This is a genomic window from Micromonospora lupini (genome assembly GCF_026342015.1).
Lineage (GTDB): Bacteria > Actinomycetota > Actinomycetes > Mycobacteriales > Micromonosporaceae > Micromonospora > Micromonospora lupini_B.
The window spans coordinates 964,247-1,019,742 of the sequence record NZ_JAPENL010000002.1 but is presented as its reverse complement, the minus strand read 5'-3'; the positions used below and the strand labels follow the sequence as shown (position 1 = coordinate 1,019,742).

55 protein-coding genes (1 of these 55 cut by a window edge) are annotated in these 55,496 nt (G+C 72.5%); 36 read left to right on the top strand and 19 right to left on the bottom strand.

The genetic code is table 11. The features are described 5' to 3' along the window. Positions 1–137, top strand: partial view of a hypothetical protein gene (locus OOJ91_RS19630; protein WP_439117082.1) — the 3' end only. The gene continues 427 nt to the left of window position 1, outside the view; 137 of the gene's 564 nt are visible here — the last part of the coding sequence; the start codon falls outside the window, past its left edge; its stop codon occupies positions 135–137. Between the two features lie 3 nt (positions 138–140). Here OOJ91_RS19630 and OOJ91_RS19625 read toward each other — a convergent pair whose 3' ends face one another. Genes OOJ91_RS19625 through OOJ91_RS19595 form a run of 7 tightly spaced genes read right to left on the bottom strand, consistent with a single transcriptional unit; the run spans position 141 to position 8,551 of the window. Continuing rightward, positions 141–740: a hypothetical protein gene (locus OOJ91_RS19625; protein WP_266246940.1), complete on the bottom strand. Its 600-nt coding sequence runs from the start codon at positions 738–740 to the stop codon at positions 141–143. 13 nt (positions 741–753) lie between these two features. Continuing rightward, entirely contained in the window at positions 754–1,929 is a 1,176-nt protein-coding gene (locus OOJ91_RS19620) for a M23 family metallopeptidase (RefSeq protein WP_266246938.1), read from the bottom strand. Further along, positions 1,926–2,483: a hypothetical protein gene (locus OOJ91_RS19615; protein ID WP_266246935.1), complete on the bottom strand. Its 558-nt coding sequence runs from the start codon at positions 2,481–2,483 to the stop codon at positions 1,926–1,928. The genes OOJ91_RS19620 and OOJ91_RS19615 overlap by 4 nt, the downstream gene beginning before the upstream one ends. Further along, on the bottom strand, positions 2,480–4,432 hold the full coding sequence (locus tag OOJ91_RS19610) for an MFS transporter (RefSeq protein WP_266246933.1): 1,953 nt from the start codon (positions 4,430–4,432) through the stop codon (positions 2,480–2,482). The genes OOJ91_RS19615 and OOJ91_RS19610 overlap by 4 nt, the downstream gene beginning before the upstream one ends. Position 4,433: 1 nt before the next feature. After that, a complete protein-coding gene (locus tag OOJ91_RS19605) occupies positions 4,434–7,814 on the bottom strand; it encodes an ATP-binding protein (protein WP_266246931.1) in 3,381 nt (1,126 codons plus the stop codon). A 46-nt stretch (positions 7,815–7,860) separates the two neighbouring features. Beyond that, complete coding sequence (locus tag OOJ91_RS19600) at positions 7,861–8,223, bottom strand: hypothetical protein (protein ID WP_007466101.1); 363 nt, start codon at positions 8,221–8,223, stop codon at positions 7,861–7,863. Between the two features lie 13 nt (positions 8,224–8,236). Continuing rightward, a complete protein-coding gene (locus OOJ91_RS19595) occupies positions 8,237–8,551 on the bottom strand; it encodes a hypothetical protein (protein WP_007466099.1) in 315 nt (104 codons plus the stop codon). A 344-nt stretch (positions 8,552–8,895) separates the two neighbouring features. Between OOJ91_RS19595 and folP the strand changes: the two genes are divergently transcribed. The 7 genes from folP (at position 8,896) to OOJ91_RS19560 (ending at position 13,615) form a co-directional block, all read left to right on the top strand. Next, positions 8,896–9,765, top strand: a complete 870-nt coding sequence (folP, locus tag OOJ91_RS19590) for a dihydropteroate synthase (protein WP_266246927.1) — start codon at positions 8,896–8,898, stop codon at positions 9,763–9,765. 94 nt (positions 9,766–9,859) lie between these two features. Beyond that, complete coding sequence (gene folB, locus OOJ91_RS19585) at positions 9,860–10,225, top strand: dihydroneopterin aldolase (protein ID WP_266246925.1); 366 nt, start codon at positions 9,860–9,862, stop codon at positions 10,223–10,225. Next, the gene (folK, locus tag OOJ91_RS19580; protein WP_266246923.1) at positions 10,222–10,749 is read left to right on the top strand and encodes a 2-amino-4-hydroxy-6-hydroxymethyldihydropteridine diphosphokinase; all 528 of its coding nucleotides are present in this window, start codon (positions 10,222–10,224) and stop codon (positions 10,747–10,749) included. The genes folB and folK overlap by 4 nt, the downstream gene beginning before the upstream one ends. 19 nt (positions 10,750–10,768) lie before the next feature. Then, a complete protein-coding gene (locus OOJ91_RS19575; protein ID WP_266246921.1) occupies positions 10,769–11,308 on the top strand; it encodes a DUF3180 domain-containing protein in 540 nt (179 codons plus the stop codon). 118 nt (positions 11,309–11,426) lie between these two features. After that, positions 11,427–12,641 (top strand): ABC transporter permease, encoded by a 1,215-nt coding sequence (locus OOJ91_RS19570; RefSeq protein WP_266246920.1) that lies wholly within the window; start codon positions 11,427–11,429, stop codon positions 12,639–12,641. Between the two features lie 108 nt (positions 12,642–12,749). Further along, entirely contained in the window at positions 12,750–13,058 is a 309-nt protein-coding gene (locus OOJ91_RS19565) for a hypothetical protein (RefSeq protein WP_234587453.1), read from the top strand. A 56-nt stretch (positions 13,059–13,114) separates the two neighbouring features. Continuing rightward, positions 13,115–13,615, top strand: coding sequence for a hypothetical protein (locus OOJ91_RS19560; RefSeq protein ID WP_266246916.1), 501 nt, complete (start codon positions 13,115–13,117; stop codon positions 13,613–13,615). Between the two features lie 39 nt (positions 13,616–13,654). On the opposite strand, the gene OOJ91_RS19555 is transcribed toward OOJ91_RS19560, so the two are convergent. Further along, positions 13,655–14,659: an ABC transporter ATP-binding protein gene (locus OOJ91_RS19555; protein ID WP_266246915.1), complete on the bottom strand. Its 1,005-nt coding sequence runs from the start codon at positions 14,657–14,659 to the stop codon at positions 13,655–13,657. A gap of 2 nt (positions 14,660–14,661) precedes the next feature. Here OOJ91_RS19555 and OOJ91_RS19550 point away from each other — a divergent pair, with 2 nt between their 5' ends. The 4 genes from OOJ91_RS19550 (at position 14,662) to OOJ91_RS19535 (ending at position 19,436) form a co-directional block, all read left to right on the top strand. Beyond that, positions 14,662–15,348: an ABC transporter permease gene (locus OOJ91_RS19550; protein WP_007466083.1), complete on the top strand. Its 687-nt coding sequence runs from the start codon at positions 14,662–14,664 to the stop codon at positions 15,346–15,348. Beyond that, on the top strand, positions 15,345–16,082 hold the full coding sequence (locus OOJ91_RS19545; RefSeq protein WP_266246912.1) for an ABC transporter permease: 738 nt from the start codon (positions 15,345–15,347) through the stop codon (positions 16,080–16,082). Before OOJ91_RS19550 ends, OOJ91_RS19545 begins: the two co-directional genes overlap by 4 nt. A gap of 221 nt (positions 16,083–16,303) precedes the next feature. Further along, entirely contained in the window at positions 16,304–17,308 is a 1,005-nt protein-coding gene (locus OOJ91_RS19540) for a glycine betaine ABC transporter substrate-binding protein (protein WP_266246910.1), read from the top strand. Positions 17,309–17,417: 109 nt separating this feature from the next. Beyond that, a complete protein-coding gene (locus OOJ91_RS19535; protein ID WP_266246909.1) occupies positions 17,418–19,436 on the top strand; it encodes a hypothetical protein in 2,019 nt (672 codons plus the stop codon). 18 nt (positions 19,437–19,454) lie between these two features. Here the strand turns inward: OOJ91_RS19535 and OOJ91_RS19530 are convergent, their stop codons facing one another. The 3 genes from OOJ91_RS19530 to OOJ91_RS19520 all read right to left on the bottom strand — a co-directional run bounded on the left by OOJ91_RS19530 (position 19,455) and on the right by OOJ91_RS19520 (position 22,872). After that, entirely contained in the window at positions 19,455–20,642 is a 1,188-nt protein-coding gene (locus tag OOJ91_RS19530) for an NADH-quinone oxidoreductase subunit D (protein WP_266246907.1), read from the bottom strand. Beyond that, positions 20,639–21,901: an SAM-dependent methyltransferase gene (locus OOJ91_RS19525; protein WP_266246906.1), complete on the bottom strand. Its 1,263-nt coding sequence runs from the start codon at positions 21,899–21,901 to the stop codon at positions 20,639–20,641. Before OOJ91_RS19525 ends, OOJ91_RS19530 begins: the two co-directional genes overlap by 4 nt. Positions 21,902–21,963: 62 nt before the next feature. Continuing rightward, on the bottom strand, positions 21,964–22,872 hold the full coding sequence (locus OOJ91_RS19520) for an SDR family oxidoreductase (protein WP_266246904.1): 909 nt from the start codon (positions 22,870–22,872) through the stop codon (positions 21,964–21,966). 120 nt (positions 22,873–22,992) lie between these two features. Between OOJ91_RS19520 and OOJ91_RS19515 the strand changes: the two genes are divergently transcribed. The 8 genes from OOJ91_RS19515 (at position 22,993) to OOJ91_RS19480 (ending at position 30,427) form a co-directional block, all read left to right on the top strand. Then, a complete protein-coding gene (locus OOJ91_RS19515) occupies positions 22,993–23,559 on the top strand; it encodes a TetR/AcrR family transcriptional regulator (RefSeq protein WP_266246902.1) in 567 nt (188 codons plus the stop codon). 127 nt (positions 23,560–23,686) lie between these two features. Continuing rightward, positions 23,687–24,658, top strand: a complete 972-nt coding sequence (locus OOJ91_RS19510; protein WP_266246900.1) for a Rossmann-like and DUF2520 domain-containing protein — start codon at positions 23,687–23,689, stop codon at positions 24,656–24,658. Beyond that, complete coding sequence (gene panC, locus OOJ91_RS19505; RefSeq protein WP_266246897.1) at positions 24,655–25,503, top strand: pantoate--beta-alanine ligase; 849 nt, start codon at positions 24,655–24,657, stop codon at positions 25,501–25,503. Before OOJ91_RS19510 ends, panC begins: the two co-directional genes overlap by 4 nt. 47 nt (positions 25,504–25,550) lie before the next feature. Then, positions 25,551–25,979 carry an aspartate 1-decarboxylase gene (gene panD, locus OOJ91_RS19500; protein WP_266246895.1) on the top strand — a complete coding sequence of 143 codons (429 nt, stop codon included), beginning with the start codon at positions 25,551–25,553 and terminating at the stop codon, positions 25,977–25,979. 96 nt (positions 25,980–26,075) lie between these two features. Next, a complete protein-coding gene (locus OOJ91_RS19495) occupies positions 26,076–26,972 on the top strand; it encodes a septum formation family protein (RefSeq protein WP_266246892.1) in 897 nt (298 codons plus the stop codon). 91 nt (positions 26,973–27,063) lie between these two features. Beyond that, positions 27,064–28,758 (top strand): L-aspartate oxidase, encoded by a 1,695-nt coding sequence (locus tag OOJ91_RS19490; RefSeq protein WP_266246891.1) that lies wholly within the window; start codon positions 27,064–27,066, stop codon positions 28,756–28,758. Next, entirely contained in the window at positions 28,755–29,651 is an 897-nt protein-coding gene (gene nadC / locus OOJ91_RS19485; protein WP_266246890.1) for a carboxylating nicotinate-nucleotide diphosphorylase, read from the top strand. The genes OOJ91_RS19490 and nadC overlap by 4 nt, the downstream gene beginning before the upstream one ends. Positions 29,652–29,668: 17 nt before the next feature. Beyond that, on the top strand, positions 29,669–30,427 hold the full coding sequence (locus OOJ91_RS19480; protein ID WP_007466060.1) for a type III pantothenate kinase: 759 nt from the start codon (positions 29,669–29,671) through the stop codon (positions 30,425–30,427). A 3-nt stretch (positions 30,428–30,430) separates the two neighbouring features. Here the strand turns inward: OOJ91_RS19480 and OOJ91_RS19475 are convergent, their stop codons facing one another. Next, a complete protein-coding gene (locus tag OOJ91_RS19475) occupies positions 30,431–31,168 on the bottom strand; it encodes a class I SAM-dependent methyltransferase (RefSeq protein ID WP_266246888.1) in 738 nt (245 codons plus the stop codon). 89 nt (positions 31,169–31,257) lie between these two features. On the opposite strand from OOJ91_RS19475, the gene lysS reads away from it, so the two are divergent. The 3 genes from lysS (at position 31,258) to OOJ91_RS19460 (ending at position 36,400) form a co-directional block, all read left to right on the top strand. Next, positions 31,258–32,766, top strand: a complete 1,509-nt coding sequence (gene lysS, locus OOJ91_RS19470) for a lysine--tRNA ligase (RefSeq protein ID WP_266246887.1) — start codon at positions 31,258–31,260, stop codon at positions 32,764–32,766. 112 nt (positions 32,767–32,878) lie between these two features. Continuing rightward, positions 32,879–33,223 carry a histone-like nucleoid-structuring protein Lsr2 gene (locus OOJ91_RS19465; protein ID WP_266246885.1) on the top strand — a complete coding sequence of 115 codons (345 nt, stop codon included), beginning with the start codon at positions 32,879–32,881 and terminating at the stop codon, positions 33,221–33,223. A 627-nt stretch (positions 33,224–33,850) separates the two neighbouring features. After that, entirely contained in the window at positions 33,851–36,400 is a 2,550-nt protein-coding gene (locus OOJ91_RS19460) for an ATP-dependent Clp protease ATP-binding subunit (protein ID WP_266246883.1), read from the top strand. 307 nt (positions 36,401–36,707) lie between these two features. Here the strand turns inward: OOJ91_RS19460 and OOJ91_RS19455 are convergent, their stop codons facing one another. Next, positions 36,708–37,619: an A/G-specific adenine glycosylase gene (locus tag OOJ91_RS19455; protein WP_266246882.1), complete on the bottom strand. Its 912-nt coding sequence runs from the start codon at positions 37,617–37,619 to the stop codon at positions 36,708–36,710. A gap of 96 nt (positions 37,620–37,715) precedes the next feature. On the opposite strand from OOJ91_RS19455, the gene OOJ91_RS19450 reads away from it, so the two are divergent. From OOJ91_RS19450 to OOJ91_RS19440, 3 genes are all read left to right on the top strand, one after another. Beyond that, positions 37,716–38,228, top strand: a complete 513-nt coding sequence (locus tag OOJ91_RS19450) for a glycine cleavage system protein R (RefSeq protein ID WP_266246880.1) — start codon at positions 37,716–37,718, stop codon at positions 38,226–38,228. After that, complete coding sequence (locus OOJ91_RS19445; protein ID WP_266246878.1) at positions 38,225–38,821, top strand: peptide deformylase; 597 nt, start codon at positions 38,225–38,227, stop codon at positions 38,819–38,821. Before OOJ91_RS19450 ends, OOJ91_RS19445 begins: the two co-directional genes overlap by 4 nt. A 118-nt stretch (positions 38,822–38,939) precedes the next feature. Continuing rightward, entirely contained in the window at positions 38,940–39,689 is a 750-nt protein-coding gene (locus tag OOJ91_RS19440) for a hypothetical protein (protein WP_266246876.1), read from the top strand. Between the two features lie 6 nt (positions 39,690–39,695). Here the strand turns inward: OOJ91_RS19440 and disA are convergent, their stop codons facing one another. The 4 genes from disA to OOJ91_RS19420 form a co-directional block, all read right to left on the bottom strand. Next, positions 39,696–40,877, bottom strand: coding sequence for a DNA integrity scanning diadenylate cyclase DisA (gene disA, locus OOJ91_RS19435; RefSeq protein WP_007466050.1), 1,182 nt, complete (start codon positions 40,875–40,877; stop codon positions 39,696–39,698). Between the two features lie 131 nt (positions 40,878–41,008). After that, on the bottom strand, positions 41,009–42,466 hold the full coding sequence (gene radA, locus OOJ91_RS19430; RefSeq protein WP_266246874.1) for a DNA repair protein RadA: 1,458 nt from the start codon (positions 42,464–42,466) through the stop codon (positions 41,009–41,011). 85 nt (positions 42,467–42,551) lie between these two features. Next, positions 42,552–43,322, bottom strand: a complete 771-nt coding sequence (locus OOJ91_RS19425; protein WP_266246871.1) for a hypothetical protein — start codon at positions 43,320–43,322, stop codon at positions 42,552–42,554. 139 nt (positions 43,323–43,461) lie between these two features. Then, positions 43,462–44,301 (bottom strand): UbiA family prenyltransferase, encoded by an 840-nt coding sequence (locus tag OOJ91_RS19420; RefSeq protein WP_439117081.1) that lies wholly within the window; start codon positions 44,299–44,301, stop codon positions 43,462–43,464. Between the two features lie 46 nt (positions 44,302–44,347). On the opposite strand from OOJ91_RS19420, the gene OOJ91_RS19415 reads away from it, so the two are divergent. From OOJ91_RS19415 to OOJ91_RS19400, 4 genes are all read left to right on the top strand, one after another. After that, entirely contained in the window at positions 44,348–45,121 is a 774-nt protein-coding gene (locus OOJ91_RS19415; RefSeq protein WP_266246868.1) for a class I SAM-dependent methyltransferase, read from the top strand. Positions 45,122–45,162: 41 nt separating this feature from the next. After that, the gene (locus OOJ91_RS19410; RefSeq protein WP_266246865.1) at positions 45,163–46,329 is read left to right on the top strand and encodes an acyl-CoA dehydrogenase family protein; all 1,167 of its coding nucleotides are present in this window, start codon (positions 45,163–45,165) and stop codon (positions 46,327–46,329) included. 84 nt (positions 46,330–46,413) lie between these two features. After that, positions 46,414–47,472, top strand: a complete 1,059-nt coding sequence (locus OOJ91_RS19405; RefSeq protein ID WP_266246864.1) for a type III polyketide synthase — start codon at positions 46,414–46,416, stop codon at positions 47,470–47,472. 32 nt (positions 47,473–47,504) lie between these two features. Beyond that, complete coding sequence (locus OOJ91_RS19400) at positions 47,505–48,122, top strand: hypothetical protein (protein ID WP_266246862.1); 618 nt, start codon at positions 47,505–47,507, stop codon at positions 48,120–48,122. A 13-nt stretch (positions 48,123–48,135) separates the two neighbouring features. On the opposite strand, the gene OOJ91_RS19395 is transcribed toward OOJ91_RS19400, so the two are convergent. Next, positions 48,136–48,825: a hypothetical protein gene (locus OOJ91_RS19395; RefSeq protein WP_266246859.1), complete on the bottom strand. Its 690-nt coding sequence runs from the start codon at positions 48,823–48,825 to the stop codon at positions 48,136–48,138. A gap of 327 nt (positions 48,826–49,152) precedes the next feature. Between OOJ91_RS19395 and OOJ91_RS19390 the strand changes: the two genes are divergently transcribed. The 4 genes from OOJ91_RS19390 to OOJ91_RS19375 are packed head-to-tail and all read left to right on the top strand — an operon-like array spanning position 49,153 to position 51,928. Next, positions 49,153–49,638, top strand: a complete 486-nt coding sequence (locus OOJ91_RS19390) for a CarD family transcriptional regulator (protein WP_007073334.1) — start codon at positions 49,153–49,155, stop codon at positions 49,636–49,638. Between the two features lie 56 nt (positions 49,639–49,694). Then, positions 49,695–50,390: a 2-C-methyl-D-erythritol 4-phosphate cytidylyltransferase gene (gene ispD / locus OOJ91_RS19385; protein ID WP_266246826.1), complete on the top strand. Its 696-nt coding sequence runs from the start codon at positions 49,695–49,697 to the stop codon at positions 50,388–50,390. 16 nt (positions 50,391–50,406) lie between these two features. Further along, a complete protein-coding gene (gene ispF / locus OOJ91_RS19380; RefSeq protein WP_266246825.1) occupies positions 50,407–50,889 on the top strand; it encodes a 2-C-methyl-D-erythritol 2,4-cyclodiphosphate synthase in 483 nt (160 codons plus the stop codon). A gap of 10 nt (positions 50,890–50,899) precedes the next feature. Beyond that, on the top strand, positions 50,900–51,928 hold the full coding sequence (locus tag OOJ91_RS19375) for a tetratricopeptide repeat protein (RefSeq protein WP_266246824.1): 1,029 nt from the start codon (positions 50,900–50,902) through the stop codon (positions 51,926–51,928). A gap of 152 nt (positions 51,929–52,080) precedes the next feature. On the opposite strand, the gene OOJ91_RS19370 is transcribed toward OOJ91_RS19375, so the two are convergent. Continuing rightward, on the bottom strand, positions 52,081–53,247 hold the full coding sequence (locus tag OOJ91_RS19370) for a homogentisate 1,2-dioxygenase (RefSeq protein WP_266246823.1): 1,167 nt from the start codon (positions 53,245–53,247) through the stop codon (positions 52,081–52,083). Between the two features lie 94 nt (positions 53,248–53,341). Here OOJ91_RS19370 and OOJ91_RS19365 point away from each other — a divergent pair, with 94 nt between their 5' ends. Next, on the top strand, positions 53,342–54,211 hold the full coding sequence (locus tag OOJ91_RS19365; RefSeq protein WP_266246821.1) for a hypothetical protein: 870 nt from the start codon (positions 53,342–53,344) through the stop codon (positions 54,209–54,211). Continuing rightward, positions 54,208–55,404: a fumarylacetoacetase gene (fahA, locus tag OOJ91_RS19360; protein WP_266246819.1), complete on the top strand. Its 1,197-nt coding sequence runs from the start codon at positions 54,208–54,210 to the stop codon at positions 55,402–55,404. Before OOJ91_RS19365 ends, fahA begins: the two co-directional genes overlap by 4 nt. The last annotated feature ends 92 nt before the right edge of the window (positions 55,405–55,496 follow it).

The following is a 55,496-nucleotide window of genomic DNA, read 5'->3' as shown; positions in this document are numbered from 1 at the left end:
GCGAAGCCTCGGTCATTGCCGTGATTCGTCGAAGCGCATCAATCGACGGAGTTCAACAAAGTTTGGCTGATACCTGGCGATTCGATGTTCGAGACAGAGATGGTTGGCGTGTTTGCACCGGTGCCAAGGTCGGCTAGCCGTCACTCGATCCACAGCAGATGGACCGGTACCTCAAGAGTGGTGGGGGACTGGCCGCGCCAGGCCCAGCGGTACCACTCCACCTCGGGCGTGATCCGCACGCAGATGTCGCCCTCGGCGCCTGAGTAGGTCTCGGTGACGGCTCGCATGTCCCGGTGTTCCAGCCTACCCTCGACGTGCACCACCCGTCGTCCGGTGACGGCGTCCGCCTCGAACACGGGTGTGGGGGACCTGTGGGACGGTCCGTCCAGCGAGACCAGCCGGATTCCGGTGTCCCGGGTCGTGTCCGAACCGGGCCGTTCACCGACCGTCTCCACCCAGACCCGTTCCACCGGGACCAGCGGCGCGAACACCTCGATCTGGTCGGCCTCGGCGCGGTACCACTCGTGCTCCGGGATGACCGGCACGTAGGTCCGCGCACCCTGCACGACGCGGTCGTCCGCACGCAGGTCGCCTCGCCAGCCCAGTCCGGGCAGACCGACAAGCACCCGCTGTCCGCGCAACTCGACGCGCCCGGTCGCGGGAACGATGGCCAGTGGGCGGGGTGGTCGGGGCGCCCAGTCGGGCTGGTCGGCGAACGGGTCCGGCATCGGTCCGGTCATGCCTGAGGCGGCCTCACTCCGCGGCGCGCAGCGGGGCACCCCGCTCGCGCATGAACGGAATCGGGTCGACCGCGCCCCGGCTGGACCGGTCGTTGCGCAGGTGCACCTCGAAGTGCAGGTGTGGACCGGACGAGTTGCCGCTGCTGCCCACCTGCCCGATCACCTCGCCGGCCGGCACGATCTGATCCGGCGAGACCCGGGGACGGACCACCATGTGGCAGTACCGGGTGATGTAGCCGCCGGCGTGCAGCACGTCGACGAACCATCCGCAGCCGCCCTTGCCGGGGTACCCGTCGACGTCACAGCTCCGCCGCCCGCGGTTGTCCGGGTCGCAGCGGGCGACGAGCACCCGACCGGCCGCCGCGACACGGATCTCGGTGCCCTTGGCGGCCCCGATGTCGACCCCGTTGTGGCTGGGGCGGTCGGCCGTCCGGAAGCCCGAGCCGACGTCGCCGGAGATGGGCGCCGTCCAACCCGAGGCGGCGATCTCACCGCGCTCCGCCGCGTCGCACACCGCCTTGCCGTTGATCTCCACGGTGCGGGCCGCGCCACCGGCGAGGGCGTCCACGATCTTGCTGGCCAACTCCTCGTGCTTGGCGTACGCGTCCGGATAGGCGCTGATTTGGACCTGCTGGGCCACGACCGTCAGCGGTCGGCGTTGCCAGCTGCGGACCTTCACGAGCTTTTCGTAGAACTTCCGGGCCGTGTAGGCGGGGGTCATCCGCTCGGCGACCGAGCCCCATCCCGGCCGCTGCTGGAACAGGCCCAATGAGTCGTGGTCCGCGCCGACGCCCTCGTGCGGCAGGGCGAGGGAGGCGGGCACGCCTGTGTTCGCCAGGTTGCGCAGCGCGGACTCCTGCATCGCGGTGGCCAGGGCGATCACCCAGCCACGCGAGGGCACCCCCATGTCCTGACCGACCTTGATGATGATCGCCGCGTTGCGGATCTGCGCGTCGCCATACTCGCTGAAGCGGGGCAGTTCGCCGACGATGTCCACCGGACGCACCGGTCCGCAGCCCCAGCCCGCCAGGGTGTCCCCGTCCTCCGCGTCGCCGCCGAGGCCGCTGAGGAAGAACGCCGCGGTGCCCCCGGCGCAGCAGAGCAGGAGCAGCACCCCGGTGAGCACCGAGGCGATCACGCCTACCCGGATCGGCCGGCGAAGAGCACGCCCTGCGCCCCCGGCTGTCACTGTCGCTCCCAGTCGACCACGTCGACCAGCCAACCCTCATCCGCCACCACCAGTTCCAACCGGAGCCGTCCGGTATCGAGCGGCAGCAGCACCTCGACGAACGTGTCGGTGCGCGACCGCAACGATGCTGGGCCGGTCACCTCCTCGGCCGGCACTCCGCCGGGCTCGGCGCCGGCCAGCTTCTCGGTCAGCGCCGGGGTCGACAACGGTCGCAGGCCGGCCTGCCACTGTTCGGCGGTCATTCCGGGTCGGCCGAGCCAGGCGGAGGCGAACTGGCCGGCGGTCTGCTCCGGTGTGCGGGCGCCGGGCCGGGTCACCGGCGACGGCGGAGCCTCCGTCGAGGTCACCCCGTCGTCGCCGGCTGTCGGGTCGACGGTGGTGATCGGCCGGTCCGGCCGGCTGCTCAACCCGTCCGCCGGGTCCATCGGCCCGGACGCCAGGCGTGCCGCCCCGATCACCCCGAAGACGAGTACCGCGATCACCACCGCCACCCCCAGCCGGGACCGCAGCGCCCGGGTGAAGAGGAATTCCAGGGCCCGTCGCATCGCTGTCACCGAGCCTCTGAGCGCACCCGCGGTCCGGTGCGGTCCGGCGCACGTTCCGTGGAGCCTGGCCGGTAGACCACGAACGACGGATTCTCCGACGGCACGTCCGGTTCGGTCCAGGTCGCCGGCTGCCGTCGACGGGGCTGCGGCGGCACCTGACGACCTCGGTTGCCGGTCTCTGTCGTCGGCGCCTCATCGGCGCGTTCATGGCCGTCCGGTCGGCCGTCGCCGGCGCCTCGGCTCGCCACCGGGGTTGGCGTCGGCGACGGGGCCGGGTCTTCCCGGCGTGCCTCCGGGCGCAGCCGGGTCTGCTCGGCGACCGGCGACCGGCGGCGTCCGCCCACCGGCTCCATCGTGCCCCCGGGCTCGGCCACGTCGAGCCGCGCCGCCGTCCGCATGTCCCGGAAGAATCGGCGGTGCCAGGATCCCGCCGAGCTGACCGCCTCGCTGCTGTCCTTACCGCCGAGCTGGGTGATTCGCCGGTACGGGCGGAGCAGCAGCCAGCCGACCACTCCGCACAACCACACCAGTACCACCTGGAGCCATCCGGGCAGTGTGGGCGTACTCATGATCAAATCGACCGCGAAAAGGTAGATGGCGGCCCCGGTGCCGAAGATGGCGATGTTGAAGATCGCGGCGACCACGGCGTTCGCGAGCCGCCGCAGGCCGGCACTGGCCGGCCGGAGCAATCCGACCGTGCCCAGGATGGGCGCCGCGATCACCGCCCAGCGGAAGATCAGGAAGCCCAGCAGGACCAGTAGCGACGCGGTCAGGTCGAACATGGCGAACAGCACCGAGGCCAGCACCGCGATGAATCCGGCACCCACCCGGTCCATGTCCCGGACCCCCTGGAGGTACTCGTAAGCCTCCGGATCCTCGGTCTGGATCTGCTCGGCCACCCGCGCCCACTGCTGCTGCTTGGCCTTAATCGTCGCCTCCCGGGTGGCCGGGTTGGCGCGCATGGACTGGGCTTCGCCCCAGGTCAGAGATCGCGCGTCGTACAGCGCCGGACCGTACTTGCGGGCCGTCTCGCTGTCGGCCGAGCCGAGCACACCCCGGACCCAGTTCCGGTAGAGCATGGTCTCGGTGGCAGTGTCGCTCGCGCGGACGGCCGGGGTTCGGAGATCTTTGCAGCGGTCCGGATCGATGCAGCGTCCGGGTTCGGGTTCCTTTGCCTGCGGACCCACCGCGTCGTGGACCACGCCGAGACTGGTGACAAGCGCGCCGTCCGCGATGTTCGCCGACTTCACCGGCCAGGCGGCGAGCGCGGTGACCGCCACCATCACCAACAGAGCCCAGCCGGCGGTGGTCATGGCGTTGCTCATGTCCGACTGCCGGGATCGCCAGAGCAGATAGAGCCCCACCACGCACAGCGTGACGATCCCGAAGACGCTGAATACCTTTTCGTAGACCGACTTGGTCGCCTTCTCGACCAGCGGGTCCGCCCATCCCCACATCGATCCGGGGTCCCAGGCACGCTCTCTGAGCGCGTTCGAGGCGCCGATGATCGCCGTGGCGGCCATGAACTCGCCATTTGCGATGGTGGTGGTGAACTTGTAATCCGGATGCAGCACGCTCGACGCGCATCCGCCGTCGATGTCGTAGGTGTTGTAGCTGTAGCCCGCGTATCCGTAGAGGCTGTAGCGGCCGGCTACACCGTTCGCCGCCTCAGCTGGAGGCGCGGCTGCGAACCAGCCGGCCAGGCCGGAGTCCGGCGTGCCCGGTGTCGGCGCGTTGCGGCACTTGACCTCGTCCTCGCTGACCGCCTGGAGTTTCCCTACGCAGGCCCGGAAGTCGGCCTGCCACTCCGCCGTCGTGCAGAGGTCGGCGCGGGCCTGGGCGGCGGGTGGGGCGGCTGCGGCCGCCTCCGCGCCGAGCAGCGGCCAGCTGAGGGTGGCCCCGGCCAGCACGCCGAGCGCGAGCAGGAACGACGCGATCCGTGCCCGGGGCCCAGCCATGTCACGCCTCCAGATCCGGCAGGGAGATGCTCGGCAGGACTCCGGCCGCCGCGGCGATCGCGGCGGGCGTGGTGTCGAGGTGGTCCAGCAGGCCCTCGACGTACGAGACGTCGACGCGGACCTTCTGCACCCGGCCGTCGACGTCGCGCATCACGAACTCGCGGAAACCGAGGCGGTTGGACGAGCTGGTGTCGGCAGCGGAGAGCGAGGCCAGGGTGGCCTCGTACCCGTCGTTGACCGGCACCCGCAGCAGCCGCAGCGCTTCGGAGGCGATCTCGGCGTCCTCGGCGATCCGGCCGACGAAGACGGTGGAGACCAGGTTCTGCACGTCGAGGCCGAGGATGTCGCGGGGGTTCTGCGAGGCGACAAGCGCGGCGAGGTTCCACTTTCGGGAGTCCCGGGCGAGCCGGACCAGGAACGAGCGGCCCGACCGCCAGCCCTCCATGAAGTGCGCCTCGTCGAGGCCTACGAGCTTCCGGGATGACATGGACCCGCCGTAGCAACGGCGGACGGCGAGCCGGTGCGCGGTGTGCAGCATCGGCAGGGCGAGTGCTTCCTCGGCTGACCAGTACTCGCGCTCGATCTTGAGGTCGGGCAGTCGGAGCCCGGCCATCGTGATCACGGTGAGCGCCGCGTCGGCACCGAGCAGACCCTCCGGCGGCCGACCGAAGAAGAGCATGGCCAGTGGCATCTCGGCGGTGTCGAGGAGCAGGTTCGCGAGCTCCTTGCCGGCGTCGTCGTCGAGCCGTCCGAGGCAGCTCACCACATCGTCCAGGGTGGACGTCTCCTCGGCGGGGACCTGCCGGACGGCGTGCCGGAACAGGGTGGCTGTCGACGCCTCCCGGGCCACCTGCGGCGGAACGAGCATCATGCAGATGTCCTGGACCAGCATGCGCCGCTCGGCGCGGGCGTTGGAGACCGCGATCTCGAACTCGCGGTCACCTGCGGCGCCGGTGGCGAACTCACTGCGCAGTGGCGTCGGGATGAGCGAGTAGGGCGCCAGGGTGCCGTGCTCCGACCCGGTCAGGTTCAACACCCGGGAGTACGGCCGCAGTTCGGGCATGGCGCAGAGCCGGGCCAGCGGCCCGGACGGGTCGAGCAGGGTCACCTGGACCCCTCGCCGGGCGGCGAGGTAGCCCAGCGCGCCGAGCAGGGTCGACTTGCCACCGCCCGGCTCGGCCACGAAGACCGCGAGCCCGGAGCGTTCGCGTACCTCCATGGGGAAGTGCAGGTCGAGGAAGACCGGGCGGCGGCAGGTGCCGGCGGTACGCCCGATCAGGTCGCCCCGCCGGTCACCGACTGTGGAGGCGGCCTGGGGGAGCGCGGCGGCGAGCAGCGGGACCGGCATCCGGCGGACGTAGCCGGTGTTGGCGATGGGCTCGCCGGGGATGAACTCGCGGGCCAGCCAGTCCTGGTTCTTCGGGTGCTGCAGGGAGATGCGCAGCTCCCGGGAGTAGAGCTGGATGAGCCGGCGGGCCCGCTCCAGGCACTCCTCCCTCGTCCGGCCACCGACCGCGATGCGGTGCCAGCCGTGGGCGCGGGCCGAGTCGACGGGGAGCCCGGTGGTCATCTCGTCGCCGATCACCAGCGCCCGCTTGGCGAGCCGTTCCAGCTCCGGGGGCGCGTCGATGCCGTGCTCCGCGTAGTCGAGCTGCTGGGAGCGGATCATCCGCAGCCGGTGTTCGAGGTTGCGGAAGGAGTCGCCGGAACCGAGGATGTCGACCCGGGTGGAGATCTCCATCGGCCAGGGCAGTCGTTCGTGGAAGTGCAGCCAGGGCTCGTGCCGCTCCGGGATCTCCAGCGGCTCCATCCGACCGACGGCGAGCACTGCCACGTGCCGTTCCTCGCCGGTCATCCGGTTGACCAGTTTCACCGTCGAGCCGTACGGGGTGCGGTAGCGCTCGACCTGCTCGGTCAGGGCGAGCAGGTCCCCGCGCTCCCAGCGCCCGTCGGTCACCGGGGAGAGCCTGCCCGGGGGCGCCATGCACAGCGCCACCGAGCGGTAGAGCAGCCACTCCAACTCCTGGGCGGTGACGCGTCGGCCGCGCATGCCGAACGCGCCGAGAACCTCGTCGAACTGCTCCACGGTGCGGCCCAGTTTGCGGCGCTCGCCGTCGGCGGTGCCCCGGCCGAAGGTGCGGAGCAGTCGTTCGGTCATGGAGTCGCCGAGGGAGCGGCGGGCGAAGGTGACGCCCAGGTAGGTCTGCCCCTCGGCATGGTTGACGGCCATGAGGTGTCGCTGGGCGGCGACCAGGTGGTCCGCCCAGCCGGTGGTCCCGGCCACGTCGGGCAGCGGCGCCGGAGTGTGCGAGTCGATGGTGCGCGCCCACTCGTCGGCGGGAAAGGGGCGGGTGGTCCGCCGCAGGTGCAGCCGGAAGCCGGCCAGGCCCGCGTACTGCTCGGAGATGGCCGACAGCAGCGCCTCGCGCTCGGCGTCCGGCCGGAAGGCCCAGCGGACCTCGGGCAGCCAGTACCAGGCCGTGACCGTGTTGGGGGTGAAGGTCAGGTGGCCGGCGATCTCGGTGATGGCCAGCTCGACCGACGGATCCCGGTCACCGAATTTGATCTTCGGGGCGCGGACCCGGGTCGGCTTGATCGGCCGGTCCTGGCGGCTCGCGGTCCGCTGGCGCGGTGGGGCGACCTCTTTCCCGGCCTCGCGGGGCCGCTCCGACCCGGGGCGGTGCGGCGCCCGATCCAAGGCCGGCCGGTCGGTCGGGGCGGCGCTGGCCGGCCGTTCCGCAGGTGCGGATGGTCGGTCCGTCGGGGCGGTCGGTCGCTCCACCGCCGCCGTCGGTCGGCCGACGGGGGCGGCGCTGGGCGTCCGGCGTGCCGGGCCGGTGACAGTCGACGTGGACGCGCCGGTGGTGGTCGGTTCGGGGTCGGCCGAGGGGTGCGGCATCGGACGTCTGTCGCCCGCCTGATGCGGAACCCGGGATTCACCTGCCGGCTCGACTGCCCGCCGGTCGCCTGTGGAACGGTCGTCGGGCGTCCACGGTGGCTCCAGGTCGGGAGCCGGTCGGGGTGGCGTCGGGGCGACCGCGGGCGGCTGCTGCGGGACCGTCGGCTGGCTCCGGGTCGCGGGGCCAGCAGTCACGGCCCGTGGACCACCAGGTCGCGCGCCACCGAACAGGTCCAGGAATGGCGAGTCGATGTCGGCGTTCTCGCCTGCCGAGACTGCGCTGGGCTCGGCGGGCGGCGTCCGGCGGGTGACCGGCCGAGGTGCCTGGAACACACCGACCGCGCCGTGGCCGGGTGAGGTCACCAGCGCGGGATCGAGCGCCACCTCGTCCTCGGCCTCGGGGTAGTCGAATGACTGCGCACGGTGACTGGCCGGCACGGCCGGGCGGCCGGCCGGGGGACCCGGCGTGGAAGCGCGACTCATGCCACCTCACCCGCGTCGTGCGACGAACCGCTCGGCGTACGCCCGGTCATGCCAGCTCCTCCCGGATCCTGATCCGGCTGCCGACCAGGCGCGGGTCGCGCTGCTCGATCGCCGGCTCCCGGGTACGTCGCCAGTCGGTGAGCGCGGTGCGGATGACCACCCGCGCCGGCCGGTCGGGGTCGACGTGCCGGAAGATGAACGACGTGGTCACGATGGCGAGCGCGATCTCCCAGGCGGGGAAGAGTTCGACGGTCAACGTGAACAGCCAGTGGATGAACATGTAGAGGGGGACGAGCAGCATGAAGAGCCCGTACTGGGCGTAGGGCAGGTGGACCGGAAGGGTGTAGCCGGGCGGCCCGAGGTAGACCAGGCGGGCCCGGTAGATGTCGTCGTCGGTGCGCAGCCGCATCTGGTGAACGCGCCTATTCGAAGATCAGGTCGATCAGGTAATCGCCGACGAAGAAGAGTGTGGCCGCGCCGGCGATGAAGGCCAGCCCGACGATGGCGATCGCGGAGCTGGTCAGGACCTTGGATATCTCGCCGCGGCTGGCGCGACCGATGAAGATGACGCCCAGGACGGCGAGCAGGATCGGCGCGATCTTGCTGGCGAAGAAGGTGACGACACCGCTGGTGTCGATCCCCTTCGGTGCCGGCTCGGCGAGCGGAGCTGACGCCAGGGTGGAGAGCGCGTGGGCGACGCCGGACGACGCCGTCTCCATGAGCTCGAAGGCGATCACTGGAACCTCCCCATATCGCGGCCGGCGGTGCCGCGGCGGTGCAGTAGGCAAGCCTGGCGGGAAATGTGCTCGCAGGGCGCAGCGTTCTCGACCCTGCGTTCGTTACTCACCACGGAGCGTGGCGAGCTTTGGGCGTTTTTCCCCGCTTCGGCCCTCCCTCCAGGCTTCGCCATCTCGATGCTGGCCAATTCCAAAGCGTACGGGCCGGCCCGGATTGCGACAAGCCGCGAACGGGCTGCCCGTTGCTGCCCGGATGACCGATCGTACACCTGTTCTAATGAGCACGTCAGGTGCTGTCGACCCGGGCCGCCGGGTGCCGCCGCAACGACCGGTACCGTCTAGTCGTGACCGATCTGGTACGGGCTCCGGGCCCGGTGGTGATGGGCGTCCTCAACGTCACGCCGGACTCCTTCTCCGACGGCGGACGGTACGCCGACCTCGACGCGGCCGTCGGACACGGCGTCCGTCTGCGCGACGCCGGGGCGCACCTGGTCGACATCGGCGGTGAGTCGACCCGTCCGGGCGCCGAGCGGATCGACGCGGTGACCGAGGCCGAGCGGGTGCTGCCGGTCATCCGCGAGCTGACCGCCGCAGGTGTGCCGGTCAGCATCGACACCAGCCGGGCGCGCGTGGCCGAGGCCGCGTTGGGTGCCGGCGCGGCGGTTGTCAACGACGTCTCCGGCGGGTTGGCGGACCCCGACATGGCGCGCGTCGTGCGCGACGCCGGCTGTCCCTGGGTCCTGATGCACTGGCGTGGCCATTCCCGGCAGATGCGCGACCTGGCCAGTTACACAGACGTGGTGACCGATGTGCGGGCCGAGTTGGCCAAGCGGATCGACGAGGCGCTGGCCGCGGGTGTCACGGCGGACCGGATCGTCGTCGACCCCGGGCTCGGCTTCGCCAAGACCGCCGCCCACAACTGGGAGCTCAGCGCCCGCCTGCCGGAGCTGCTGGACCTCGGGTACCCGCTGCTCTTCGGCGCCAGCCGCAAGTCCTACCTCGGTCGGCTGCTCGCCGATGCCGACGGCGCACCGCGACCCACCGCTCAGCGGGAGGCCGCCACCGTGGCCACCAGCGTGCTGGCCGTCGCGGCGGGCGCCTGGGGCGTACGCGTGCACGACGTGCGCGCCACCGTGGACGCGCTCGCTGTCTGGGCGGCCACCGGCAGCCCACGCCTGGTCCCCGCCCGCGCCGGTGAGCGGCGGCCCGGATGAGCAGCCCACGCGCCACCGCCGCGCGCCGACGGGCGGCCCGGATGAGCAGCCCACGCGCCACCGCCGCGCGCCGACGACGACGAGAGGGGGAGCGATGACCGATCGGATCCAGCTGACCGGCCTGCGGGCCCGCGGCCGGCACGGGGTGTACGACTTCGAACGGGCCCAGGGGCAGGACTTCGTGGTCGACGCCGTCCTGGAGCTGGACCTCGCCCCGGCGGCGGCAAGCGACGACGTCACCGCCACGGTCCACTACGGCGAGCTGGCCGAACGTCTGGTGGCGGTGGTGACCGGCGAGCCGGTCAACCTGATCGAGACCCTCGCCGACAGGCTGCTCGCCGTCTGCCTGGCCGACGAGCGGGTCGTCGCCGCCACGGTCACCGTGCACAAGCCGGAGGCGCCGGTGCCGCACACGTTCACCGACGTGGCCGTGACGATGACCCGGACGCGTACCCGATGACCCGGGCCGTGCTCTCGCTCGGCAGCAACCTCGGCGACCGCCTGGGGCACCTCCGGACGGCTGTCACCACGCTCGGTGACGCCGTGCTGGTGATCTCCGGCGTGTACGAGACTCCACCGTGGGGGGACGCCGACCAGCCCGCGTACCTCAACGCCGTGGTGCTGGCCCAGGACGCCGCCGCGACGCCGCGCGACTGGCTGGAGCGGGCTCGGGCCGCGGAGCTCGCGGCCGGCCGGGTCCGCGACCCGCAGCGGCGGTTCGGGCCACGCACCCTTGACGTGGACGTGATCGCCGTCTGGGGCGACGACGACGAGCCGGTGCTCAGCGACGAGGAGGAGCTGACCCTGCCGCACCCCCGGGCGCACCTGCGCGCGTTCGTGCTGCGACCGTGGATCGACATCCAGCCGTACGGGCGGTTGCCCGGCCACGGCTGGCTGACCGACCTGCTCACCGCCGGCCCGGCCGCCGACGACGCGCTGGAACTGCGTCCCCGGCCGGAACTGGCGTTAGAGTCGACGGCATGACCGAGTGGAGCCGGCCGGCATGACGCAGGCGAAATCCTCACCACCGGGCAGGCCGGGCCCGGACCGGTCGCGGATGGGCCCCACCCGGATCTCGACACTTGTCGTGGCAGCTCTGGGTGCGGCGGCGGTGGCCTGGCTGCTGATCAGCACCCTCTACTACAGCGGCATCCCCCGTCTGCCGTGGCTGCCGGTGGTGACACTTGCCGCCCTCGCGGTGCTTGAGGCGTACGCGGCCGTCAACACACGCGGTCGCATCGAGCGCAAGCCCGGCCGGGAGCCGGTGAACCCGCTGATGGTCGCCCGGTTCGTGGTGCTGGCCAAGGCGTCGGCGCTGGCCGGGGCCATCTTCGCCGGTTTCTACGCTGGGCTCGCCGGGTGGCTCTTCGTCGAGACCACCCGGGCCGCCATCGAGGACCGGCCGGCCGCCGGGGCCGGGCTGCTGGCGTCGCTGGCGCTGGTCGGGGCCGCGCTGTGGCTTGAGCGTTCCTGCCGGGTCCCGGAGCGCCCGGACGACGAGCACGAGCCGGACCAGCGCCAGAGCCGTCCCGGCCAGCGCTGAGCAGGGGGTTACGCCCGGCTCCGGGCGCGGGTACGGTGCCTCCGATCGGAGAGCAACGGCCGCCCCCGATCCGTCCGTGTGCCGGACCGGGACGGCCGGCCACTGGGGAGGCGGTGCCATGGGGTACGAAGACACGGGCCGGGACCGGTCGGTCGAACCCTCGTCCGGGGTTCCTGCCGCCGTCCTGGAGAACGTCTTCGACGATCCCACCCACGGCGAGCCCGGTCGGGACCGCGTCGCCGTGCACGTGTTCTGGGAATTCCTGCTGCTGATCGGTCTCGTCGCCCTGGGCTGGCTGCTCTGGCGGGCCGACCCGGACGCGCTGCGCGGCGCCGGCCTGCGCGCGTTGCTGGTCGGCGCGGTCGGTCTCGGGCTGCTCGCTCTCGCCGCCGGGCTGAGCCTGCGTACCGCCGTCCCCAACCTCGCCGTCGGGCCGGTAGCGGTCGCCGCCGCGCTGCACTACGCGGAACAGGGCGATCGGGGTCTGGCGACGTCGGTGGGCTCGGCCGTCGTGGTCGCCGCGGTGGGCGGTCTCGTGTTGGCGCTGGCCGTGGTGGCGCTACAGGTGCCGGCCTGGGCGGCGAGCCTGGCCGGAGCGGCCGGAGTCGTCGTGTACATCGAGCGCCGGTCGACGTCGATCCTGGTGCAGGGGGACTACGACCCGAGGCGTACGGCCGGCTATCTCTTCGCCGGGTTCGCCGCCGTGGCGGTGCTCGGCGGTCTGTTCGGCACGATCAGGTCGATCCGGCGGCTGGTGGGTCGGTACCGGCCGGTGGCCGACCCGGCCCGGCGCCGGGGGCCGCTGGCCGCCGTGGTCGCCGCCGTCGCGCTTGTCGGTTCCACGGTGCTGGCCGCGCTCGCCGGTGTCCTGCTCGCCGCCAACGGCCCCGGGGCGGTCACACCCACGCCCGGGCTGGACTGGACAGTCCTGGCCGTCGGCGTGTCAATGCTCGGTGGCACCAGCGCGTACGGCCGCCGCGGCGGGGTGTTCGGCACGGTGCTGGCGGTCGGCCTGGTCACCGTCTTCCAGGCGTACGCGCCGGAGCGCGACCTGACGGTGAGCCCCTGGACTGTCGGTGGGGTGGCGCTCGGCGTCGGGCTGGTGGTGACCCGGCTGGTCGAGAGGTTCGGGCGGCCCCGTCCGGGCAGCGTGGAGAAGCTCGAACCGGTCGACGACGGCACGATCAGCACGGGGTGGAACGTGCCCCGGCCACAGCCGGCCGACAACTGGCCTCCGACGCTGCCGACACCACCCGCCCCGGAGCCGGCCGACCCGTGGCGTGACCCCCGCTGGGAGACCGGCCCGCGACGCTGGGACGCCGACGACAGGTGAGCCGTGGCCCCCGCTGGGAGACCGGCCCGCGACGCTGGGACGCCGACGACAGGTGAGCCGTGGCCCGTCCGCCGAGCCGGCGCTGATCTCGACCGTTAGGCTCGCCGCATGACCGACACACCTGCCGCCACCCCCGGCGGAACCTCGTTCGAGGAACTCGACGCGCTGTCCACGGAGGAGCTGCGGGAGCGGGCGTTCGCCCGGGCCCGGGAGCGTCGCGACGTGGGGTTCTACTGGTCGGTGCTGCGGCACCTGCCGAACGCGGACGAGGCCACGGTGCTGGACGGCGCTCCGAACTCGATCGGCCCGACCATCGACGAGGCGAACGCCCTGTGGCGGGAGCTGACCGGGCACGGCTACGAGGAGTCGGCGCCGCTGCTGCGGGCCGCCTTCATCGACTACCTGCTGAAGCACTGAGCCGTTCGGGGCAGCCCAGGTCCGCCCGGCCGGCCGGCACGGGACCTGGGCGGATCATGGGACTCGTCCGTACCGGCCCGGTCAGGGGCTACGGGACGGCGGCCGGCACCGGCGCGCTCGCCGCGCTGCTGCTGGTGGGCATCTGTGGCAGCCCGGCGTACACCGGGTGGGCCGCCGCGACGCTTACCGACCCGGACTCGGCCGGCGGCTTCTACCTGCGCCTGCTGGCCTGGCCGGCCTGGCGGCTGGACGCGGACGGGCAGGCCGGCGGTCTGTTCGCCGCCGACCTGCGGGCCGTCGCGCTTGTGGTCCTCGCGGCGGCGCTGCTCTATCTGCTGCCCGCCGCGCAGGTGGCCCGGGTGCCCGGCCCGGTCAGCCAGTTCTTCTCCGGGTGGGCCGCGTACGTGCTGGCCGGCGGGCTCGCCGCCGTGCTGGCGGCCCTGCTCGGCCCGGACCCGTCGCTGCTGACGGCGCTGCAGGACGCCAGCAGCGGCGCCGGCTACGGCTTCCTCACCGGCTGGATCATCGGCACCGCGAGCCTCGGCGGACGCGCCTGACCAGACCGGCGCCAGCGGGAACTGCCGCCGCCGCCCCGGTCAGCCCGTCGAGCGCCCCAGGTCGAGCAGGCCCTGGCGACTGAGCGCGCCGACCGGGCGGCCGTCGTCGGTCACGACGAGCCGGTCCCGTCCCGACGTGAGCAGCACCGCCAGCGCGTCGTACGCCGTGCCGTCCAGCGCCACGGTGGGCAGATCCGCGGGCGCGTCCCCGGGCACCGGCTCCAGGGAATCCCGGTCGAGCGGGGTGACCGCCAGCCGGCGGATGCCCCGGTCGGCCCCGACGAACTCGCGGACGAACGGGGTGGCCGGCGCGCCGAGCAGAGCGGCAGGCGTGTCGTACTGCTCAAGATGCCCGCCCTGGGAGAGCACCGCGATCCGGTCACCGAGCCGGACGGCCTCGTCGAGGTCGTGGGTGACAAGCACGATCGTCTTGCGGACCTCGGCCTGGAGGCGGAGGAACTCCTCCTGCAGGCGGGTCCGGACGATCGGGTCCACGGCCGAGAACGGCTCGTCCATCAGCAGCACCACCGGATCGGCGGCGAGCGCGCGAGCCACACCCACCCGCTGTCGTTGCCCACCCGACAGCTCGTGCGGGTAGCGGCGGCCGAACTGGGACGGGTCCAGGCCGACCAGGTCGAGCAACTCGTCGACGCGGGCCCGGGTGCGATCCCGGGACCAGCGGAGCAGGCTCGGGACGGTTGCCACGTTCGCCCGGACCGTCTGGTGTGGAAACAGGCCCACGTTCTGGATCACGTAGCCGATCCGGCGGCGTAGCCGCACCGGGTCGACGTCCGTGACGTCCTCGTCGCCGAGCATGATCCGCCCGGCCGTCGGCTCGATCAGGCGGTTGACCATGCGGAGCACTGTCGACTTGCCGCAGCCGGACGGGCCGATAAGCACCACCAGCTCTCCGGCCTTGACCTCCAGGCTCAGCCCCCGGACGGCCTCGGTGCCGTTCGGGTAGCGCTTCTGGATGCCCTGTAGGGAGATCGACGCCGCGCGAGGGGATTCAGCCACGCCGGCAGCCTCCGGGGTAACGTCCACGTATGTCCTTCCGCCTGAGCTACCGGGCCGACCCGGGTAACCCCTGGTTCTCCTGGCAGTACGTGCGGGACAACTCTGACACGATCCTTGCCGCCGTGCGTGAACACGCCTCCCTCACGGGACGCGCGGTGTTGATCGCGGTGCTGATCGCCCTGCCGTTGTCCGTGCTCGCGTACTGGGTCCGCCCGCTGGCCGGCCCGATCCTCGGCGTCACCGGCGTGATCTACACCATCCCGTCACTGGCGCTGTTCGCGTTCATCGCACCGTACCTGGGCACCGGCGCCACCACCGTGCTGGTCGGGTTGGTCCTGTACGCGCTGCTGCTGATCGTCCGCAACGTGGTGGCGGGGCTCAACCAGGTGCCGCCGGAGGTCGGCGAGGCCGCCGAGGGCATGGGCTACGGCCGGTGGCGGCGGCTCTTCCGGATCGACCTGCCGCTTGCCATCCCCGGCATCCTGACCGGGCTGCGCCTGGCCACCGTGTCGACTGTCGCGCTTGTCACCGTCGGGGTGCTGGTGGGGCACGGCGGCCTCGGCCAACTGATCTTCGCGGGCTTCCAGAACAACCTCTACAAGGCCGAAATCATGACCGGTACGGTGCTCTGCGTGGCGCTCGCGGTGCTGCTGGACCTGCTGCTGGTCCTCGTCGGCCGGCTCGTCACCCCCTGGTCCGCCCGGGGCGTCCGGTGAGCGCCGCGGCCAACCCCGTGCACCAGGCGGTGCTCTGGCTCAACGACCCCCTGAACTGGAGCAACCCGGGCGGCATCCTGGACCGGCTCGGTGAGCACCTGACGATCTCCGCCCTGGCGGTGGCGCTGGGCTGCCTGGTGGCCTGGCCGGTCGGGCTCTGGCTCGGGCACGCCGGCCGGGGCGGTGGCCTGGTGGTGTTGGTGTCCAACGCCACTTTGGCCATTCCCACCCTGGCGTTGCTGACCATCCTGCCGCTGACCTTCCTCGGCTTCGGGCGTACGCCTGTGGTGGTGGCGCTCGCCGTCTTCGCCGTCCCGCCGCTGCTGGCCAACGCCTACACAGGCGTACGTCAGGCAGACCCGGAGGCGCGCGACGCGGCCCGCGGGATGGGCCTGTCCGGCGGGCAACTGCTGCGTCGGGTGGAGCTGCCGCTCGCGGTGCCGTACCTGGCGGCCGGTTTCCGGACCGCCGCCGTGCAGGTCATCGCCACGACCGCGCTGGCCTCGTTCGTCAACGGTGGCGGTCTCGGCGAGATCATCCGCACCGGGTTCGGTTTGAGCATCGCCGCCGGTGGCGGGCAGATCGTGGCCGGCGGTGTGCTGGTGGCCGGGTTGGCGCTGCTGGCCGAGCTGCTCCTCGGGATCGTCGAACGCCTGGTCACCCCCCGTCCCCTGCGACGCGGGCGGCAGCGCGCCGGCCGCGCCCGGCCCGCCGACGCCACAGGCCGCGCCTGACGCGCCGTCAACACGTGGTCCGTCCGGGTGAGTGAACGCCGAAGAGGCGACCAGCGGCGGGCCGATCGGTGACGATGCGGTGACGAAGCCCATCTCAGGTTGTCGGTCGCTCGCGGACCATGTTGGGTGGAAGGTCGCGGGCGATCAACAGCCAGGATCGCCCGTCGGACACGCGGCCGGCCCGGGACGGGTCGCGCCGGGACACGGAAGGCGGGCGGCACATGCGCGCACGTACACGTCTGGCGATGGGCGCCATCGGCGCCGTCGCCGGGGCAGCACTGCTCACCGGGTGTGGTGATGCCGGCTCGTCCGGCACCGACGCCCCCCAGACGAGCGCCTCCGGCGCCGGGTGCGCCCCGGTCGCCGGTCAGCAGCTCATCGCTCTGACGGACGACAAGAAGCTCCAGAACTCCGACAACGTCATCCCGGCCGTCAACAGCAAGGTGGCCAACCCGCAGTTGATCGCCGCTCTGGACAAGGTCTCCGCGGCGCTCGACACCCCGAAGCTGGTCCAGCTCAACAAGGCCGTCGACGCCGACCGCAAGACCCCCAAGGTGGCCGCCGAGGAGTTCGCCAGCGCCAACAACATCACCGCGGGCATCGCCAAGGGCCCGGGTGGCCAGATCGTGGTGGGCGCCGGCAACTTCAGCGAGAGCCAGACGTTGGGTGAGCTGTACCGGATCGCGCTCACCGCAGCCGGCTACCAGGTCAAGGTGCAGCAGATCGGCAACCGGGAGCTGTACGAGCCGGCGCTGGAGAAGGGCGAGATCCAGGTCGTCCCGGAGTACGCGTCGACAATGGCCGAGTTCCTCAACACCAAGGCCAACGGCAAGAACGCCCAGCCGGTGTCCTCGCCCGACATCAACGCGACGGTGACCAAGCTCAAGCCCGAGGGCGACAAGGTGGGTATCACCTTCGGCAGCCCCGCCGCCGCACAGGACCAGAACGCGTTCGCGGTCACCCAGGAGTTCGCCGACAAGTACGGCGTACGGACCCTCTCCGAGCTGGCCGCGAAGTGCTCCGGCAGCGCGACGGTGCTGGGCGGCCCGCCGGAGTGCCAGCAGCGTCCGTTCTGCAAGCCGGGCCTGGAGAAGACGTACGGGCTCTCGGTGGGTTCGTTCTCCTCGCTTGACCAGGGTGGGCCGCTGACCAAGAACGGGCTGCGTGAGGGCAAGATCAGCGTGGGTCTGGTCTTCTCCTCGGACGGCGCCTTCGCCACCAGCTGACCCGCCTTCGGGTGTGCTGCGGACGCCCCCTCCCCATCTCGGGGCGGGGGCGTCCGCGCGTCCGGGGACCCGTTCCCTCCGGTGGGGATCGTCGGTAGGCTGCACACCCATGCCAGCCCCGGTCACCCCCGACGCCCGGCGTCAACCGCTGCTGCTGACCGTGCTCTTCTGGGGCGGTGTGGCACTGGCCCCGGTGGCGGCGCTGATCCTGCTGGTCGCCGACGGCAACGGTCCGCTGCGCTTCGCGGCGGTGCTCGCCATCGTGGCGGTGGTCCTGATCGGCCTCTCCATCGCGTTGCGCCCCGACGGTGACGACGCTCGTGCCGATGAGCTGCTGGACGAGATCGAGGAGCTGCGCCGGGAGTTGCGCGCCGAGATCGTCGCCGCCGCGCAGCGCGGCAACCAGGCGCTCGACCAGGCGCAGCGGGCCCAGGAGGGGATCGCCGCGGTCCGCCGCCGCCTGGATGCCACCGGAGCGGCCCTCGCCGGAGCCACCCCGGGGGCCGAGCCGGCGGGCGCCGGCCGTGTGCGCGCGCCGTCCGCCGAACCGGTGGATGAGACTCCGGCCGTCCGCAGTCGGGCGCCGGTCCCCGGCGAGGCGCCGGTCCCCGGCGAGGCGCCGGCCGCCCGGGTCCGGACACCGGGCGCGGACGAGGCGGCTGGTCGGGCTCGGGGCCTGGGTCCGGACGAGGGCGCCGGGCGCGTGCGGATGTCGGCCCGCGACGAGGCGGCTGGTCGGGCTCGGGGCCTGGGTCCGGACGAGGGCGCCGGGCGCGTGCGCGTGCCGGCCCCCGACGAGGCGGCTATTCGGTGGGGCCGCGACGAGCGCGCCGACGACGAACCGGCGTACCGTCACCGCGCCGCCGCCGATGCGCCCCCCGAGCCAACCCCCGGCGGTGTGTACGGCTCCGAGCGGCCCGCGGCCGGGTACGCCGCGCCCCGCTCCCGCGAGCACGACCGCCCGGAGGCGGCGCACCGGCCTGTCGGCGTGGTGCGGCACACCGAGACCGTGCACGTCACCACCCGGCACACAGTTGTGGACGGCGGACCGGCCGAGCCGGGCGCGCGCTACGGCGGTGGGTACGCCGGCCAGTGGACCCCGCCGGCCCAGGAGTGGGCCCGGGGCGGCGGCACGGGGGGACGTGCCCGGCCGGCCGACCACTCGTGGGACGACCCCGAGAACCCCCGGCCCCCGTACGCCGACGACCGGGACCGCCCTGCCGGCGACCGGATCCGCCCTGCCGACGATCGGGCCCGGCCGGTCGAGGACCGGTCCTGGGGTGGTCCGCAGCGCGCTGCCCGGGGTGACTCCGGCTGGAGGGGCGCACGGGACGACTCGGGCCGGGGCCGGCACGGGCCCGACGTCGGCGACGAGAAGCCGGGCTGGACCGCTCGCCGCGACGAGGCGGAGAGGACCGGCCAGCGCGACGCGTACGCCCAGGCCGACGAGCCCGCCTGGGGCGGCCGAGCGCCGCGCGACGACCGTGGCTGGTCGGAGCAGGCCGAGCCCGACCACGGTGCGCCGCAACCCGGTCCGGCCCTGCGGGCGGACGACACAGGCGAGTACTGGTCGCAGCTGCGGGCCGGCGACCGGTGGGCGGCCGTCCGGGACGACGAGAACGGCCGCGAGCTGCACGTCGGCGAACGCCGGGCCGAGGTGCACGCCGACGCCACGGGCACCGAGTACCGGATGGCGGACCGCTGGGCGTCCGTCCGCCACGAGGACCCGCGCCGCCACGAGGACCCGCGCCGCCACGAGGACCCGCGCCGCCACGAGGACCCGCGCCGGCACGAGGAGGGCCGCCGGCACGAGGATGGCCGCCGGCACGAGGACGAGCGCCGCCACGAGGACCCGCGCCGCCACGAGGACGAGCGCCGCCACGGGGATCCGCGCTGGCAGGACGACCGCGGGTCGTACCAGCGGTCCGAGCCGGGGGGCCGGGCGGCGTTGCCTGTCGGCGGAGTACCCGTGCCGGACGAGTGGCGCCCGCCGCGCCAGCGCGGCCACGAGCCGGAGCCCGCCCCCGAGCAGGCCGGCCGTCGTCGGGTCGAGGAACGGTACGGCTACCCGCCGCAGGACGACGTGCCGCGTGCCGGCGGCGCCCCGGTCACCGACCGCTGGCGCTGACCCGCGAGACGGCCCAGGTCACTTGTCGATGTCGCCGACCACGAAGAACATCGAGCCGAGGATGGCGATCAGGTCCGGCACGAGGCAGCCGGGGAGCAGGGTGGCCAGCGCCTGCACGTTGGCGTACGACGCGGTGCGCAGTTTCAACCGCCAGGGCGTCTTCTCGCCGCGCGACACCAGGTAGTAGCCGTTGATGCCCAGCGGATTCTCCGTCCAGGCGTACGTGTGCCCCTCCGGCGCCTTGAGGACCTTCGGCAGTCGGGTGTTGATCGGCCCGGTCAGCCGGTCCACCCGGTCCAGGCACTGCTCGGCCAGATCCAGCGAGACGTACACCTGGTCGAGCAGCACCTCGAAGCGGGCGTGGCAGTCCCCGGCGGTCTTCGTCACCACCGGCACGTCCAGCTCGTCGTAGGCCAGGTAGGGATCGTCGCGGCGCAGGTCCAGGTCGAGCCCGGAGGCTCGGGCCACCGGACCGGACGCGCCGAACGCGGCGGCGTCGGCCGCGGACAGCACGCCCACGCCCACCGTGCGGGCCAGGAAGATCTCGTTGCGCCGGATCAGGTGGTCCAGGTCGGGCAGCCGCCGGCGTACCTCGCCGATCGCCGCACGCGCCCGCCCGGTCCAGCCGTACGGCACCTCCTCCTTCAGCCCGCCCACCCGGTTGAACATGTAGTGGATCCGGCCGCCGGAGACCTCCTCCATCACCGCCTGGATGGTCTCCCGTTCCCGGAAAGCGTAGAAGACCGGCGTGATCGCCCCGATCTCCAGCGGGTAGGAGCCGAGGAACATCAGGTGGTTGAGCACCCGGTTCAACTCGGCGAGGGCCATCCGCAGCCAGGTGGCCCGCTCCGGCACCTCCATGCCCATCAGACGTTCCACCGCGAGCACCACACCCAGCTCGTTCGAGAACGCCGAGAGCCAGTCGTGCCTGTTGGCCAGCACGATGATCTGCCGGTAGTCGCGTACCTCGAAGAGCTTCTCCGCGCCCCGGTGCATGTACCCGACGATCGGTTCGCAGGCGATGACCCGCTCGCCGTCGAGCACCAGCTTCAACCGCAGCACGCCGTGCGTCGAGGGGTGCTGCGGGCCGATGTTCAGCACCATGTCGGTGCCGATCTGCTGATCGCCGGTGCCGGCGACCAGGCCGGCCCCCGTGCCGACGGTCAGTTCACGAAGGGCCCCGGCGTCGGTGGTCATGCCCGTCATCGTGCCACGGCCGGGCCGAGCGGGATGCCGACCGGTTGGCGCAGCCACAGGTGCCCGCCGAGCCCGGCCGGGTCGGTCAGCTCGGCCACCGCCGACGCGGCGGCCAGCGCCCGCACGTAACCGGCCGGGTCGACGCCGGCCAGGCTCAGCGGCGGTCGCCCTCCGTCGGCCCCGAGCGCCCGCAGCGCCTCGGCCTGCGAGACCAGGGAGTACGCACACCTGGCGACCGCCGCGCCGGCGGAGGCGACCGAGTCCATTGCCACGTGCGCTGTCACGTCACTCGACCCGTCCGGCACCGGAGGCACCTGCCGCCCACCCCGATATCCGGTCAACGTCCCGTCGACAGGCCGTCCCTCCCGCAGATGCCCGTAGTCCACCGCGACAGCCAGCCCTCGCTGGATCTTGTGCACCGCGCTCGCCCAAGCCTCGTCCCTGGTCCGGCCGATCTCGGCGCGCTGTTGGTTGCTGTGGAGGGTTTCCGGCTGGCCGCTGTGGGGGGTTTCCGGCCGGCTCCGGGCGGTCAGGCTTGATCCCTGTGCCGGCCGGGCTGCCCGGAAACCCGACCCGGTCTCGCTGGTCGCGGCCGTCCCGGTCAACTCCGGGGTCGGGTCGCCGTCGGTAAGAGGGCTCGTGGCGCCCGAGGTCGGGTCGCCGTCGACCGCGGGAGGGCTCGTGGTGCTGGGCCACCAGGTGGTCAGCCAGTCGAGGTCGGCGGCGTCGACGGGCCCGCCAACCGACTCGACACCGCTCTCCGGGTCGACCAGCAGGTATCGCCAGCCGTCCTCGGAGTGCACGGCCAGGTCCAGCGGCACGTTGTCCAGCCACTCGGTGGCCAGCAGCACCCCGGTGATCTCGGCAGGGATCTCGGCTGTCCAGGTGATCTCTTCGGGCAGGTTCTCGGGGCGGGTCGCGTACTCCACAGCTGTGAAGCGCACGCGGCCCGCTAGCGACGGACGGGCGGCGACCGACGACGGTTCGTCGGGTGACCGACGCACGGAAACCCCCACCGCGCCCCCGACGGACGCCAGCAGAGCGCGGAGCAGCTCTCCTCGACCCGCGCCCACGTCGACGACGTCGAGCCGGTCAGGATGGCCGAGGGCGACGTCGACCTGATCGAGAAGGCGTAGCAGCGCGGTGGCGAACGCCGGGGAGGCGTGCACGCTGGTCCGGAAGTGGTCGGCCGGCCCCGGGCCGGCCACGAAGAAGCCGCCCGGCCCGTAGAGCGCGTGACTCATCGCGTCCCGCCACAGGATCGGCATCAGTTCACTCCGCGTAGGTGCGTCACCGTGCCGACCCTACGGTCCGGGCTGCCGTTCGCGGGTCACGCCTGGAAGTAGTGCCCCGCGTCCAGGTCGGCGATGAGGTCGGGGTGGGCGGGGGTCCAGCCCAGCAGCTCGCGCGTGACGGCGGACGACGTCGGGTTGTCCAGCTGCGCGAACGTCTCGAGGAAGCCGAAGTACCCGCTCGCCTCGTCGGGGCTGATGCTCCGGACCGGGATGTCGAGGTTGCGGCCGATGGCCTCGGCGATCTGCCGGAAGGGAACTCCTGCGTCGGCGACAGCGTGCAGGCGCGCACCGGCTGGGGCCTTTTCCAGGGCGAGTCGGTAGAGCTCGGCCGCGTCGAGCGTGTGCACGGCTGACCACCTGTTGGTGCCCTCGCCGACGTACGCGGCGTACCCGTGCTGCCGGGCCGCCCTGATGATTGTGGTGATGAAGCCGACGTGGTCCAGCGAGCTGTGCACGATGGGGAGCCGGACGACGGAGGAGCGCACACCGCGGGAGGCGAGGCCGGCCACGAAGTTCTCCGCGTCGATCCGGTAGCCGCCGGCCGGGAAGGTGTCGCGCTCGGTGCCGGGTCGGCCGACGATGCCGCCCAGCACGAGCATGGCTGTCCCGCCCGTGCCGACGAAGGGCTTGCCGGAGCCGGCCAGGCCGTCGGCGAGTGCCGTGAGAGCCGCCAGGTCGACCTCGGCGGCGCCGGCCAGGTTGCCGCTGACCAGGAGGTCGTGGCGGAACGCCAGGTGGACCACTCCGTCGGAGCCGGCCGCTTCCTCCCGAAGCGCGTCGAGGTCGGAGAGGTCGCCACGGCGTACCTCGGCGCCGAGCTTCTCGATCGCGGCGGCGGACGTGTCGGAGCGGGCCAGACCGATGACGTCGTGTCCGGCGGAGATCAGGTTCGGCACGACCGCGGAGCCGAGGTGGCCGGAGGCGCCTGTGACGAATACGCGCATGGCAGTTCCTTTGTGAGATGGTCATGTCGCCTAGTGACATCACCGTACTCCATGATGTCGCGATGTGACATGGCTCGGTGGGAAAGAATGTCGCAACGTGACATCGGATACCATCGCCGCATGGCTCGCTGGCAACCCGACGCGCGCGGCCGCCTGGCGGCGGCCGCACTCGAGCTGTTCCGCGAGCGCGGCTTCGAACAGACGACAGTCACCGACATCGCGGCCCGCGCGGGCCTCGACAAGCGCACCTTCTACCGGCTCTTCGGCGACAAGCGCGAGGCCCTCTTCAGCGGCGGCGAGCAACTGGAGGAGGTTCTGGTCAAGGCGGTGGCCGAGACGGACGCCGGGCCGTTCGAGGCGGTCGTCGCCGCCTTCCTCCGGGTGGCGGAGGAGATCTTCACCGACCGCCTCGAGCTGGTCCGGATGCGGCAGTCGATCGTCGCCAGTAGTCCCGAGTTGCAGGAGCGTGAGCTGCGCAAGACGAGTTCACTGACTGCCGCGGTCGCTGCCGCTCTGCGGGCCAAGGGCCTCAGCGAGGCGACCGCCGCTCTGGCGACCGAGTCCGGCGTCATGGTCTTCCGGGTCGCGCTCGCCCGCTGGGTCGCACCCGACAGCGATGCCGCGCTCGCCGACCTGATCGCCGAGGTGGCCTCCGAACTACGCGCGATCACGTCGGCCCCGACCTGAGCCCGACCGGTCGGCGGCGAGCCCTTCCTTCGGTGGTGAACGTTTTCACACCTCCTGTTTCGGCCCCGTGACGCGGGCGCATACTTGCGATCGACCGGTACCCCTTCTCGAGGACTGGATCGTCGTCATGAGCGCACCGCTGCGCCCGCGCCCGGCCGCCCAGTTTGGGCCTGCCGCACTGCGGGACCGCGCCGTCACCGGCGCCCCTTCTTCCCGTCTGCTCACCGTCGGCGTCGTCGGCGCCGGTCGGGTCGGTGCCGTCCTGGGCGCCGCGCTCGCCGCCACCGGGCACCGGGTGGTGGCCGTGGCGGGCGACTCCGGTGCCAGCCGCGCCCGTCTCGCCCTGCTGCTGCCCGAGGTGCCGCGCAGCCCGGTCGTCTCCGTCGCCCGCGCCGCCACCGACCTGCTGCTGATCGCGGTGCCGGACGACGCGCTGGCCGGGGTTGTCGCCGACCTCGCTGGACTGGGAGCCCTGCACCCTGGCCAGGTGGTCGCCCACACCTCGGGCGCGCACGGTCTCGCCGTGCTGGCGCCGGCCGCCGCGGTAGGCGCCCGGCCGCTGGCCCTGCACCCCGCCATGACCTTCACCGGTACACCTGACGACCTGCCCCGGCTGGCCGGCATCTCGTACGGGGTGACCGCCCCGACGGACCTGCGCCCGCTTGCCGCCCGGCTGGTGGCCGACCTGGGTGGCGTGCCGGAGTGGGTGGCCGAGACGGACCGCCCGCTGTACCACGCCGCGCTGGCGCACGGCGCGAACCACCTGGTGACCCTGGTGAACGAGGCGACCGACCGGCTGCGGGACGCCGGAGTGGCCCGTCCGGAGAAGGTGCTCGCCCCGCTGCTGCGGGCCGCCCTGGAGAACGCGTTGCGCCTCGGCGACGACGCGCTGACCGGTCCGGTCTCCCGGGGCGACGCGGGCACAGTCGAGCGACACCTCGCCCGACTGGCCGCCACCGCGCCGGAGTCGGTCCCCGCGTATCTGGCGCTGGCCCGGCGTACCGCCGACCGGGCGATCGCCGCCGGCCGTCTGCGGCCGGTGGACGCGCAGTCGCTGCTCGGAGTGCTCGCCGAGACGAGCCGCGAGGTCGCGGCATGACGCGGGTCGTGCACACGCGCGCCGAGTTGGCCGAGGCCCGAGCGGCGCTGAAGGGCACCGTCGGCGTGGTGATGACCATGGGCGCCCTGCACTCCGGGCACGAGACGCTGCTGCGCGCTGCCCGGGACCAGGCCGACCACGTGCTGGTGACGATCTTCGTTAACCCGCTGCAGTTCGGGCCCAACGAGGACTTCGACAGGTATCCGCGCACCCTCGACGCCGACCTGGAGGTGTGCCGGCGGGCCGGTGCCGATCTCGTCTTCGCGCCGTCGGTGGCCGACATGTACCCCGACGGCCAGCCCCGGGTACGCCTCGACCCGGGTCCGCTCGGCGGGGAGCTGGAGGGCGCGAGCCGCCCCGGCTTCTTCCACGGCGTGCTCACAGTAGTCCTGAAACTGCTCCAACTCACCCGCCCTGACCTGGCGTTCTTCGGTGAGAAGGACTATCAGCAGCTCACCCTGGTACGGCGGATGGCCCGAGACCTTGACGTCCCGGTCGAGGTGACCGGCGTGCCCACCGTCCGGGAGCCGGACGGGTTGGCGCTCTCCAGCCGCAACCGTTACCTGAGCGAGCCCGAGCGGGCGGCGGCGCTGAGCCTGTCCGCCGCGCTGCGGGCCGGGGCCCGGGCCGCCGATGACGGCCTGGACGCGGGGGAGGTGCTGTCCGCCGCACACGCCGCGTTCGGCGCCGGTGCACCCGGCGCCCAGCTCGACTACCTGGTGCTCACCGACCCCGAGCTGGAGCCGGGGCCGGTGTCCGGGCCGGCCCGGCTGGTGATCGCCGCGTGGGTCGGCACCACCCGGTTGATCGACAACGCGGCGATCCACCTCGCCCCCCGCTCCTGACCCGGCCGCACCCCCCACCACAATTCTTTTCGCGAAAGGCCAGCCTGATGCTGCGGACCATGCTCAAGTCGAAGATCCACCGGGCCACGGTGACCCAGGCCGACCTGCACTACGTCGGTTCGGTGACCGTGGACGAGGACCTGCTCGACGCCGCCGACCTGCTCCCCGGCGAGCAGGTCGCGATCGTGGACATCACCAACGGCGCCCGGCTGGAGACGTACGTCATCCCGGGTCAGCGGGGCAGCGGCGTGATCGGCATCAACGGCGCCGCCGCGCACCTCGTGCACCCCGGTGACCTGGTCATCCTGATCTCGTACGGGCAGATGGACGACGCCGAGGCCCGGTCGTACCGGCCGCGGGTGGTGCACGTGGACACCGACAACCGGGTCGTCGAGCTGGGGGCGAACCCGGCGGCGGCGGCCCCGGGCACGGCCGGCGACCCGATGCCCAGCCCGTTCGCCGTGTCCGGAGTCTGATCCCGCGCGACGCGATTCCGGTCTGTCACCGGAAGGTCATGTGCGGTTACCCTGGGCACGCTGGCGGAAGCCGGTAGGTGGCTGGGGGAGGCCGCGATGCGCCGTGCCATGACGACCCTGTTCGCCACTGCCGTCACGGCAGTGTTGCTTGTCGGCTGCGCCGGATCCGGTGGCCTGGACGGCGACCTGACCGACGACTGGGCGGCGCTGCCACCGGCCACGGCGTTCACGCCTGCCGTCGGGGTGTGTCAGGCCGCCGACTTCGTCGAGGTGGTCACGCTGGCCGTCTATCAACCGATGGACTGCGCCGGCCCGCACCGGGTGGAGACCGTGCACGTGGGGGCGTTCCCGGTCGAGCGGGCCGCCGCCCCGGCCAACGGTTCGGTGGAGCTGCGCGGCGCGTTCGTCGAGTGCGACACCCGGGCCTCCGCGTACGTGGGCGACGACTGGCGGGCCGGGCGACTGCGGCTGTCGGTGGCGCTGCCCTCGGGGCCGGGCTGGGCGGCCGGTTCCCGCTGGTACCGGTGCGACCTGACCGAGCTGACGACTGTCGAGGCGGCGGCCACTGTGGTGGTCCGGTCGGGCAGCCTGCGGGACGCGTTGAAGGGGGCCTCCGGGCTGCGGTTGGGCTGCCAGCAGACCCGCGCCGGGGCAGGCCGGGGCGTGCAGACGCTGGTTCCGGTGGAGTGCGGCGGTCGGCACGACGCGGAGTTCGTAGGCGTGTGGCGTGCGCCGGACCGGCCGTACCCGGCCAGGGACGCCGACTGGGCGCCGCTCTACACCGGCTGCCGCAGCATCCTCGGCCGCTTTGTCGGCGTGCCCGACGACTCCGACCTGCGGTTCCGCAGCGGCGTGGTGGTGCGCCCGCCCGGTGCGGGGCGGTGGCGGGTCGGTGACCGGGGGGTCCGCTGCTACCTGTGGCTGAGCGACCGTACGGTGACCGCGTCGTTGAAGGGCGCGGGCCCGACGGGCTTGCCGGTGCGGACGAAGTAGGCGCGGCACGGTCCGCGCCGGACGGCGTAGCCCAAACCACTCGTCCCGCCCCCGCCGCCCCCGGCGAGGATCGTTCGGGTTGACTGGTGGGATGGACCAACCGACCGTCGACCTGCCGGCCCTGCCCCGACTGCTCGCCGCGCCCGAGCCCGGCTGGGTGGAGACCACCGACGTGATCGTTGTGGGGTCCGGGGTGGCGGGACTGACCGCCGCGCTGCACCTGCGCGAGGCGGGCCTGCACGTCACAGTCGTCACCAAGGTCAACATTGACGACGGCTCGACCCGGTGGGCGCAGGGCGGCATCGCCGCGGTGCTCGACCCGGCGGACAGCCCGGCGGCGCACGCCCGGGACACCGAGATCGCCGGGGTGGGGCTCTGCGACCCGGCGGCGGTCCGGGTGCTCGTCGAGGAGGGGCCGACCCGGCTGCGGGAGCTGATGCGGATCGGCGCCGAGTTCGATCGCCACCCCGACGGTTCGTTGATGCTGACCCGCGAGGGTGGGCACCGCGCGGACCGGATCGTGCACGCCGGCGGGGACGCGACAGGCGCCGAGGTCCAGCGGGCGCTGCACGCCGCCGTGCAGCGCGACCCGTGGATCCGGCTGGTCGAGCACGCCCTGGTGCTGGACCTGCTGCGGGCGCCCGGTGACGGCCCGGACGGGCTCGGACCGGCCTGTGGGATCACCCTGCACGTCCTCGGTGAGGGCAGCGAGGACGGCGTCGGCGCGCTGCTGGCCCGGGCGGTGGTGCTGGCCACCGGCGGGATGGGCCAGATCTTCGCGGCCACCACCAACCCGGCGGTCTCCACCGGCGACGGTGTGGCGCTGGCGATGCGGGCCGGCGCGGCGGTGACCGACGTGGAGTTCGTCCAGTTCCACCCGACCGCCCTGATCACCCCGCCCGGCGCGGGGGTGCCCGGCACCGGCCACGCGCAGCAGCCGCTGGTCTCCGAGGCGCTGCGCGGCGAGGGCGCGTACCTGGTGGACTCCGACGGCAAGCGGTTCATGGTGGGCCAGCACGAGCTGGCCGAGCTGGCCCCCCGGGACGTGGTGGCGAAGGGCATCCACCGGGTGCTGCTTGCCACAGGCGCGGACCACGTCTTCCTCGACGCTCGCCACCTGGGCGGTGACTTCCTGGCCGGGCGATTCCCGACGATCGTGGCGTCCTGCCTGGCGATCGGCGTGGACCCGGCGACCGACCTGATCCCGGTGGCACCGGCCGCGCACTACGCCTCCGGCGGCGTCCGCACCGACCTGCGCGGCCGCACGTCGATCCCCGGCCTGTACGCGTGCGGCGAGGTGGCCTGCACGGGTGTGCACGGCGCGAACCGGCTGGCCAGCAACTCGCTGCTGGAGGGTCTGGTCTTCTCCCGGCGGATCGCCGAGGACATCGCGGCAGGCCTGCCCGAGCAGGTTCAGCCGGCCGACACCGGTGCGTGGCGCGGTGGCGCGGGCTGGGTGCTGCCCGCCGAGGTGACGCCGACCCTGCAACGGGCGATGACCCGGGGGGCCGGGGTGCTCCGATCGGCGGCGACGCTTACCGGGGCGGCCGGGACGCTCATCGAGCTGGGCGTGGCCCGGGGCCGACCGCGGACCGCCGACTGGGAGGCGACAAACCTGCTCACGGTGGCGTCGACGCTTATCGCGGCCGCGTACGCCCGCAGTGAGACCCGCGGTTGCCACTGGCGGGAGGACTTCCCGACGGCCGACGAGCGGTGGCTGGGCCACCTGGTCGGGTCGGTCGGGGCGCAGGGCCTGGTGACGGAGCAGTGGGAGGGGAACTCGTGATCGAGTCGACGGAGACGGCGTTGCGGGCGGCGGGGTTGGATCCGGCCCACGTACGGCAGGTGATCGAGGGCGCGCTGGTCGAGGATCTGGGGCCGGACTTCCTCGACGTCACAAGCGTGGCGACAATTCCGGCGGAGCAGAACGACACCGCCGACCTGGTGGCCCGCGCGGACGGCGTGGTGGCCGGGCTGGCCGTGGCCGCCGCCGTGTTCGAGCTGGTGGGCGAGGTGACCGGCTTCGGTCGTACCGTCGAGGTGTCGGAGCTGGCCCGCGACGGTGAGCGGGTGGCCCGCGGCGACGTGCTGGCGACGGTGACCGGCCCGACCCGGCTGCTGCTCACCGCCGAGCGGCCGGCGCTCAACCTGCTCTGCCGGATGTCCGGGGTGGCCACCCACACCCGTGCCTGGGCGGACGCCCTGGCCGGCACGAAGGCGATGGTGCTGGACACCCGCAAGACGACGCCGGGCCTGCGGGCGCTGGAGAAGTACGCGGTGCGGGCCGGTGGGGGCACCAACAAGCGGATGGGCCTCTACGACGTGGCCATGATCAAGGACAACCACAAGCTGGCGGCCGGGGGCATCACTGCGGCGTACCGGCGGGTCCGGGAGGCGTTTCCGGAGGTTCCGGTGCAGGTCGAGGTGACAACTGTCGCCGAGGCGGTGGAGGCGGTAGAGGTCGGGGCGGACTTCCTGCTCTGCGACAACATGACGCCGGAGGTGCTGGCCGAGGCGGTGGCCGCCGTGGGCGACCGTGCGGAGCTGGAGGCGACAGGCGGGCTGACCCTGGAGGTGGCGGGCCGGTACGCGGCCACCGGCGTCGACTTCCTCTCGGTGGGCGCGTTGACCCACTCGTCGCCGATCCTGGACATCGCGATGGACCTGCGCACCCGGTAGTTGTCTAGGCTGCGTGCGTGCTGCTCTGCATCGACATCGGAAACACCAACACCGTGCTGGCGACCTTCGACGGCGACAAGCTCGTGCACTCCTGGCGGATCAAGACCGATGCCCGCTCGACTGCCGACGAGCTGGGCCTGATGTTCCGGGGCCTGCTCGCCGGGGACAACGTCGAGATCACGGGGGTGGCCGCCTGCTCCACGGTGCCCGCCGCGTTGCGGTCGCTGCGGACCATGCTCGGCCGGTACTACGCCGACCTGCCGAGCGTGATCGTCGAGCCGGGTGTGCGGACCGGGGTGCAGCTGGCGATCGACAACCCGAAGGAGGTGGGCGCCGACCGGGTGGTGAACACGCTTGCCGCGTTCACCCTCTACGGCGGGCCGTCGATCGTTGTCGACTTCGGCACCACCACAAACTTCGACGTGATCAGCGGCCGGGGCGAGTTCCTCGGTGGCGCGTTCGCCCCGGGCATCGAGATCTCCTTCGACGCGCTCGCCGCCCGCGCGGCTCAGCTCCGCAAGGTCGAGGCCACCAAGCCGCGCTCGGTGATCGGCAAGAACACCGTGGAGTGCCTCCAGGCCGGCCTCTACTTCGGGTTCGCCGGTCAGGTGGACCGGATCGTCGAGCGGATGACCGAGGAGTTGGGCGAGGTGAAGGCGGTGATCGCCACCGGCGGCCTCGCCTCCCTGGTGATCAACGAGTGCCGCACCATCACCCACCACGAACCGATGATCACGCTGATCGGCCTGCGGATGGTCTACGAACGCAACCTGTGACCCTCAGCGCCGTCGGGCCCGTAGCACCAACGTCCGGTACGGCAGCTCGACTGTCTCCCGGCCGGCCAGGGCGGGGTGGTTGGTCAGGAGGTCGGTCAGCTCCCCCTCGACCCGCTGCCGATCCGCGTCGGAGGCGGTGAGCCAGTAGGAACGGGTGCGGATCATCCCGCGTACCTCGTCCGGAGTGAGTGTCGTACGGTGCGTGAACTCGCGCGTCTCGATCGCCTCGAAGGCCGGACCGAAGTCCGCGTACCTCACGACCATGGTGCCCGACCTGTCGTCGAGGTGGGCGATCCGGCCCAGCTCCGCCACCCAGTCGACGTGGTCGTCCCGGATGTTCCAGACCGGGGCGAAGGTGCCGCCGGGGCGCAGCACCCGGGCGATCTCGGCGTGCGCGGGCTCCCTGTCGAACCAGTGGTACGCCGTGCCGACAAGCACCGCGTCGGCCGCCCCGTCGGGCAGCGGCACGGCCTCGGCGCTGCCCGCGAGCGCCGTCGTGCCCGGGGTGCTGTGGGCGAGTTGCGCCCGCATCCCCGGATCGGGCTCGACGGGTACGACCTGGTGGCCCAGGGCCTGCACGTCGCGGGTCAGGATGCCGGTGCCGGCGCCGAGGTCGACGATCCGCGCGTCGCGCAACCCGTCGAGTGCCCAACGGATGGCGGCCTCGGGATAGTGGGGCCGAAACCGGTCGTAATCGCTCGCCGCGGCACCGAAGGAGAGGGCATGAGTGTGATCGACCATGACGGGCAGGTTATCCGGTAACAGCCCCCGGACCGCTTGAGTACGCTCGGGCCTGACCCCCTGTATCTCCCGTGACGAGGAAGCGTGCCGTGAGCGAGCAGAACGCCGTGCCAGTGGACCCCGCCGACGACCTTCCCGAGCAGATGAAGGTCCGCCGGGAGAAGCGGGACCGGATGCTCGCCGAGGGCGTCGAGCCCTATCCGGTCGGCTTCGCCCGCACCACCACCCTGGCCGAGATCCGGACCCGCTACGCGGATCTGCCCACCGACACCGCGACCGGCGACGAGGTCTCGGTCACCGGCCGGGTGATCTTCGTACGCAACACCGGCAAGCTCTGCTTCGCGACCCTGCGCGACGGCGACGGCACCGAGTTGCAGGCGATGCTCTCCCTGGACCGGGTCGGTCCGGAGCGGCTGGAAGCCTGGAAGCGCCTGGTCGACCTCGGCGATCACGTCGGCGTGACCGGCGAGGTGATCACCAGCCGCCGGGGCGAGCTGTCCGTGCTCGCGCAGCGGTGGGAAATGACCGCCAAGGCGCTGCGTCCGTTGCCGGTGGCCCACAAGCCGCTCTCCGAGGAGGCTCGGGTCCGGCAGCGCTACGTCGACCTGATCGTCCGGCCGCAGGCCCGCCAGATGGTCCGCACCCGGGCGGCGGCGGTGCGCAGTCTGCGCGATTCACTGCACGGCCAGGGCTTCATCGAGGTGGAAACTCCGATGCTGCAACTCCTGCACGGCGGCGCGGCGGCCCGACCCTTCGTGACCCACAGCAATGCGTTGAGCACCGATCTGTATCTGCGAATCGCTCCGGAACTGTTTCTGAAGCGCGCGGTCGTTGGTGGTGTGGACCGCGTCTTCGAGATCAACCGCAACTTCCGTAATGAGGGTGTCGACTCCTCGCACTCGCCCGAGTTCGCGATGCTGGAGACGTACCAGGCGTACGGCGACTACGACACGATCGGCGAGCTGACCCGTAATCTCGTGCAACAGGCGGCGATCGCGGTCAGCGGTTCGACGGTGGTCACCCACGCCGACGGGCGGGAGTTCGACCTGGGCGGCGAGTGGCGATCGGTGACCCTGTTCGGGGTCCTTTCCGAGGCGCTCGGCGAGGAGGTCACGGTCCGCACCGAACGTTCCCGGCTGGTGGAGTACGCGGACAAGGTGGGATTGGCCGTGGACCCGAAGTGGGGCCCCGGCAAGCTCGCCGAGGAACTGTTCGAGGAACTGGTCGTCCCCGGCCTGCAGGCGCCCACCTTCGTCCGCGACTACCCGGAGGAGACCAGCCCGCTCACCCGTGGGCACCGCAGCGAGCCGGGGCTTGCCGAAAAGTGGGACCTCTACGTCCTCGGTTTCGAGCTGGGCACCGGGTACTCCGAACTGGTCGACCCCGTGGTGCAGCGGGAACGACTGGTGGCCCAGGCGCAGCTCGCCGCCCGCGGTGACGACGAGGCGATGCGTCTCGACGAGGACTTTCTCCGGGCCATGGAGTACGGAATGCCGCCGGCCGGGGGTATGGGAATGGGAATCGACAGGCTCTTGATGGCCCTGACCGGCCTCGGAATTCGGGAAACGATCCTCTTCCCGTTGGTCCGCCCGGAGTAGTCGGCCACCAACTCCCAGCGAGTCGTAACGGCATCCTATTGACGCGGCGAGCAGCACGGGGGTTATTGTGCTCTCGTTAGCAGGAGCGCCCTGCTCGAAAGGAATGTGGGACGTGGCCAAGCAGATCATTCACAAGCTGGTCGATGACCTGGACGGTGGGGACGCTGACGAGACCGTCAAGTTCGCGCTCGACGGCGTTCAGTACGAGATCGACCTGTCCGGCACCAACGCCGCGAAATTGCGCGACGTATTCGCGCCGTACGTCGGGGCCGGCACCAAGGTGGGTCGCGGCGGCGTGGTGATCGGTGGGCGGGCCGCCCGCGGTCGCGGTGGCGCCACCGCCGACCGGGAGCAGAACAAGGCGATCCGGGAGTGGGCCAAGAAGGCCGGCAAGGACATCTCGGACCGGGGCCGTATCCCGCAGGAGATCGTCGACGAGTACCACGCCAAGCGCTGATCCGTTGAGCTGACCGGTGGCAGCCGCCACCGCAGGGCGACACCGACGCCGGGCCGGAGCATCCTCCGGGCCGGCGTCGCCGTATCCGCGCCCGGTCGGGCCCGATTCCCGGGCCGGTTCCGGCGGGGTTCCCGGGTCGGTCCAGGGCGTGGTTCGCGGCTCGGTTCAGGCGGGGTTGGCGGGTCGGGACGTTTTCCGGCCCGACCGGCGTTGTCCACAGGCGGTGGAGTAACTATCCACAACCTGTGGACAACTTCCCGAAAGGGTCGGGCGAGGCTTCCCCCGCGAGGGTCGGGAGCGGCGCTCGGTGCCACCGATCGGCCCTCCCGGAGCTTCCGGGGGCCGCGGGAGGCCCCTCCCGGGCCCCGTGGAGCCGGCAGAGGGGCTTCCGTGGAGTCGGTCGGATTTCGCTCTGCGCGTAGCGCCAGGGGTACCGGAACACCTCCTGAGCGCGGACGGTTGTGCAAAACGACGTGGAACTGACCCAGACCGGAGAGACACGACCTCAGCCGAGTCGGTCAGCGACGATAGAGTAAGGAGGCACGGACGCCCGTCCCGGACGTTCGTGCACCGGCCCCGCCAAGATCTTGACCATCAAGGCGCACGGCACGTGAGGAGCACGAGGGCATGTTCGAGCGGTTCACCGACCGAGCGCGACGGGTTGTCGTCCTGGCCCAAGAAGAGGCCCGGATGCTCAACCACAACTACATCGGTACGGAACACATCCTGCTGGGCCTGATCCACGAAGGTGAAGGCGTCGCGGCAAAGGCCCTGGAGAGCCTCGGCATCTCCCTGGAGGGCGTCCGCCAGCAGGTCGAGGAGATCATCGGCCAGGGCCAGCAGGCGCCGAGCGGGCACATCCCGTTCACGCCGCGGGCCAAGAAGGTGCTGGAGCTGTCGCTGCGCGAGGCGCTGCAGCTCGGCCACAACTACATCGGCACTGAGCACATCCTGCTCGGGCTGATCCGCGAGGGCGAGGGCGTCGCCGCCCAGGTGCTGGTCAAGCTCGGCGCCGACCTCAACCGGGTCCGCCAGCAGGTGATCCAGCTGCTCTCCGGCTACCAGGGCAAGGAGCCCGCCGCGGCGGGCGCCGCGCCGGGTGAGGCCGCGCCGTCGACAAGCCTCGTGCTTGACCAGTTCGGCCGCAACCTGACCCAGGCCGCCCGCGAGGGCAAGCTCGACCCGGTCATCGGGCGCGAGAAGGAAATCGAGCGGGTCATGCAGGTGCTCTCCCGCCGCACCAAGAACAACCCGGTCCTGATCGGTGAGCCCGGCGTCGGTAAGACCGCCGTGGTGGAGGGGCTTTCCCAGAAGATCATCAAGGGCGAGGTGCCCGAGACTCTCAAGGACAAGCAGCTCTACACGCTTGACCTCGGTGCGCTTGTCGCCGGTTCCCGCTACCGCGGTGACTTCGAGGAGCGCCTCAAGAAGGTGCTCAAGGAGATCCGCACCCGCGGCGACATCATCCTGTTCATCGACGAGATCCACACCCTGGTGGGTGCGGGTGCCGCCGAGGGCGCGATCGACGCGGCGAGCATCCTCAAGCCGATGCTGGCCCGTGGTGAGCTGCAGACCATCGGTGCCACCACGCTTGACGAGTACCGCAAGCACCTCGAGAAGGACGCGGCTCTCGAGCGCCGGTTCCAGCCGATCCAGGTGGGTGAGCCGTCGCTGGCGCACACCATCGAGATCCTCAAGGGCCTGCGCGACAGGTACGAGGCCCACCACCGCGTGAGCATCACCGACGCGGCCCTGGTCGCTGCCGCGACCCTGGCCGACCGGTACATCTCCGACCGCTTCCTGCCGGACAAGGCGATCGACCTGATCGACGAGGCCGGCGCCCGGATGCGGATCCGTCGGATGACCGCGCCGCCAGACCTGCGTGACTTCGACGAGCGCATCGCCCAGGTGCGTCGTGACAAGGAGTCCGCGATCGACGCGCAGGACTTCGAGCGCGCCGCCCAGCTGCGCGACAAGGAGAAGCAGCTCCTCGGCCAGAAGGCTCAGCGGGAGAAGGAGTGGAAGGCCGGTGACCTGGACGTCGTCAGCGAGGTCGACGACGAGCAGATCGCCGAGGTGCTCGGCAACTGGACGGGCATCCCGGTCTACAAGCTGACCGAGGAGGAGACCTCGCGCCTGCTGCGCATGGAGGACGAGCTGCACAAGCGCGTCATCGGCCAGGAGGACGCGGTCAAGGCGGTCTCGAAGGCGATCCGGCGTACCCGGGCCGGCCTGAAGGACCCCAAGCGCCCGTCGGGCTCGTTCATCTTCGCCGGCCCGTCCGGTGTCGGTAAGACCGAGCTGTCCAAGGCGCTCGCCGAGTTCCTCTTCGGCAGCGAGGACGCCCTCATCCAGCTGGACATGTCCGAGTTCCACGACAGGTACACGGTGTCCCGCCTCGTGGGTGCCCCTCCCGGCTACGTCGGCTACGACGAGGGCGGGCAGCTGACCGAGAAGGTGCGGCGTCGGCCGTTCTCGGTGGTCCTCTTCGACGAGATCGAGAAGGCCCACCCGGACGTCTTCAACACGCTCCTGCAGATCCTCGAAGACGGTCGGCTCACCGACGGTCAGGGCCGGATCGTGGACTTCAAGAACACGGTCATCATCCTGACCACCAACCTGGGCACCCGCGACGTGGCCAAGGCCGTGTCGCTCGGCTTCCAGCAGTCGGAGGACTCCGAGTCCAACTACGACCGGATGAAGCAGAAGGTCAACGACGAGCTCAAGCAGCACTTCCGGCCTGAGTTCCTCAACCGGATCGACGACACCATCGTCTTCCACCAGCTGCGTCAGACCGAGATCCTCTCGATCGTGGACATCATGATCCGGCGGATCGAGACGCAGCTGCACAACAAGGACATGGGTCTGGAGCTGACCGACAACGCCAAGAAGTACCTCTCCAAGAAGGGCTTCGACCCGGTGCTCGGTGCCCGTCCGCTTCGTCGCACGATCCAGCGCGACATCGAGGACAACCTCTCCGAGCGGATCCTCTTCAACGAGCTGACCCCCGGTCAGATCGTCGTGGTGGACTGCGAGGGCGACCCGGAGGACATCGACAAGTCCAAGCTCGTCTTCCGGGGCGCGGACAAGCCTGTCGAAGTTCCGGACGCTGTCCCCGCCGACCTCGGTGGCACCGCAGCCGGCACCGCCGCAGCGGCCACGGACGAGGTGGCATAACCAGCAGCAAGGGGGCGGGGCCCCGGTGGCGCGAGCCACCGGGGCCCCGCCTTTTGTGCTACCCCCACAGGTCACATACATCCGCCGTGCCTGTTCGCGCCCGCCGCGCCCACGCAAGATCTGCGCAACATCAGGGAAGGTGCTGCCCCACGGCGTCCGGAGGCAGCACATTCCCTGATGTGGTGGGCCGAGCACGATCTTGCGGCGAGGCGCGGCAGGGCGCTGCCCGCGCGGCGGGCGGGGCAGGACAGGGCGGGGCGGGGCAGGGCGGGGCAGGGCAGGGCAGGGCAGGGCGGGGTGCGGTGGGTCAGGTGGTCAGGTCGGCTGTCGGGTGGGATGGGCCGTCGCCGATGAGGCGGAAGCTGTCGGCTCCGGCCGGTTCCACCAGCCCGTCCTGCACCAGGCCGGCCAACGCCCGGGCGCGCTGCACGTCATCGGTCCAGACCTGGTCGAGGCGCTGCTGCGGGACCGGCCCGGTGGTCTCCCGGAGCACGCCGAGCAGCAGTCCGCGTACCTGCCGGTCGGTGCCCGCGTACCGCTGGGGCCGGCGGCTCGGGCCTGTCGGTGCCTCCTGGCCGGAGGCTCGCCACGCGCAGACCGACTCGACCGGGCAGGCCGTGCAGCGTGGTGAGCGGGCCGTGCAGAGCACCGCGCCCAGTTCCATGAACGCGGCGCTGGCAAGTGCGGCGGCGGCGGGCTCGGCCGGCAACAGCTCCTCGGTGGCGACCAGGTCGGCGGGTCGGGTGACAGGTCCGGCGTCCGGTTCACCCGCCACGGCTCGGCAGATTACCCGCCGTACGTTCGTGTCGACCACCGGGTGCCGCTGCCCGTACGCGAACGCGGCCACGGCACGCGCCGTGTAGGTGCCCACGCCGGGCAGTGCCAGCAACTGCTCCAGCCGGTCCGGCACCTGGCCGCCGTGCCGGTCCACGATCGCGACCGCGCACTCGCGCAGTCGGACCGCCCGGCGGGGATAGCCGAGGCGCCCCCACATCCGGATCGCCTCGGCCGGGGTGTCGGCCGCCAGCGCGGCCGGGTCGGGCCAGCGGGCCAGCCAGGCATGCCAGGCGGGCACCACACGGACGACAGGGGTCTGCTGGAGCATGACCTCGCTGACCAGGATGGCCCACGGGCTGACGCCGGGTTCCCGCCACGGCAGGTCACGTGCGTGCTGCTGGAACCACCGGCTGACCACTGTGGCGAAATCGGGTTGAGTCATGGCGTCGTCGATGATGTCACGCGGTCCGGTCCCGCTGGATGGGCGGCCCGGGCGGGGTGTCGCGGTGGCGATGGGCGGATCGGGCAGAATGCGCGGATGAACGAGCTCGCGATCACCGTCATCGGCCGGGACCGGCCGGGCATCGTGGCCGACGTCGCCGAGGTGCTGGCCCGACTGGGCGCGAACCTCACCGACAGCACCATGACCCGGCTGCGGGGGCATTTCGCGATGACCCTCATCTGCACCGGGCCGGACGCCGCGGAGGTGGAGACGGCGCTTGTGCCGCTGGCCGCCGAGGGACAGCTGTTGGCGACCGTACGCGCGGTCACGCCCGACGGCGAGGTGGCCCCGGCCGGCGAGCCGTACGTGCTGGCGGTGCACGGGTCGGACCGGATGGGCATCGTCGCGGCGATGACCCGGGTGCTTGTGGACGCCGGCGGAAACGTGACCGACCTGAGCACCCGGTTGGCGGGTTCGCTCTACGTGGTGTTGGCCGAGGTCGAGTTGCCGGCGGGGGTCGCCGAGACGGTGACCGGCCGGCTGCATCGGACGGCCGCCGAGTTGGGGGTCGAGGTCACCCTCCGGCCGGCAGACCCGGATCTGCTGTGAGCGACGGGCAGAGCGGGCCGGACGGCGGCCGGGACGTCGAGGCGTACGCCGGTCTGGGCGACTGGACGCCTGAGTCGCTGGCAGTGGCCGGCGAGGTGCGGGCCGTCGTCTCGGCCCCGCATCAGGTGTTGAGCCGGGCCGGGGACGAGGTCGATCCGACGGCCGAGGAGACGGTCCGGCTGGCCGCCGATCTGGTCGCCACGATGCGGGTCTCGCCTGGCTGCGTGGGTCTGGCGGCGCCGCAGGTAGGTGTGGCTGCCCAGGTCTTCGCAGTCGACGTGACAGGGCATCCGAAGGCGGTCACCGTGCACGGCACCTTCGTGCTCTGCAACGCCCGCGTGGTGGAGGCGACCCGCTGGAAGCCGGGGCGGGAGGGGTGCATGTCGGTTCCGGACCTGACCGGGGACGTGAAGCGGGCCAGTCGGCTGGTGGTGGAGGGTGAGCTGCCGGGCACCGGCGCGGCGGTCCGGTTGGTGACTGACGGCTTCGAGGCGCGGGCGTTGCAGCACGAGATCGACCACTGCGCGGGGCTGCTCTTCCTGGATCGGGTGGCCGGCGCGCACGCCGTCTACCAGCGCAAGGTCTACCTCTGAGCGGGCACTCGAAGGTCGCCACGTCCGTCCTCAGTGGAGGTTCGTCGCGCTGCCCCGGTGGCGCACCGGCGCGTCGTGACGGGCTGGTGGGCGCCGCGCGGCTACGGTGGGGGGCATCATGCGTCTGACGGTCGGCCCCCTGCCACCCGCCGTGTACTGGCGGCGTCGCGCCGTCGTACTCGGAGCGGGGCTTCTCTTCCTGATTGTCCTGCTCTACTCGTGCACCGGCTCGAGCCGCTCCGGTGGCCGACCGAATGCGGGGGCGAGCCCGACGGCGACTCCGACGTCCACGGCGAGTCCCGGCCCGGGTGGTCCGTTGTTGAGCCCGCAGACGGGGGCCCCGTCGGCGTCCGGGTCCGCGGATCCGAATACCCCGGACCGGTCGGCCGATCCGAATGCCACCGATCCGAGCCCCGAGACCACAAGCAACGACCCGCCGCCGGGTTCGGCCGCCGGGTCCGTCGACGACGGCACCTGCACCGACGCGGAGATCAGCGTGACCTCTGTGGCGCGACCCACCTCGGTGCAGCGCGGAGCGGTGGTCGACCTGCAACTGAAGATCAAGAACACCTCGGAGCGGACGTGCAGCCGTAACGTCGGCGCCGACCTCCAGGAGATCTTCATCAAGGCCGGTGCCGACAAGGTGTGGTCCTCGGACACGTGCGGCAAGGTCCAGGGCTCGGACGTGCAGTCCTTCACGCCCGGGTTCGAGCGCTCCTACCAGGTGGGCTGGAACGGGCGGGACACCACCCGCTGCGACGGCGCCGGGCTGGCCGCCGGCCCGTTCCCGCAGGCCGGGACGTACCAGGTGTTCGCGCGAGTCGGCACCAAGTACAGCGCACCCGTGAAGATCACCATCACCGGCTGAGCCGGATCAGACGTACCGCTCCAGGATGGATGCCTCGGCGAGCCGGGACAGGCCCTCCCGGACGCCCCGGGCGCGGGCGTCGCCCACGCCCTCGACGGCCTGCAGGTCCTCCACCGTCGCGCCCAGCAGCCGCTGGAGGCTGCCGAAGTGCAGCACCAGGCGGTCGACCACGGCCACCGGCAGGCGCGGCACCTTGGCCAGCAGCCGGAAGCCCCGCGGGCTGACGGCGGCGTCCAGCGCGTCCGATGCGGCCGGGTAGCCGATGGCCTTGGCGACCGACACCAAATCGATCAGCTCGGTGGCGCCGAGCAGGTCCAGCTCGACAAGCGCCTCGTCCAGCGTGCGGGACTTGCGGCCGACCGGGAGGTAGTCCCGGATGACAAGCGTGCGGTCGGCGTCGACGCCGGCCATCAGCTCGTCGAGCTGAAGGGCGAGCAGTCGACCGTCGGTGCCCAGCTCGACGACGTAACCGGCGATCTCGTCGGCGATCCGGCGAACCATCTCCAGTCGCTGCACCACGGCCACCGCGTCCCGTACGGTGACCAGGTCCTCGATCTCGAGCGCGGAGAGCGTGCCGGAGACCTCGTCCAGCCGGAGCTTGTAACGCTCGAGGGTCGCCAGCGCCTGGTTGGCCCGGGAGAGGATCGCCGCCGAGTCGTCGAGGACGTGTCGCTGACCGTTGACGTAGAGGCTGATGATCCGCATCGACTGGCTTACCGAGATCACCGGGTAGCCGGTCTGCCGGGCGACCCGCTCGGCGGTGCGGTGCCGGGTGCCCGACTCCTCCGTCGGGATGGACGGGTCGGGCATCAGGTGCACGGCCGCCCGCACGATGCGGGTGCCGTCGCTGGAGAGCACCACGGCGCCGTCCATCTTGCACAGCTCCCGGACCCGGGTCGCGGAGAACTCGACGTCCAGCGGGAAGCCGCCGGTGCAGAGACCCTCGACGACCTTGTCGTAGCCGAGCACGATGAGCGCGCCGGTGCGCCCCCGCAGGATGCGCTCCAACCCGTCCCGCAGCGCGGTGCCGGGTGCCATCAGGGCGAGGTTCGCCCGCAGCGGATCGCCGGCGCTCCCGGCAGCGGCGGTCACGCTCACGCTGATCGGGCGGGCTGGCGAGCCCACGGCGCCGGTGCGGGCCTGGGGCGGCGCGCCGGCAGGCTTGGTGGTATCGCGGTCGATCGGCACGGGCACAGTCTACGGACTGCCGTGCGGTGGGTGCTGTCGTGGTTACTGTGATGTGTCACGATGCCGCCCTTCGAACCGTTTCCACTTGCGCCGATGCTGTCCGGTATCGCCGTTCGCGTCGACACGCTGGGTCACTCGGCGGACGCGCGGGCCGCATGGTGCAGCGCCGAGCGGACGTCAGTGACCTCGGTCACCCGCATCCCGTCGGGCCCGGCGCCCGTGCTTGCCGGACCGCAGCCCGGTGGGACCAGCGCCACCTTGAACCCCAGGCGGGCCGCCTCGGCCAGCCGGCGCGGCACCGCCCCGATCCGGCGCACCTCGCCGGTCAGCCCCACCTCGCCGATGGCCACGAGGTGCGGCGCGATCGCCAGATTGAGCCCGCCGGAGGCGACCGCCAGCGCGACTGCCAGGTCGGCCGCCGGCTCCACCACCCGGATCCCGCCCACCGTGGCGGCGAAGACCTCGCGGTCGTGCAGGGTCAACCGCTCGGTACGCCGTTGCAGGACCGCGAGCACCATCGCCAGGCGGGCGGAGTCCAGGCCGGAGACCGTACGACGGGGTGAGCCGGCCACGGTAGCGCCGATCAGGGCCTGCACCTCGGTGACGAGGGCCCGCCGCCCCTCCATGGCAACTGTCACGCAGGTGCCGGGCACGGGTTCCGAGTAGCGGGTGAGGAACAGCCCGGACGGATCGGCCAGGCTGCTGATGCCACCCTCGTGCATCTCGAAGCAGCCGACCTCGTCGGCCGCGCCGAACCGGTTCTTGACGCCGCGCACCAGCCGCAGCGAGGAGTGCTTGTCGCCCTCGAAGTGCAGCACCACGTCGACCAGGTGCTCCAGCACCCGGGGCCCGGCCACCTGGCCGTCCTTGGTGACGTGGCCGACTAGCACGGTGGCGATGCCCCGCTCCTTTGCCACCGAGACAAGCGCGGCGGTGACCGCGCGCACCTGCGTCACGCCACCGGGGACGCCCTCGGTGCCGGTGGTGGAGATGGTCTGCACCGAGTCGAGCACCAGCAGGCCGGGCTTGACCGCGTCGAGGTGCCCGAGCACCGAGGCCAGGTCACTCTCGGCCGCCAGGTAGAGCTTGTCGTGCAGGGTGCCCATCCGCTCGGCACGCAGCCGGACCTGGCTTACCGACTCTTCTCCGCTGACCACCAGGGAGGGGCTGCCGGCGCCCACCGCCCACTGCTGGGCCACGTCGAGCAGGAGTGTCGACTTGCCCACGCCGGGCTCGCCGGCGAGCAGCACCACGGCCCCGGGCACCAGCCCACCGCCGAGCACCCGGTCGAGCTCACTCACACCGGTGGGCACGGCGCGGGCCGGGGCGGCGCTGATGGTGGCGATAGGCCGGGCCGGCTCGGACGGCAGTCGGGAGCTGACCACTCGACCGGCCACCGTGGGGCCGGTGACAGTGCTCTCGACCACGGCGCCCCACTCGCCGCACTCCGGGCAGCGGCCCACCCACTTGGGCGGCTGGTGCCCGCAGGCGTCGCACTCGTACGCCGGACGCGGCTCGCGGGTGGCGGACCGGCCACGGGCGGCACCGGCCGTGCCGGCACGCGGAGAGGTCGATCGGGAGGTGGTCACACCAGGACGCTAGCCCTCTCGTGCGACGAAAACACCCCGGCGTGGTGGTTCCCACGCCGGGGTGTTCGTCGATGTCGGGGGTCGGTCAGTCGTGGGTGGTGCCGCCCTCGTCGCCCTCGTGGCCGCCCTCACGCTCGATGATCGGCGAGACGGGCGCCGCCGGGGTGAGCGGCACCGCGATCGGCGCCTGGCCGGTGACCGTGTTGCCGTTGCCGAAGTCGAAGGTCACGACGACGTTCTGGCCGGAGCGCAGCGCCTCGGTCAGGCCGACGAGCCGCAGCTGGGTGGTGGCCTCCGAGTTGAGCTGGAGGTAGCTCAGCGGGGCCAGCTCGATCCGGGCGGGCTCGCCCGGCGCGGCGGGGCTGGCCGAACCCGACGCCCGCGCCGACTCCGGAGCGGACGGGGTCGCCGAGGACGAACCGGTCTCGGACGGGGTCGCCGACGGGCTGGCCGAGCGGGACTCGGGGGCCGACGGGGTGGCCGAGCCGGTCGGAGAGGCCGACTCCGAGGCGGACGGCGTCGGGCTCGCCGAGCCGTCCGAGATCAACACCTCGCGGGCGCCCTGGGTGGTGACGGTGACCGTCACGGTGCTCTTCGAGTCGTTGTAGATCACCGCGTTGAGCGGTGCGTCCTGGCCGGCCCGGTAGCCCTCGGTGCCTGGGTAGGTGACCAGCAGGCCACGCACCGAGTACGCGCCGTTGGGGGTCGTGAGGTTGACGCCCTGGACCGACGGCTCCTTCAAAGCCGTCTCGGCGATCTGGCCGGCGCCGCATCCGGACGCGAGCAGGCTGGTAGCAGCCGCCATCCCGGACAGCAGCAGGGCCGCCCGCCGGGATCCCCTGATCGAGCGCGTCACGTCGGTCCTCCTCGTTACGATCCCCACCCGGCCGCACGCCGGGCACGGTGGCCATACCCGCGCAGACCGCGCTCCAGGGTAGTTGGAGCTGATCGAGGCCCGCACGGGGACCCGGCAATGCCACCTCTCCGGGTGCCCCTCACACCACCCGACCGCTCGCGACCAGCAGAACGACGTCGATCAGGGCCACCAGCATGACCGCCCGGAAGGCGGACACCGGCCGCCGGCCCGCCCGGGCCGCCGAGCGCCCGGCGTACCAGCTCAGTGGCGGCACGACGGCGGCCGTGCCGACCGCCGCCAGCCCGAGGGCCGACGGTGGCCCGGGCGGCCCCAGGACCAGGACGGCGGTCGCGGCGAGGAGCAGCCCCGCCGCGGCCGCCCGGCTGCCCGCCGCGCCGAGGCGGTGCGGCAGGCCGCGTACCCCCGTCCGGGCGTCGTCGGCCAGGTCGGGCAGCACGTTGGCGAAGTGCGCGCCGGCCCCCAGGCAGGCCGCCGCCGTCAGCAGCCAGGCCGGCGGGGTCGGTTCGCCGGGCAGCGCCAGCACCACGAAGCCGGGCAGCGCGCCGAAGGAGACGGCGTACGGCAGCACCGACAGGACGGTGGCCTTGAGCGGCCAGTCGTAGAGCAGCGCGGAGACCAGGGCGACCGTGAGCCAGAGCGCCGCCGTGGGGTTCGTGGTCAGCGCCAGCAGCGGGCAGGCCAGCGCGGCCACCGCCGCGGCCCAGGCCGTGACGCGCCGGCCCACCGCGCCGGCGGCGACCGGTTTGTCGGTACGCCCCACAGTGGCGTCCCGCTCGGCGTCCAACGCGTCGTTGGTCCAACCGACGGCGAGCTGGCTGGCGAGTACGGCGAGCACCACCGAGACGATTCCCGACGGCCGGTGCCCCACTCCCCAGGCCAGCAGACCGGACACCGTGGTCACTGCGACGGCCGGTTCCGGATGGCTCGCTCTGACCAGCCCTAACACCCTCGACGACATAAGGGAAGTCTGGTCGTTACCGAGCAGTCGTGCCACGCTCGGTGCCATGCGAGACGTGGCTGCGGCCGCGGCGTCCACCGGTCCCCGGGTGCTGCCGCGCAACGATCCGCGCCAGTACGACGACCTGGCCGGCGAGTGGTGGCGGCCCGATGGCGCGTTCGCGATGCTGCACTGGCTCGCCGCGGCCCGCGCGGCGCTCGTGCCGCCGGCTACCCGCCCGGACGCGGTCCTGGTCGATCTGGGCTGCGGCGCCGGGCTGCTGGCGCCGCACCTCGCCGGTAAGGGTTACCGGCACGTCGGTGTCGACCTGACCCGCTCGGCGCTGGTCCAGGCCGCCGGGCACGGGGTGCGCGTGGTCCAGGGTGATGTCACAGCGGTGCCGCTGCCCGACGGGTGCGCCGACGTGGTCTCCGCCGGTGAGCTGCTGGAGCATGTGCCGGACTGGCCGCGCGCGGTGGCCGAGGCGTGCCGGCTGCTGCGCCCGGGCGGCCTGCTGGTGCTGGACACCCTTAACGACACGGCGCTGGCGAGGCTGGTCGCGGTACGGATCGCCGAGCGGCTGCCGACGGTGCCGCGCGGCATCCACGATCCACGGTTGTTCGTGGACGCTCGCGCCCTCGTGACCGAGTGTGCCCGGCACGGTGTCGAGCTGCGCCTGCGTGGCATCCGGCCGCAGGTCGGCGGCCTGGTCGCCTGGTTGGTACGGCGGGCGCGCGCGGCTCCCACGCCGGACGCGACGCCGACGGGCCGTGCCCCGCGCATCGTGCCGACCCGTTCCACAGCCGTGCTGTACCAGGGCCGGGGGGTCCGCAGAGGATAGACGGCTCGTGGCGGGGTATGGGACGCCGAGGAGGAAGCGATATGACTGTGCACGCGCTTGAGGCCGCCCGCCGGTTGGCGCCGCGGTTCGCCGCGCGGGCGGCGGAGCACGATCGGAACGGCTCCTTTCCGGTCGACGACTTCCGTGACCTGCGGGAGGCCGGCCTGTTCGGGCTGCTGGTGCCCCGCGCGCTGGGTGGCCTGGGCGCCAGCTTCGCCGAGTACGCCGCAGTGGCCACCGAACTTGCCCGGGGCAACGGCGCGACCGCGCTGGTGTTCAACATGCACGCCTCGGTGACCGGCGCGCTGGGCGCGGTCACCGAGGAGTTGGCCGAGGCCCTGGGTGTGCCGGACGAGGCGCTGGCCGCCCGGGACCGGCTCCTCACCGCCGCGGCTGAGGGCTCCTGGTACGCCGTCGCGATGAGTGAGCGCGGCGCCGGTGCCCGACTGTCCCAGTTGAGCACCGTCTACGAGCCGACCGACGGTGGGTGGCACCTCAAGGGCAGCAAGACCTTCTGCTCCGGGGCGGGGCTCGCCGACGGTTACCTGGTGGCCGCGCGCAGCTCCACCGACCAGTCGGTGGTGTCGCAGTTCCTGGTGCCGGCCGGTGACGGTCTGACAGTCGAGCCGACCTGGGACGCCCTCGGGATGCGCGCGACCTCGTCGCACGACCTGCACCTGGACGTCACAGTGCCGGCCGACCGGCTGCTCGGCGGCGTGGAGGGGCTGGCGCTCGTGGTCGCCCAACTGATGCCGCACTGGTTGGTGGCGAGTTACGCGGCCGTCTACGTGGGGGTGGCCCGGGCGGCGATCGACGCGGCGGCCGAGCATCTCAACGCCCGCAACCTCGCCGGCCTGCCGGCGGTGCGGGCCCGGCTGGGCAGGGCGGACGCGGCGACGGCGGCGGCACACCTGGTGGTGGCCGAGGCGGCCCGTCGGGTGGACGACGCACCGGGCGACGCGGAGACCAACCGCTGGGTGTGGCGGGCGAAGCTGCTGGCCGGCACCACGGCCGCCGAGGTGGCGGCGTCGGTGCTGGAGGCGGCGGGGACGTCGGCGACCCGGCGCGGCCACCCGTTGGAGCGGCTCTACCGGGACGCCCGCTGCGGCTCACTGCACCCGGCCACCTCGGACGTCTGCGCCGACTGGCTGGGCATCGCCGCGCTGGGCGGGGACCCGGACCGCGACGCATCGGCACCGCGTTGGTGAGGGCGCGCGGCGGGACACGTGCGGGGGAGGAGCCGGCCGGGTGGCCGGTGGGACGGCCAGGGGGAGGACAGCGTCTGACGAGAGGTGGGGATCGTGTCCGTACCAGTGATCGCGGGGCTCGGGGCGGCGCAGCCGCCGTCGGCTTCGCAGGACGAGTTGTGGGAGGGCTTCTTCTCCCGGCACTTCTCCGGCACCACCAGGTCGTTGGCCCAGCGAATCTTCGCCAACTCGGGGGTGACCCGTCGTCAGGCCGCGGTCAACCCGTTGCTGGAGGACGTCTCGGACTGGCCGACCGAGCGCCGGATGCGCCGCTACCAGGTGGAGGCGCTGCCGCTGGGCAAGGAGGCGGTGGGGCGTGCGTTGACGGCGGCCGGGCTGGACGCCGGCGAGGTGGGCCTGTTCATCGTCTGCTCCTGCACCGGGTACGCCACCCCGGGGCTGGACATCCTGCTCGCCCGCGACCTGGGCATGGCGGCGGACACCCAGCGGATGTTCGTGGGCCACATGGGCTGCTACGCGGCGCTTCCGGGGTTGGGCGCGGCGAGTGACTTCGTCACCGCCCGGGGCCGCCCGGCGCTGCTGCTCTGCGCGGAGCTGACCAGCCTGCACATCCAACCGTCCACCGCCCGGGTGGACACCCAGCAGATCGTGTCGCACGCGCTCTTCTCGGACGCCGCTGTCGCCGCCGTGGTGGTGCCCGGTGGCCGGGGGTACGCGTTGCGCGAGGTCACGTCGGTCACCGACACCTCGACCGCCGACCACATGACCTGGGACGTCACCGACGCGGGTTTCCGGATGGGGTTGTCGCCGAAGGTGCCGCAGGTCCTCTCCCGGCACGTTCGCGCCCTGGTGGACGGCCTGTTGGCCCGACACGGCGGCGTCAGCTCCGACGTGGACGGCTGGGCGGTGCATCCGGGTGGGCCGCGCATCCTCAACGTGGTCGAACGGGAGTTGGCTCTGCCGCCGGAGGCGTTGGCCGCGTCCCGGGCGACGCTCGACGAGCACGGCAACTGCTCCTCGCCCACAGTCCTGTTGATCCTGGACCGGTTGAGTCGATCGACGCCGGCGCCCCGACGGATCGTCATGCTGGCGTTCGGTCCGGGCCTCACCCTCTACGCGGCCCTGCTCGATCGACAGGACTGAACGTCCTCTGCCCCGACCGGTAGGCTCACCGCATGGATGCGGGGGACGACCGGTTGCGGTCGGCGGTGCTGGCCGGGGTGGCCGTGGCCGCCCTGGCGGTGGGCGGTTGGTGGTGGCGGGCCGCCGCTCCCGAGACGGCGGCAGGTTCGGCGGGACCGTCGACGGCCACGCCGAGCGCCGGGCCGTCGGTCAGCACCGCCCTGGAGCGACTCCTGGCCTCGGAGGTGCCCGAGGATCGGGTGACGGTGCGGATAAATCCCGAGAGCGGCGAGGTCGTCGAGTTCGAGAGCCGCTCGGCGGTCGACCCGCAGACGGGGAAGACCCTCGGCTCCGAGGACGCTCCGGGCGATCTGCCCGTGTTCCGGGAGACGATCTGGCGGGAGCAGCGGGAACTCCCACCGGGGGAGGGCGTGACCAGGCAGGCGAGCGCCGACGGCGCCCACTACGTGCTGCAGTACCGGTGCACCCGCCCCGGCGCCTTGGCCGTGACCGGCACCGGAGCGGAGATCGCCGGTCCGCCGCGCATCGACTGCGACGGCGCGGTGGCCACCGCCGAGGTGCGGCCCGGCCGAGGGCCGTTCCTGGTGTCCCTGTCGGCAGTGGGCGACGAGCCCATCGACGTCGAGGCGCAACTCGTCGCCATTCCCTGAGCGGGAGGGCCGGTCAGGCGGCGAGGGCGGTGAGGTCCTGCCGGTACGTCTCGACCGATCCCAGGTCGGGCAGCACCCGGGTCACCACGCCGGCGCGGTCGACGAGCAGGGCGGTAAGTGTGCCGGGGCGGGCCGCTTGGCCCACGAACGCGCGCAGCCCACCGGCGGGGTCGGCCAGTGTCCGGACGCCGTTCGCCGCCGGCGGGGTCTCGACAGTGCGTCCGCCGGCCACGGTGATCACGGCGACACCGTGGGGCGCCGCCGCGGCCGCCTCGACGACGCGCTCGGGGCAGGGGCAGCCGTCCACCAGGATGATCATGGCGGGCAGCAGGCCGCGCAGCGGCACCGGCGCCTGGGAGGCGTCGACCAGGTCCAGCGCGGGAAGCGCCCGACCGGTGAGCGCCACGGGTGGCGTGGCGGGTGCCGGTGAGGGTCGGTCGGTGCCCCGGCCGGCGCGGGGCCAGGTCACGGCGAGCAGGCCGGCCAGGGTGGTGAGCAGCGCCACCAGTAGGACCAGCAGCGGCAGGGTGAGGGCGCGGTGCCCGGTGTGGCGGCCGGCCGCCCGGCGCAGCTCGCGGCGCACCTGCGCGGCCTCGCCGGCCAGGGCCGAGGCGTCGTCGGGGACGACGACGCGGCCCCACTCGGGTGGCAGGTCGGGCAGCCCGTCGGGCGGCCCGTGGCCCTCTGCGTCCGGCTTGCCCATCGGACCCCCAGGTAGCGTCTCGTGAGCGGCGTGTGACTCGGACTCCAGCGTCCCGCACCGGGGGCACCTCCCGCTACACCTGGGCGCGGTTCCGCCGGGCGGGATACCATGGAGGAGCGCATAGCCCTTGATCTCGACGTTCTGTTCACCCGTATCGGGAAGTCATCCGTGCGTTACGGAGCGTGTTCGAACCATCGGTTTGACCGCCTGTCAAGCTGAAGAAAGACCTCTCACAGGGCCCCTGAGCTGCGCCAACGGTCAGGACATCGGTGAGACATCGTTGCCTGAGCGTGTTACCCTAGACACAGCGAAAGGGGTTTCGAACCTATGGTTTTCAGTGTCGGCGAGACCGTTGTTTACCCCCACCACGGGGCCGCACTCATCGAGGCAATCGAGACTCGGGTCATCAAGGGCGAGCCCAAGCAATATCTCGTCCTGAGGGTCGCGCAGGGTGACCTGACGGTCCGGGTGCCTGCCGAGAACGCCGAGATCGTGGGCGTCCGTGAGGTGGTCGGCGAAGAGGGCCTCGGTAAGGTCTTCGACGTTCTCCGGGCTCCGCACACCGAGGAGCCGACCAACTGGTCGCGGCGTTACAAGGCCAACCTGGAAAAGCTGGCCTCCGGCAACCCGCTGAAGGTCGCCGAGGTCGTGCGTGACCTGTGGCGCCGGGAGCGGGAGCGGGGCCTCTCCGCAGGCGAGAAGCGGATGCTGGCCAAGGCCCGTGACATTCTCGTCGGCGAGGTCGCGCTGGCTGAGAAGAGCACCAAGGACGAGGCGGAGACGCTGCTCGACAAGGTCCTCACCGAGGCCTAGTCCGTACAGCATCGTCGTACCCACTTCGTAGCGAAGAAACCACCGAGGACCGCGACGTGACCGCGCAGCTCAATCCGCGCGGTGACGTCGCGGTCCTTGTGCCTGCGGCGGGTGCCGGCGTACGGCTCGGTCCCGGCCGACCCAAGGCGCTGCGCCTGCTCGCGGGCGAGCCGCTGCTGGTGCACGCCGTGCGCCGGCTCGCCGCCGCCGCGTCGGTGCGCACCATCGTCGTGGCCGCGCCCGCGGGCGAGGTGACGGGCGTCCGTGAGCTGCTGGCGCCTGTGGCGCCGGTGATCGTGGTGCCCGGTGGGGCCGAGCGGCAGGCTTCGGTCGCCGCCGCGCTGGCAGCGGTGCCGGCCGGCCCGACGATCATCCTGGTGCACGACGCCGCCCGCGCGTTGACCCCGCCCGATCTTGTCGAGTCGGTCGCCGCCGCGATCCGGGGCGGCCGGGCCGCGGTGATTCCCGTCCTGCCGGTCGTCGACACGATCAAGGAGGTCGACGCCGACGAGGTGGTGCTCGGCACCGTCGACCGTGCCGCCCTCCGGGCGGTGCAGACTCCGCAGGGCTTCCGCCGGTCCGTCCTGACCGCCGCGCACGCCGCGGCCGGCGACCCGCTCACCGACGACGCCGGCCTGGTCGAGAAGCAGGGCATCGCCGTGAGCTGTGTGCCCGGCTCGGAGTACGCCCTGAAGATCACCCGTCCGTTCGACCTGGCACTGGCGGAGCACCTGCTCGCCGCCGACGGCTGACGCGTAACCTCTGCTCATGATCGTTCCTCGGGTGGCCATCGGCACCGACGTGCACGCGTTCGAGCCGGGCCGGCCCTGCTGGGTGGCCGGCCTGCTCTGGCCCGACCAGGACGGTCTCGCCGGGCACTCGGACGCCGACGTCGCCGCCCATGCCGCCTGCAACGCGCTGCTCTCCGCCGCCGGCCTCGGTGATCTCGGCGCCGCCTTCGGGGTGGACCAGCCGGAGTGGGATGGGGCGTCCGGAGTGGCGCTGCTGACCGAGACTGCCCGCCGGGTGCGGGCAGCCGGCCTGGAGATCGGCAACGTCTCCGTGCAGATCGTCGGCAACCGTCCCAAGATCGGCCGCCGTCGGGCCGAGGCTCAGCAGGTGCTCTCCGACGCCGTGGGCGCCCCGGTCACCGTCTCCGCCGCGACCACCGACGGGCTCGGTTTCACCGGCCGTGAGGAAGGTCTGGCGGGCATCGCGGTCGCCCTGGTCTACGCCGCGCCGGCCGCCTAGGCTCGCCGCGATGTCCACCGAATCCGCCCCCGACCGGTTCGCCGGCGACGGCTACCTCGAACGCGCCCAGCTCCTCGCCGAGCTTGGCCGTCACGACGAGGCGGCCGGCGAGCTGACCGAGGGGCTCGCGCTGAAGCCCGCGGATTCGCAGGCCCTCACCATGCTGGCCCGGGTGCAGCTCGCCGCCGACCGGCCGGTCGACGCGCTCGCCGCCGCCGACGCGGCAGTGACCGCCGCGCCGGAGGCCCTGCCGGCGCTCGTCGTCCGGGCCATGGCACTTGTCGACCTGGGGCGCTACGCCGACGCGGCGACCACCGCCGACCGGCTCCTGGCGCTCGGGCCCACCGACGCGTACGCCCAGCGCAGCGCGGCGGCGATCCTGGCCGACTCGCGCAACGGGCAGCCGGCGCTGAACGCGGCCTGGCGTGGGGTCGAGCTGGCCCCGCAGGAGCCGCAGGCGCACCTGGTGCTCAGCCTGGTCGCGGCGCGGCTGGAGCTGTTCGACCTGGCCGAGCGGGCCTACCGGGAGGCGCTGCGACTCGATCCGCGCCTCACCGACGTCGGGCACGACGTCGGCGTCCTGCGCCTGGAGCAGCGCCGCTGGTCGGAGGCGTTGGAGCAGGTGGCGGAGGCGGTGACGCTCGGCCCGAGCCGGATCGACTCCCCGCGAACCCTCGCGCACGGCCTGCATCGCCTGGTGCTCTACGGCGCGGGCTGGTCACTTGTCGCCGCGGTGGTGGTGGCGTTCGCGGCCTCGACGAGCGACGGGTTCTCCCGTGTCCTGGCGGTGCTCGCGGCCCTCACCGGCGCCGTGGTGGTCTGGCAGCTCGCGGCTCGCCTGCCGGGGCTCACCCGGACCGTCCTGCCCGCCATGCTGCACTCGGACCGCACGATGGCCGTGGCGATCTACGCGGTGGCAGTCGCGCCGGCGCTGCTGCTCGTGTACGCGGTGGTCGGCTCGCCGTGGCCGCTGGTGCTGGCGATCGTCGCGACCGCGATAGCCGAGTTCGCCATCTTCACCAGAACAACCTTCCGCTAACCCAGGCAACCCAACCCACGGCAACACCACAACAGCTCAACAAGCGTCTGTCAGCTCGCCCAGGTCAGGGTTTTCGCCGGAGCCCGACCCGCGGAGGGATCAAGCCTGACCGCCCGGAGCGGGTCGGGCTCCGGCGAAAACCCAAAGAGCGACTAAACAGCACGCGCCCACGTCCAGGCGTACCCCTCGTCCTCGCACGCGCGCGCCGCGTCGCACAGGTCGAGGGGCCGGAAGGTGTCCACCATGACAGCCAACTCGTCGAAGTAGTCCGCGCCGATGGAGCGTTCGGCGGCGCCCGGCTGGGGGCCGTGGGTGAAGCCGGACGGGTGCAGCGAGATCGAACCCTGCTCGATGCCGGAGCCGCGTCGGGCTTCGTAGTTGCCGCCGGTGTAGAAGAGCATCTCGTCGGAGTCGACGTTGTGGTGGTTGTACGGGACCGGGATCGACTGCGGGTGGTAGTCGACCTTGCGGGGCACGAACGAGCAGATCACGAAGTTGGGGCCCTGGAAGGTCTGGTGCACGGGCGGGGGCTGGTGGATGCGGCCGGTGATCGGTTCGAAGTCGTGGATGGAGAACGCCCACGGGTAGAGGTGACCGTCCCAGCCGACCACGTCGAACGGGTGGTTGGCGTACACGTAGCGGGTCCAGCCACGGCGGTGGCGGACCAGCACCTCGACCTCCTCGCCGTCGACGAGCAGGGGCGAGTCCGGGCCGCGGACGTCGCGCTCGCAGTAGGGCGAGTGCTCCAGGAACTGGCCGCGGACGGAGAGGTAGCGCTTGGGCGGGCCGATGTGCCCGGCCGCCTCGACGGTGAGCAGCCGGACGGGCTGGTCACCGGTGGGTACCAGCCGGTGGATGGTCGAGGTGGGGATGACGACGTAGTCGCCGGCGACCGCGTCCAGCGCCCCGAACGGCGACTCGACCCGCAGGGTGCCCGCCTCGACGTAGAGGCAGTGGTCGCCGGTGGCGTCGCGGAACAGCGGGGAGGGCCTGTCGGCCAGCACGTACCCGATGCGGACGTCGTCGTTGGCGAGCAGGTACTGCCGGCCGAGGATCGGGTCGGCGCCGCCCGCGTCGAGCTTGTGTGTGCGCAGGTGGCGGGGCTTGAGCGGCAGGTTCGGCGCTCGGGTGAACGCGGGCGGGGCGAACTCGTCGGCGGCCAGGATCGCCGTGGGGGCGTGCCTGTGGTAGAGCAGGGACGAGTCGGAGGAGAAGCCCTCCTGACCCATCAGCTCCTCGGCGTAGAGGCTGCCGTCGGGCTGGCGGAACTGGGTGTGGCGCTTGCGCGGCACCTCGCCGACGCTGCGGTAGTACGGCATTTCGCCTCCCGATATATCCCGTTCACCGGTCAGAGGCGTCCGATAATCGGACGCTGTTGTCCGTTCCTCGTAGCGTCCCGTACATTCTTGTTCCGTGTCAACGCAGGTGCCCGCGCTCCTCCACGGCCTGGTGGACGACGCCGCCGTCTTCCCACCGGGCAGCGCCGCGCTGCACGACGCCCTGGTCGCCCACCGTCGGCACCGCGCCTCCTGGTACGCCGACCTGGTCGGCCCGTTGCTCGTCCCCGCCTCGACGGTCGCGGCAGGCGAGCTGAGCGGTCTCGTCGACCCGGCCGAGGGTCTGGTGGTCGGGCTGATCGGCGACACCGGGATCGGTCGTCTGCCCCTCGCGCTGTCGTTCCTCGCCCCGGACGGCGTGACCGCACGACAGGTCGAGGTGGCGGTCGCCAAACGCGGCGAGGACCCGCTGCCGGGCATCGCCGAGCTGTTGCGGCTGACCGACGCCATGCCGGGCGTCGAGACCGTGTACGCCGAGCTGCCGCTTACCTTCGGGCTGCTGGGTGCGCTGGACGCGCTCGTCGCCGCCCGCGCCGACGGCGTGCCGATCGCCGCCAAGTTCCGCACCGGTGGGCTGGCCGCCGAGCTGTTCCCCACCCCGGCCGAACTGGCCGCCGTGATCTGCGCCTGCCGGGACCGGGCCCTGCCGTTCAAACTCACCGCCGGGCTGCACCAGGCCGTGCGCCACCTCGACCCGGAGACCGGGTTCACCCACCACGGCTATGCCAACGTGCTGGCCGCGACGCTCGCCGCCGCCGCCGGGGACAGCGTGCGGATGGTCGCCGAGCTGCTGACCGCGCTCGACCCGCGCCCGCTGCTCGAACGCGCCAACGCGCGCCTGGACACGCCGCGCCCGCTCTGGGTCGGCTTCGGCTCGTGCAGCATCCTGGAACCACTTACCGATCTGATCCGGCTGGGGCTGGTGAACGGGGGGCACGACGCATGACCTGGGTGACAGGCGTTGACGGTTCGCCGTACGGGGTGACGAACCTGCCGTACGGGGTGTTCTCCTCGGGCGGCGGCCGGCCACGGATCGGCGTACGGATCGGGTCGTGGGTGTTCGACCTGGCCGGTGCGGAGACCGCCGAGCTGGTGCTCGCCGCCGGCGCGCTGTGCCGACCCACCCTCAACGACTTCATGGCGCTGGGCCGCCCACAGTGGACGTCGGTCCGGCAGCGGATCGTCGAGCTGCTGAGCGACGCGACGCACCGTCCGGCGGTGGAGCCGCTGCTGGTGCCCCTGACCGACGTGGAGCTGCTGCTGCCGTTCGAGGTGGCCGACTACGTCGACTTCTACTCCTCGGAGCACCACGCGTCGAACGTCGGGCAGATCTTCCGGCCCGGTCAGCCACCGCTGCTGCCCAACTGGAAGCACCTGCCGATCGGCTACCACGGGCGGGCCGGCACCGTCGTCGTCTCCGGCACGCCGGTGACTCGGCCCACCGGCCAGCGGGCGTCCGCCGAGGGTCCGGTCACCGGCCCGTCGGTACGCCTCGACATCGAGGCCGAGGTCGGCTTCGTGGTCGGTGTGCCCAGCCCGCTGGGCGCCCGGGTGTCAGTCGACGACTTCGCCGACCACGTCTTCGGCGTGGTGCTTGTCAACGACTGGTCGGCCCGCGACATCCAGGCGTGGGAGTACCAGCCGCTCGGCCCGTTCCTCGGCAAGTCCTTCGCCACCTCGGTCTCGGCGTGGGTGACCCCGTTGGACGCGCTGGCCGACGCCTTCGTGCCGGCTCCGGAACAGGACCCGCCGGTCGTCGACTACCTGCGCGACGTGCCGCACCTGGGGCTCGACCTGCGGCTGGCCGTCGAGTGGAACGGCGAACGGGTAAGCGAGCCGCCGTTCGCCGGCATGTACTGGACCCCGGCCCAGCAGTTGGCGCACCTCACCGTCAACGGCGCGTCCCTGCGCACCGGCGACCTGTACGCCTCGGGCACCGTCTCCGGCCCGGACCGGTCCCAGGTGGGCTCGTTCCTGGAGCTGACATGGGGCGGGGCCGAGCCCGCGAAGGTGGGCACCGAGAGCCGTACCTTCCTCGCCGACGGCGACACCGTCACCCTCACCGCCACCGCGCCCGGCCCGGACGGCACCACAATCGCCCTCGGCGAGGTCACCGGAACGATCCGCCCGGCCCGCTGAGCCGACGCACCGGCCAGCCCGTTGAGCCGGCCCGCCGGGAGCACGTGCACCTCCGCTCGCGTCTGAGTCCTACCCGTCTCATCGATGGGACT

Bases quoted from the DNA above. Each gene is read 5' to 3' on its own strand.
- OOJ91_RS19525 (WP_266246906.1), bottom strand. From the start codon at position 21,901: ATGCCGATCCTGTGGCGGGACGCGATGAGTCACGCGCTCTACGGGCCG.
- OOJ91_RS19610 (WP_266246933.1), bottom strand. From the start codon at position 4,432: ATGGCTGGGCCCCGGGCACGGATCGCGTCGTTCCTGCTCGCGCTCGGC.
- OOJ91_RS19410 (WP_266246865.1), top strand. From the start codon at position 45,163: ATGACTGTGCACGCGCTTGAGGCCGCCCGCCGGTTGGCGCCGCGGTTC.
- OOJ91_RS19530 (WP_266246907.1), bottom strand. From the start codon at position 20,642: ATGACGGGCATGACCACCGACGCCGGGGCCCTTCGTGAACTGACCGTC.
- OOJ91_RS19575 (WP_266246921.1), top strand. From the start codon at position 10,769: ATGACGCAGGCGAAATCCTCACCACCGGGCAGGCCGGGCCCGGACCGG.
- OOJ91_RS19400 (WP_266246862.1), top strand. From the start codon at position 47,505: ATGGATGCGGGGGACGACCGGTTGCGGTCGGCGGTGCTGGCCGGGGTG.
- OOJ91_RS19390 (WP_007073334.1), top strand. From the start codon at position 49,153: ATGGTTTTCAGTGTCGGCGAGACCGTTGTTTACCCCCACCACGGGGCC.
- OOJ91_RS19600 (WP_007466101.1), bottom strand. From the start codon at position 8,223: ATGCGGCTGCGCACCGACGACGACATCTACCGGGCCCGCCTGGTCTAC.
- OOJ91_RS19455 (WP_266246882.1), bottom strand. From the start codon at position 37,619: ATGACTCAACCCGATTTCGCCACAGTGGTCAGCCGGTGGTTCCAGCAG.
- OOJ91_RS19570 (WP_266246920.1), top strand. From the start codon at position 11,427: ATGGGGTACGAAGACACGGGCCGGGACCGGTCGGTCGAACCCTCGTCC.
- OOJ91_RS19550 (WP_007466083.1), top strand. From the start codon at position 14,662: ATGTCCTTCCGCCTGAGCTACCGGGCCGACCCGGGTAACCCCTGGTTC.
- OOJ91_RS19420 (WP_439117081.1), bottom strand. From the start codon at position 44,301: ATGTCGTCGAGGGTGTTAGGGCTGGTCAGAGCGAGCCATCCGGAACCG.
- panC (WP_266246897.1), top strand. From the start codon at position 24,655: ATGACGCGGGTCGTGCACACGCGCGCCGAGTTGGCCGAGGCCCGAGCG.
- OOJ91_RS19540 (WP_266246910.1), top strand. From the start codon at position 16,304: ATGCGCGCACGTACACGTCTGGCGATGGGCGCCATCGGCGCCGTCGCC.
- OOJ91_RS19560 (WP_266246916.1), top strand. From the start codon at position 13,115: ATGGGACTCGTCCGTACCGGCCCGGTCAGGGGCTACGGGACGGCGGCC.
- OOJ91_RS19515 (WP_266246902.1), top strand. From the start codon at position 22,993: ATGGCTCGCTGGCAACCCGACGCGCGCGGCCGCCTGGCGGCGGCCGCA.
- OOJ91_RS19605 (WP_266246931.1), bottom strand. From the start codon at position 7,814: ATGAGTCGCGCTTCCACGCCGGGTCCCCCGGCCGGCCGCCCGGCCGTG.
- OOJ91_RS19440 (WP_266246876.1), top strand. From the start codon at position 38,940: ATGCGTCTGACGGTCGGCCCCCTGCCACCCGCCGTGTACTGGCGGCGT.
- OOJ91_RS19450 (WP_266246880.1), top strand. From the start codon at position 37,716: ATGAACGAGCTCGCGATCACCGTCATCGGCCGGGACCGGCCGGGCATC.
- OOJ91_RS19495 (WP_266246892.1), top strand. From the start codon at position 26,076: ATGCGCCGTGCCATGACGACCCTGTTCGCCACTGCCGTCACGGCAGTG.
- OOJ91_RS19520 (WP_266246904.1), bottom strand. From the start codon at position 22,872: ATGCGCGTATTCGTCACAGGCGCCTCCGGCCACCTCGGCTCCGCGGTC.
- fahA (WP_266246819.1), top strand. From the start codon at position 54,208: ATGACCTGGGTGACAGGCGTTGACGGTTCGCCGTACGGGGTGACGAAC.
- OOJ91_RS19460 (WP_266246883.1), top strand. From the start codon at position 33,851: ATGTTCGAGCGGTTCACCGACCGAGCGCGACGGGTTGTCGTCCTGGCC.
- OOJ91_RS19375 (WP_266246824.1), top strand. From the start codon at position 50,900: ATGTCCACCGAATCCGCCCCCGACCGGTTCGCCGGCGACGGCTACCTC.
- folK (WP_266246923.1), top strand. From the start codon at position 10,222: ATGACCCGGGCCGTGCTCTCGCTCGGCAGCAACCTCGGCGACCGCCTG.
- OOJ91_RS19490 (WP_266246891.1), top strand. From the start codon at position 27,064: ATGGACCAACCGACCGTCGACCTGCCGGCCCTGCCCCGACTGCTCGCC.
- OOJ91_RS19395 (WP_266246859.1), bottom strand. From the start codon at position 48,825: ATGGGCAAGCCGGACGCAGAGGGCCACGGGCCGCCCGACGGGCTGCCC.
- folB (WP_266246925.1), top strand. From the start codon at position 9,860: ATGACCGATCGGATCCAGCTGACCGGCCTGCGGGCCCGCGGCCGGCAC.
- ispF (WP_266246825.1), top strand. From the start codon at position 50,407: ATGATCGTTCCTCGGGTGGCCATCGGCACCGACGTGCACGCGTTCGAG.
- OOJ91_RS19625 (WP_266246940.1), bottom strand. From the start codon at position 740: ATGACCGGACCGATGCCGGACCCGTTCGCCGACCAGCCCGACTGGGCG.
- OOJ91_RS19370 (WP_266246823.1), bottom strand. From the start codon at position 53,247: ATGCCGTACTACCGCAGCGTCGGCGAGGTGCCGCGCAAGCGCCACACC.
- panD (WP_266246895.1), top strand. From the start codon at position 25,551: ATGCTGCGGACCATGCTCAAGTCGAAGATCCACCGGGCCACGGTGACC.
- OOJ91_RS19535 (WP_266246909.1), top strand. From the start codon at position 17,418: ATGCCAGCCCCGGTCACCCCCGACGCCCGGCGTCAACCGCTGCTGCTG.
- OOJ91_RS19415 (WP_266246868.1), top strand. From the start codon at position 44,348: ATGCGAGACGTGGCTGCGGCCGCGGCGTCCACCGGTCCCCGGGTGCTG.
- OOJ91_RS19475 (WP_266246888.1), bottom strand. From the start codon at position 31,168: ATGGTCGATCACACTCATGCCCTCTCCTTCGGTGCCGCGGCGAGCGAT.
- OOJ91_RS19565 (WP_234587453.1), top strand. From the start codon at position 12,750: ATGACCGACACACCTGCCGCCACCCCCGGCGGAACCTCGTTCGAGGAA.
- OOJ91_RS19510 (WP_266246900.1), top strand. From the start codon at position 23,687: ATGAGCGCACCGCTGCGCCCGCGCCCGGCCGCCCAGTTTGGGCCTGCC.